This window comes from Spiribacter salilacus, assembly GCF_009649225.1.
Classification (GTDB): Bacteria; Pseudomonadota; Gammaproteobacteria; order Nitrococcales; family Nitrococcaceae; genus Spiribacter; species Spiribacter salilacus.
The window spans coordinates 170,161-225,496 of sequence record NZ_WJPP01000002.1 but is presented as its reverse complement, the minus strand read 5'-3'; the positions used below and the strand labels follow the sequence as shown (position 1 = coordinate 225,496).

At 54.5% G+C, this 55,336-nt stretch carries 58 protein-coding genes and 1 tRNA gene (2 of these 59 running past the window's edge); 19 read left to right on the top strand and 40 right to left on the bottom strand.

Features of this window, described 5'->3' with window-relative positions:
• Positions 1-57, bottom strand: the start of a protein-coding gene (phnH, locus tag GH984_RS04315; protein WP_216643619.1) for a phosphonate C-P lyase system protein PhnH. Its footprint begins 516 nt before the window's first position; 57 of the gene's 573 nt are visible here — the first part of the coding sequence; it begins with the start codon at positions 55-57; the stop codon falls past the left edge of the window.
• Entirely contained in the window at positions 54-503 is a 450-nt protein-coding gene (phnG, locus tag GH984_RS04310; protein ID WP_153718971.1) for a phosphonate C-P lyase system protein PhnG, read from the bottom strand. The genes phnH and phnG overlap by 4 nt, the downstream gene beginning before the upstream one ends.
• A 69-nt stretch (positions 504-572) precedes the next feature.
• On the opposite strand from phnG, the gene phnF reads away from it, so the two are divergent.
• A complete protein-coding gene (gene phnF, locus GH984_RS04305) occupies positions 573-1,280 on the top strand; it encodes a phosphonate metabolism transcriptional regulator PhnF (protein WP_153718970.1) in 708 nt (235 codons plus the stop codon).
• Here the strand turns inward: phnF and GH984_RS04300 are convergent.
• The 5 genes from GH984_RS04300 to phnC all read right to left on the bottom strand — a co-directional run bounded on the left by GH984_RS04300 (position 1,277) and on the right by phnC (position 5,913).
• A complete protein-coding gene (locus GH984_RS04300; protein ID WP_153718969.1) occupies positions 1,277-1,918 on the bottom strand; it encodes an LbetaH domain-containing protein in 642 nt (213 codons plus the stop codon). The two genes, phnF and GH984_RS04300, sit on opposite strands and share 4 nt — an antisense overlap.
• A 10-nt stretch (positions 1,919-1,928) precedes the next feature.
• Positions 1,929-3,245 (bottom strand): phosphonate ABC transporter, permease protein PhnE, encoded by a 1,317-nt coding sequence (gene phnE / locus GH984_RS04295; protein WP_153718968.1) that lies wholly within the window; start codon positions 3,243-3,245, stop codon positions 1,929-1,931.
• Positions 3,242-4,081: a phosphonate ABC transporter, permease protein PhnE gene (gene phnE / locus GH984_RS04290; protein ID WP_153718967.1), complete on the bottom strand. Its 840-nt coding sequence runs from the start codon at positions 4,079-4,081 to the stop codon at positions 3,242-3,244. Before phnE (GH984_RS04290) ends, phnE (GH984_RS04295) begins: the two co-directional genes overlap by 4 nt.
• A 71-nt stretch (positions 4,082-4,152) precedes the next feature.
• Positions 4,153-5,052 carry a phosphonate ABC transporter substrate-binding protein gene (gene phnD / locus GH984_RS04285; RefSeq protein ID WP_153718966.1) on the bottom strand — a complete coding sequence of 300 codons (900 nt, stop codon included), beginning with the start codon at positions 5,050-5,052 and terminating at the stop codon, positions 4,153-4,155.
• Between the two features lie 12 nt (positions 5,053-5,064).
• Positions 5,065-5,913 (bottom strand): phosphonate ABC transporter ATP-binding protein, encoded by an 849-nt coding sequence (gene phnC / locus GH984_RS04280; protein ID WP_153718965.1) that lies wholly within the window; start codon positions 5,911-5,913, stop codon positions 5,065-5,067.
• Between the two features lie 88 nt (positions 5,914-6,001).
• On the opposite strand from phnC, the gene GH984_RS04275 reads away from it, so the two are divergent.
• Positions 6,002-6,232, top strand: a complete 231-nt coding sequence (locus GH984_RS04275; RefSeq protein WP_153719217.1) for a FitA-like ribbon-helix-helix domain-containing protein — start codon at positions 6,002-6,004, stop codon at positions 6,230-6,232.
• A 5-nt stretch (positions 6,233-6,237) separates the two neighbouring features.
• Here the strand turns inward: GH984_RS04275 and GH984_RS04270 are convergent, their stop codons facing one another.
• From GH984_RS04270 to GH984_RS04215, 12 genes are all read right to left on the bottom strand, one after another.
• Entirely contained in the window at positions 6,238-7,308 is a 1,071-nt protein-coding gene (locus GH984_RS04270; protein WP_153718964.1) for a flavin monoamine oxidase family protein, read from the bottom strand.
• Positions 7,309-7,315: 7 nt separating this feature from the next.
• A tRNA-Lys gene (locus GH984_RS04265) sits at positions 7,316-7,391 on the bottom strand.
• 39 nt (positions 7,392-7,430) lie between these two features.
• The gene (gene ybgF, locus GH984_RS04260) at positions 7,431-8,189 is read right to left on the bottom strand and encodes a tol-pal system protein YbgF (protein ID WP_153718963.1); all 759 of its coding nucleotides are present in this window, start codon (positions 8,187-8,189) and stop codon (positions 7,431-7,433) included.
• Positions 8,190-8,723, bottom strand: coding sequence for a peptidoglycan-associated lipoprotein Pal (gene pal, locus GH984_RS04255; protein ID WP_153718962.1), 534 nt, complete (start codon positions 8,721-8,723; stop codon positions 8,190-8,192). It abuts the gene before it with no gap.
• A 32-nt stretch (positions 8,724-8,755) separates the two neighbouring features.
• Positions 8,756-10,048, bottom strand: a complete 1,293-nt coding sequence (gene tolB, locus GH984_RS04250; RefSeq protein ID WP_253939117.1) for a Tol-Pal system beta propeller repeat protein TolB — start codon at positions 10,046-10,048, stop codon at positions 8,756-8,758.
• 11 nt (positions 10,049-10,059) lie between these two features.
• On the bottom strand, positions 10,060-10,905 hold the full coding sequence (gene tolA / locus GH984_RS04245) for a cell envelope integrity protein TolA (protein WP_153718961.1): 846 nt from the start codon (positions 10,903-10,905) through the stop codon (positions 10,060-10,062).
• Positions 10,902-11,357 (bottom strand): protein TolR, encoded by a 456-nt coding sequence (gene tolR, locus GH984_RS04240; protein WP_369691934.1) that lies wholly within the window; start codon positions 11,355-11,357, stop codon positions 10,902-10,904. Before tolR ends, tolA begins: the two co-directional genes overlap by 4 nt.
• Positions 11,354-12,043: a protein TolQ gene (gene tolQ, locus GH984_RS04235; protein ID WP_153718960.1), complete on the bottom strand. Its 690-nt coding sequence runs from the start codon at positions 12,041-12,043 to the stop codon at positions 11,354-11,356. Before tolQ ends, tolR begins: the two co-directional genes overlap by 4 nt.
• Before the next feature lie 9 nt (positions 12,044-12,052).
• Entirely contained in the window at positions 12,053-13,078 is a 1,026-nt protein-coding gene (gene ruvB, locus GH984_RS04230; protein WP_153718959.1) for a Holliday junction branch migration DNA helicase RuvB, read from the bottom strand.
• A complete protein-coding gene (gene ruvA, locus GH984_RS04225) occupies positions 13,075-13,674 on the bottom strand; it encodes a Holliday junction branch migration protein RuvA (protein ID WP_153718958.1) in 600 nt (199 codons plus the stop codon). The genes ruvB and ruvA overlap by 4 nt, the downstream gene beginning before the upstream one ends.
• Positions 13,671-14,168, bottom strand: coding sequence for a crossover junction endodeoxyribonuclease RuvC (gene ruvC, locus GH984_RS04220; protein ID WP_153718957.1), 498 nt, complete (start codon positions 14,166-14,168; stop codon positions 13,671-13,673). The genes ruvA and ruvC overlap by 4 nt, the downstream gene beginning before the upstream one ends.
• Positions 14,169-14,174: 6 nt before the next feature.
• Positions 14,175-14,918, bottom strand: a complete 744-nt coding sequence (locus GH984_RS04215) for a YebC/PmpR family DNA-binding transcriptional regulator (protein WP_153718956.1) — start codon at positions 14,916-14,918, stop codon at positions 14,175-14,177.
• An 89-nt stretch (positions 14,919-15,007) separates the two neighbouring features.
• Between GH984_RS04215 and pabB the strand changes: the two genes are divergently transcribed.
• The 4 genes from pabB to phbB all read left to right on the top strand — a co-directional run bounded on the left by pabB (position 15,008) and on the right by phbB (position 18,843).
• Positions 15,008-16,357, top strand: a complete 1,350-nt coding sequence (pabB, locus tag GH984_RS04210; protein ID WP_153718955.1) for an aminodeoxychorismate synthase component I — start codon at positions 15,008-15,010, stop codon at positions 16,355-16,357.
• Complete coding sequence (locus GH984_RS04205) at positions 16,350-17,528, top strand: acetyl-CoA C-acetyltransferase (RefSeq protein ID WP_153718954.1); 1,179 nt, start codon at positions 16,350-16,352, stop codon at positions 17,526-17,528. The genes pabB and GH984_RS04205 overlap by 8 nt, the downstream gene beginning before the upstream one ends.
• 18 nt (positions 17,529-17,546) lie before the next feature.
• Entirely contained in the window at positions 17,547-18,011 is a 465-nt protein-coding gene (phaR, locus tag GH984_RS04200) for a polyhydroxyalkanoate synthesis repressor PhaR (protein WP_153718953.1), read from the top strand.
• Between the two features lie 85 nt (positions 18,012-18,096).
• Positions 18,097-18,843 carry an acetoacetyl-CoA reductase gene (phbB, locus tag GH984_RS04195; RefSeq protein WP_153718952.1) on the top strand — a complete coding sequence of 249 codons (747 nt, stop codon included), beginning with the start codon at positions 18,097-18,099 and terminating at the stop codon, positions 18,841-18,843.
• Between the two features lie 134 nt (positions 18,844-18,977).
• Here the strand turns inward: phbB and GH984_RS04190 are convergent, their stop codons facing one another.
• The 3 genes from GH984_RS04190 to GH984_RS04180 are packed head-to-tail and all read right to left on the bottom strand — an operon-like array spanning position 18,978 to position 22,001.
• Positions 18,978-19,988, bottom strand: a complete 1,011-nt coding sequence (locus GH984_RS04190) for an alpha/beta fold hydrolase (protein ID WP_172973165.1) — start codon at positions 19,986-19,988, stop codon at positions 18,978-18,980.
• Positions 19,981-20,574 (bottom strand): poly(R)-hydroxyalkanoic acid synthase subunit PhaE, encoded by a 594-nt coding sequence (locus GH984_RS04185; protein WP_172973164.1) that lies wholly within the window; start codon positions 20,572-20,574, stop codon positions 19,981-19,983. The genes GH984_RS04190 and GH984_RS04185 overlap by 8 nt, the downstream gene beginning before the upstream one ends.
• A complete protein-coding gene (locus GH984_RS04180; protein WP_172973163.1) occupies positions 20,574-22,001 on the bottom strand; it encodes a beta-barrel assembly-enhancing protease in 1,428 nt (475 codons plus the stop codon). Before GH984_RS04180 ends, GH984_RS04185 begins: the two co-directional genes overlap by 1 nt.
• A gap of 99 nt (positions 22,002-22,100) precedes the next feature.
• Here GH984_RS04180 and GH984_RS04175 point away from each other — a divergent pair, with 99 nt between their 5' ends.
• A complete protein-coding gene (locus GH984_RS04175) occupies positions 22,101-23,195 on the top strand; it encodes an AI-2E family transporter (RefSeq protein WP_369691933.1) in 1,095 nt (364 codons plus the stop codon).
• On the opposite strand, the gene GH984_RS04170 is transcribed toward GH984_RS04175, so the two are convergent.
• Genes GH984_RS04170 through GH984_RS04160 form a run of 3 tightly spaced genes read right to left on the bottom strand, consistent with a single transcriptional unit; the run spans position 23,192 to position 25,506 of the window.
• The gene (locus GH984_RS04170; RefSeq protein ID WP_153718948.1) at positions 23,192-24,475 is read right to left on the bottom strand and encodes a PhoH family protein; all 1,284 of its coding nucleotides are present in this window, start codon (positions 24,473-24,475) and stop codon (positions 23,192-23,194) included. The two genes, GH984_RS04175 and GH984_RS04170, sit on opposite strands and share 4 nt — an antisense overlap.
• A 9-nt stretch (positions 24,476-24,484) precedes the next feature.
• The gene (locus tag GH984_RS04165) at positions 24,485-24,958 is read right to left on the bottom strand and encodes a peroxiredoxin (RefSeq protein WP_153718947.1); all 474 of its coding nucleotides are present in this window, start codon (positions 24,956-24,958) and stop codon (positions 24,485-24,487) included.
• Between the two features lie 14 nt (positions 24,959-24,972).
• Positions 24,973-25,506, bottom strand: coding sequence for a glycine cleavage system transcriptional repressor (locus GH984_RS04160; protein ID WP_153718946.1), 534 nt, complete (start codon positions 25,504-25,506; stop codon positions 24,973-24,975).
• A 118-nt stretch (positions 25,507-25,624) separates the two neighbouring features.
• Between GH984_RS04160 and dapA the strand changes: the two genes are divergently transcribed.
• Genes dapA through GH984_RS04120 form a run of 8 tightly spaced genes read left to right on the top strand, consistent with a single transcriptional unit; the run spans position 25,625 to position 35,962 of the window.
• Entirely contained in the window at positions 25,625-26,500 is an 876-nt protein-coding gene (gene dapA, locus GH984_RS04155; RefSeq protein WP_153718945.1) for a 4-hydroxy-tetrahydrodipicolinate synthase, read from the top strand.
• Positions 26,497-26,988 carry a hypothetical protein gene (locus tag GH984_RS04150; RefSeq protein WP_153718944.1) on the top strand — a complete coding sequence of 164 codons (492 nt, stop codon included), beginning with the start codon at positions 26,497-26,499 and terminating at the stop codon, positions 26,986-26,988. Before dapA ends, GH984_RS04150 begins: the two co-directional genes overlap by 4 nt.
• A gap of 10 nt (positions 26,989-26,998) precedes the next feature.
• Positions 26,999-30,886, top strand: a complete 3,888-nt coding sequence (gene purL / locus GH984_RS04145) for a phosphoribosylformylglycinamidine synthase (protein WP_153718943.1) — start codon at positions 26,999-27,001, stop codon at positions 30,884-30,886.
• Positions 30,887-30,905: 19 nt separating this feature from the next.
• A complete protein-coding gene (gene msrP / locus GH984_RS04140; RefSeq protein WP_153718942.1) occupies positions 30,906-31,883 on the top strand; it encodes a protein-methionine-sulfoxide reductase catalytic subunit MsrP in 978 nt (325 codons plus the stop codon).
• A gap of 6 nt (positions 31,884-31,889) precedes the next feature.
• A complete protein-coding gene (msrQ, locus tag GH984_RS04135) occupies positions 31,890-32,477 on the top strand; it encodes a protein-methionine-sulfoxide reductase heme-binding subunit MsrQ (protein ID WP_253939116.1) in 588 nt (195 codons plus the stop codon).
• 39 nt (positions 32,478-32,516) lie between these two features.
• Positions 32,517-32,846: a putative signal transducing protein gene (locus tag GH984_RS04130; RefSeq protein WP_153718941.1), complete on the top strand. Its 330-nt coding sequence runs from the start codon at positions 32,517-32,519 to the stop codon at positions 32,844-32,846.
• The gene (locus GH984_RS04125) at positions 32,843-34,729 is read left to right on the top strand and encodes an ATP-binding cassette domain-containing protein (RefSeq protein ID WP_153718940.1); all 1,887 of its coding nucleotides are present in this window, start codon (positions 32,843-32,845) and stop codon (positions 34,727-34,729) included. The genes GH984_RS04130 and GH984_RS04125 overlap by 4 nt, the downstream gene beginning before the upstream one ends.
• A gap of 18 nt (positions 34,730-34,747) precedes the next feature.
• A complete protein-coding gene (locus tag GH984_RS04120) occupies positions 34,748-35,962 on the top strand; it encodes an ABC transporter substrate-binding protein (RefSeq protein WP_216643618.1) in 1,215 nt (404 codons plus the stop codon).
• Between the two features lie 54 nt (positions 35,963-36,016).
• On the opposite strand, the gene GH984_RS04115 is transcribed toward GH984_RS04120, so the two are convergent.
• The 5 genes from GH984_RS04115 to GH984_RS04095 are packed head-to-tail and all read right to left on the bottom strand — an operon-like array spanning position 36,017 to position 39,761.
• Positions 36,017-36,952 (bottom strand): branched-chain amino acid ABC transporter permease, encoded by a 936-nt coding sequence (locus GH984_RS04115; protein WP_253939115.1) that lies wholly within the window; start codon positions 36,950-36,952, stop codon positions 36,017-36,019.
• Entirely contained in the window at positions 36,949-37,812 is an 864-nt protein-coding gene (locus GH984_RS04110; RefSeq protein ID WP_153718939.1) for a branched-chain amino acid ABC transporter permease, read from the bottom strand. The genes GH984_RS04115 and GH984_RS04110 overlap by 4 nt, the downstream gene beginning before the upstream one ends.
• Positions 37,813-37,815: 3 nt before the next feature.
• Positions 37,816-38,520, bottom strand: coding sequence for an ABC transporter ATP-binding protein (locus GH984_RS04105; RefSeq protein ID WP_153718938.1), 705 nt, complete (start codon positions 38,518-38,520; stop codon positions 37,816-37,818).
• Positions 38,517-39,278 carry an ABC transporter ATP-binding protein gene (locus GH984_RS04100; RefSeq protein ID WP_369691932.1) on the bottom strand — a complete coding sequence of 254 codons (762 nt, stop codon included), beginning with the start codon at positions 39,276-39,278 and terminating at the stop codon, positions 38,517-38,519. Before GH984_RS04100 ends, GH984_RS04105 begins: the two co-directional genes overlap by 4 nt.
• Positions 39,279-39,296: 18 nt before the next feature.
• Positions 39,297-39,761 (bottom strand): FKBP-type peptidyl-prolyl cis-trans isomerase, encoded by a 465-nt coding sequence (locus tag GH984_RS04095; protein WP_153718937.1) that lies wholly within the window; start codon positions 39,759-39,761, stop codon positions 39,297-39,299.
• 106 nt (positions 39,762-39,867) lie between these two features.
• On the opposite strand from GH984_RS04095, the gene GH984_RS04090 reads away from it, so the two are divergent.
• Together GH984_RS04090 and GH984_RS04085 are read left to right on the top strand one after the other, a co-directional pair.
• Entirely contained in the window at positions 39,868-40,746 is an 879-nt protein-coding gene (locus GH984_RS04090; protein ID WP_253939114.1) for a DMT family transporter, read from the top strand.
• Positions 40,743-42,797, top strand: a complete 2,055-nt coding sequence (locus GH984_RS04085) for a S9 family peptidase (protein WP_153718936.1) — start codon at positions 40,743-40,745, stop codon at positions 42,795-42,797. Before GH984_RS04090 ends, GH984_RS04085 begins: the two co-directional genes overlap by 4 nt.
• Here GH984_RS04085 and GH984_RS04080 read toward each other — a convergent pair.
• The 3 genes from GH984_RS04080 to GH984_RS04070 are packed head-to-tail and all read right to left on the bottom strand — an operon-like array spanning position 42,767 to position 44,722.
• Positions 42,767-43,291 carry a DUF2058 domain-containing protein gene (locus GH984_RS04080; RefSeq protein WP_153718935.1) on the bottom strand — a complete coding sequence of 175 codons (525 nt, stop codon included), beginning with the start codon at positions 43,289-43,291 and terminating at the stop codon, positions 42,767-42,769. The genes GH984_RS04085 and GH984_RS04080 overlap by 31 nt on opposite strands.
• Before the next feature lie 13 nt (positions 43,292-43,304).
• The gene (locus tag GH984_RS04075; RefSeq protein WP_216643617.1) at positions 43,305-44,174 is read right to left on the bottom strand and encodes a DMT family transporter; all 870 of its coding nucleotides are present in this window, start codon (positions 44,172-44,174) and stop codon (positions 43,305-43,307) included.
• Between the two features lie 11 nt (positions 44,175-44,185).
• The gene (locus tag GH984_RS04070) at positions 44,186-44,722 is read right to left on the bottom strand and encodes an SHOCT domain-containing protein (RefSeq protein WP_153718934.1); all 537 of its coding nucleotides are present in this window, start codon (positions 44,720-44,722) and stop codon (positions 44,186-44,188) included.
• Positions 44,723-44,824: 102 nt separating this feature from the next.
• On the opposite strand from GH984_RS04070, the gene GH984_RS04065 reads away from it, so the two are divergent.
• Positions 44,825-45,430 carry a superoxide dismutase gene (locus tag GH984_RS04065; protein WP_153718933.1) on the top strand — a complete coding sequence of 202 codons (606 nt, stop codon included), beginning with the start codon at positions 44,825-44,827 and terminating at the stop codon, positions 45,428-45,430.
• Here the strand turns inward: GH984_RS04065 and GH984_RS04060 are convergent.
• The 5 genes from GH984_RS04060 to metH are packed head-to-tail and all read right to left on the bottom strand — an operon-like array spanning position 45,402 to position 52,878.
• Complete coding sequence (locus tag GH984_RS04060) at positions 45,402-46,082, bottom strand: polysaccharide deacetylase family protein (protein ID WP_153718932.1); 681 nt, start codon at positions 46,080-46,082, stop codon at positions 45,402-45,404. The genes GH984_RS04065 and GH984_RS04060 overlap by 29 nt on opposite strands.
• Positions 46,079-48,262 (bottom strand): glycosyltransferase, encoded by a 2,184-nt coding sequence (locus GH984_RS04055; protein WP_153718931.1) that lies wholly within the window; start codon positions 48,260-48,262, stop codon positions 46,079-46,081. The genes GH984_RS04060 and GH984_RS04055 overlap by 4 nt, the downstream gene beginning before the upstream one ends.
• An 18-nt stretch (positions 48,263-48,280) precedes the next feature.
• The gene (locus GH984_RS04050; RefSeq protein ID WP_153718930.1) at positions 48,281-48,601 is read right to left on the bottom strand and encodes an HPF/RaiA family ribosome-associated protein; all 321 of its coding nucleotides are present in this window, start codon (positions 48,599-48,601) and stop codon (positions 48,281-48,283) included.
• 4 nt (positions 48,602-48,605) lie between these two features.
• Positions 48,606-49,148, bottom strand: coding sequence for an invasion associated locus B family protein (locus tag GH984_RS04045; RefSeq protein WP_172973162.1), 543 nt, complete (start codon positions 49,146-49,148; stop codon positions 48,606-48,608).
• A gap of 28 nt (positions 49,149-49,176) precedes the next feature.
• The gene (metH, locus tag GH984_RS04040) at positions 49,177-52,878 is read right to left on the bottom strand and encodes a methionine synthase (RefSeq protein ID WP_153718928.1); all 3,702 of its coding nucleotides are present in this window, start codon (positions 52,876-52,878) and stop codon (positions 49,177-49,179) included.
• 98 nt (positions 52,879-52,976) lie between these two features.
• On the opposite strand from metH, the gene GH984_RS04035 reads away from it, so the two are divergent.
• Positions 52,977-53,309 (top strand): hypothetical protein, encoded by a 333-nt coding sequence (locus tag GH984_RS04035; RefSeq protein ID WP_153718927.1) that lies wholly within the window; start codon positions 52,977-52,979, stop codon positions 53,307-53,309.
• On the opposite strand, the gene purU is transcribed toward GH984_RS04035, so the two are convergent.
• Both purU and ettA read right to left on the bottom strand, forming a co-directional pair.
• Positions 53,302-54,156: a formyltetrahydrofolate deformylase gene (gene purU, locus GH984_RS04030; RefSeq protein WP_153718926.1), complete on the bottom strand. Its 855-nt coding sequence runs from the start codon at positions 54,154-54,156 to the stop codon at positions 53,302-53,304. The genes GH984_RS04035 and purU overlap by 8 nt on opposite strands.
• Before the next feature lie 5 nt (positions 54,157-54,161).
• On the bottom strand, positions 54,162-55,336 hold the 3' portion of the coding sequence (gene ettA, locus GH984_RS04025) for an energy-dependent translational throttle protein EttA (RefSeq protein ID WP_153718925.1). The gene runs 493 nt beyond the window's last position; only the last 1,175 of its 1,668 coding nucleotides appear in the window; its start codon lies beyond the right edge, outside the window — the gene reads right to left on this strand; the stop codon is at positions 54,162-54,164.

Sequence of the window (55,336 nt, the reverse complement as noted above, 5' to 3'; positions counted from 1 at the left end):
GGCCGCGTCTAGAGCCGGGTCTTTGAAACCGCCACTGAGATTGAGTGCGTCACTCACTCGTCTTCACCCCTTACGAGCGTAAAAAAGTCGACCTTTGTTGCGGCCGCTTTTTCTTTCTGTTCGGCTACTTGTAAAGCCAGTGCGTTGGCAAGTGGCTGTAGAACCATTCGGTCAACCTGATTGGCATGTTGTGTTTGCATGAGCGCATCCACCAGCGCAGCCTGCTCGGCATGTGCCTTATTACGCCCCTGCACATAAGCGTGCCCCACCACGGTGGGCTGTTCATCAACAAGTTGTAGCGCACAGCGTGTGACGGTCATTTCGCCTAAATTAAAGGGCTTTCCGCTGCCGCCCGCTTGCCCGCGAACCATTACGGCACCAAGTTCCGGCGCGCGTAACCATTTGAATGGAGGTGAAAGGCCTAGCGATTCCCAAGCCTGCGCAACCATTGGCGGATTGCTGCGAGCTAATAATCCCATCCATTCGGCACGTGATTGCATCATTAATAAATCTACAACTAGACAACTGTGATAATCTTATCAGATCAAAGGCGGTAGTGATGTGACGATTCAATGACAACGGTTTGGAAGTCGATTGCCGATACGCTAGTCAGTGAAATAGAGCAGGGCCATTATCCGGCGGGCAGTCGGCTGCCAACTGAGGCCATGCTGGCGGAGCGGTTTGGCGTTAATCGGCATACGGTTCGTCGGGCTATCGGTCACTTAAGAACCGAAGGGCTCGTTTATTCACGCCGTGGTGCGGGTGTTTTTGTTTTGCCGCAACCGGTGGCTTATCCGCTGGGGCGGCGCGTGCGCTTTGAGCGCAATGTGCTGGCGGCCGGTCAAACGCCCTCAAGGCGGTTGTTAATGCTCGAAAGCCGTCGAGCCAATGATGCGGAGCGCAGCGCATTACAATTACCGACATCGGCAATGGTGCATGTGATGGAAGGGCTTTCGTTTGCTGACGAGCAACCCATTGCGCTATTTCGTAGCGCATTTCCGGCCAAGCGCTTTCCTGAGTTGCCTAAACAACTGCGTGAACGTCTGTCAGTTACCCAAGCTATGCAGGCCTCGGGCGTTAGCGACTATTTTCGTGTGTCTACTAAACTGACCGCCCATCTGGCCACACCGGTGCAGGCTAATTTATTGCGGCTGAGTGCTGGCGCGCCTTTGCTTAGGTCGGTCAGCGTCAATGCGGATCAGGCAGGCCAGCCGGTGGAATACGGTCGAACCTGGTTTTCTGGAGAACGGGTCAGTTTGTTTATTGAAGATGAGGGTTAAGATTCATCTTTGGGTACGAACTGCTCGTAGCGCTCTAAGAACGCGTCAATCGAAAGCTTTCGAAAGTCTATGAGTGCGCTGCGCAGTTGATCGTGCGTCCAGTCCCACCAGCTAAGGTCAAGCAACCGTTGTACCGTTGTATCGTCAAATCTTGGGCGTAGGGGCGTAGCAGGAACACCCGTTACAATCCAGTACGGTGGTACATCGTGAGTAACAACGGCGCCCGCAGCCACGATAGCGCCATGCCCAATCGTGATCTCGGGGCGAATAATGGCACCATGCCCAATCCAAGTGTCATGACCAATATCAACGCGGCGTGCATGACGGGCATCAAAAAATTCTTCATCGCGCTCGGCATCATCCCAGTAGTCGTAAGACCGATATAAAAAATGATGGAGCGATGCACGCTCCATAGGGTGATCGGTAGGACCGATGCGGGTAAAGCTGCTGATGTTGGCAAACTTCCCTACGGTGGCATTGGCGATATCCGCATATCGATCACAGTAGCTGTAATCGTCGATGTGGCTGTTATAAACGCGTGAGCCGCGGCCAATTTCAACCCACCCCCCAAACGTGCTTTCGGTAATTTCGCAATCCGGGTGCAGGTAGGGTTTATTCGGTTGTAAGCGTGTGGTCATTGCTTAGCCCTTATTCGCCGCGAATCAGACGCCGACGCAGTACACCCGATAACCAGTCCATCAGCATCACGAGTAACACAACAAGCACGATGTAGTAGCTGACTTCTTCCCAGTCTTTTTGTGTGATGATGGCCTGCGTTAGCAACAATCCAATGCCGCCCCCGGTAATAGCACCAATCACGGTTGCCGAACGGGTGTTTGACTCTAAATAATAGAGGATCTGGCTGATAAACACGGGTGCCACCTGAGGGATTACGCCGAAGCGCGATCGCTGAATAGCATCGGCGCCTGTAGATTTTACGCCCTCAATTTGTCGGTTATCCACATTCTCTAGGGCTTCTGAGAACATTTTGCCGAAACTGCCCGCGTCGGTTAGCAAAATTGCCAACGCCCCGGTTAGCGGCCCCGGGCCAAACGCGCGGCTTAGAACAATCGTCCAAATCAGCGCATCAACACCACGTAGAAAGTCAAAGATCCGCCTTACCAGAAGCCGTAATGGCTGCAGCGGGGTAAAGTTTTTTGCGGCAATAAAGCATAAAGAAAAGGCAATAATGGCCGCGCCCATGGTGCCTAAAAAGGCCATCAGCAGGGTCTCGAATAATGCCCAGAACACATCCCCATGCCGCCACATTCCGTTGTACCAAAAGTCATTTAACATCGCGATTGCATTCGGTTTTTCTGGAACAACGCGCTCGCTAGAGAACGCTAAGCCAAAAAGCTCTGCCGCTGATTTGCCATAAAATGGGCTATCGAGCGTAAACCAAAACAGCTCCCAGCCAAAGGAGTACCGAAAAACTTCGGTAAAAGCCTTGGTAACAATCACACGTCCACTGTCGGTTGTAATGGATACACGTGCAGGTGAGCTGCTAATCCATTCAGGCTGTGGGCCGGGTGGTAGCGAAAGCGTTACGCCTTGCCGGCTGGATTCTGCTTCGATCAGTCCATAGCCCGGCACGTCATAACGCATCTTTTGGTCATTAATCTCAACAATGTGCCCATCGGGCAACGTCACAATCGCGCCTAGCTCACCCACGGGTTCAACCCACTCTGGATACTCTCCGGGCGGCCAAAGCCCTTTACGCTCACCCTCAATGGCAACAACGCGCTCGTCTCTGCGGTAATTGGCGGTAACGTGCGTTTTATAGGTAAAGGAATCGTTAACCAGCGTTTTGGCGTTGTTGGGATCAGCGCGTTCAAATACACCGGGTACATCCAGTGCAAAGGCCACATAGATTAAATACGCCAGTATGAGTGATGGCAGGCCTAAAGACATCCAGCGCTTGCGCTCAATCAGTTGCTCCGCCTGCTGTAGTGCTGCTGCGCTCATACGCTGGCCTCCCCCGTTAGGCGGTTACGAAAATAGCTTGAGAGCTGGTCGAAAAAGACGATGGAGGCAAAAATCAAAATAAAGATGGCCGCAACCTCGTCATAGCGGCCTTGTCCCCAGCTAATGGCATTTTTTAAGTCATAACCAATCCCGCCAGAGCCCACAAAGCCCAAAATAGCGGAGGCCCGAATATTGATTTCAAAACGTAGCAATCCATAGCTTAGGTAATTAGGCGCCACCTGTGGCAAAACGCCCAGCCACATTTGTTGTGACCAGTTACCGCCCACCGATTGCAGCCCCTCAATGGGGTTTAAAGAGGCGTTTTCATTGACTTCGGAAAACAACTTACCCAGTGCCCCGGCGGTATGAAAAGTAATGGCAATCATGGCCGGTACGGGGCCGCCGCCGAGAACAAAGATTAAGACCAGCGCAATCACAATTTCAGGAATGGCGCGCATGATGTCCATCATCCGTCGGAAAACGGGGATTAGCTGAGGCCAACGCGCCAAACCGCGCGTTGAAAGTAATGCAAGTAATACCGCAAGCGCTGCGCCAAGTAGCGTTGATGCAGCCGCAATATTTAATGTTTCAATCAGAGACGGCAGAAATTCAATTAGGTAACCCGGCAGATTGGCAATATCCCGCGCGGCTTCTCTAAACACATCGGCGGGAAAGTCAAAAACGTTGAGTATGCCAGCCCAAAAGCCACCCGCGTTGCGGCTATCAGCCAGCATAAATCCACTAACCATTAGCATGATAAAAATGGCAATTAGGATGCCGCCGTAGGTGCGCCGGCGGCGAACAAGCTCGAGATACTGTTGTTGCTGCACACTCATTTGAGTTCTCTCGGTATAGATAAGCCGGTCATCTCAATGAGACAACCGGCTTATTGACGCCTAGGGCAGACTTACATCTTCGAGCGACGGGCCTCGATGATGGAGGTGTAAGCGTCGTGGTTGATTGGCTGTACGCCCAGTGCTTCGCCAGCAAAGAAGCTATAAGCACAATCAGGATCCATGTAAGGCAGCGATGCCGTTAGGGTTGTAACATCCAGCTTCACGCGCTCAGGCAGGTTGGTGGCTAGAACGATTGGGCCCTCTGGAATCGGGTTTGATTTCCAAATTTCAACCATTTCGTTCATGTCAACAAGCCCAGCATCAGAGGCTTTACGCAGCGCGCCGGAGTTATACCCCTCAGACCACTCGCCAAGACCATCTGCCCAGGTAACACCTGCATCAACACTGCCATTTGCAACGGCAACGATGGTCTGCTCATGGCCACCTACAAAAACCACTTCACCGAAGAAGTCGCCCGATTCCATCGTGACGTCATAGGTAGAAGGAATTTCGATGGAAGGAATCAGGTAGCCAGAGGTGGAGTTAGGGTCACCAAATGCAAATTGACGGCCTTCAAGATCTTCGATTGACTCAATGCCACTATCCGCGCGGGCAAAGCCAACAGAGTAATAACCGTAAGAACCATCGGTATTGGTTTTAACCATCACAGGCTCAACTACGTCTGGATCGCTCAAATACAGCTTGGCATAGCCTGAAGCACCCAGCCATGCCATATCCAAAGAGCCGCCGAGCAGGCCTTGAATAACGCCATCGTAGTCGGCCGGGGTGAAAATGCGCACGGGCACACCCAACAGGGCTTCGGCTTTTTCCTGGTAGCATGCCATGCTGTTTAGCCGATCCTGTGCGTTCTCACCACCGAGCACGCCAATACGAAACTCTTCAATTTCCTGTGCGGCAACTGGCCCGGCTACGAGCGCGGTGAGTGCCGTCGTCATCAGTAACTTTTTCATCGTCATCTACTCCTAGTTGACAGTCGTGACCGGCTGCGCCGGTGTCTTGGGTTGCACTTGAGATACAGATTCATGCTCTGCATGCTCTCGAATCTCTGTTGAGGTTGAGTGCTCTGAGAAAGACTCGTCTGCGCCGTAGATTTCACGGGCGACAGCCGTTGTTAACTGATCGGGAGGACCATCAAAAACTACCTCTCCATGGCTCATGCCAATGACCCGATCGCAGTAGCGACGAGCGGTATCGAGGGTATGGAGGTTGCAAATAACGGTCCGCCCATCTTCGTCGTGAATACGCCGAAGGGCATCCATCACGAGCTGAGCGTTCATGGGGTCAAGGCTGGCGATAGGCTCATCAGCCAACACCATCTCAGGGTCTTGCATCAGTGCTCTGGCAATGGCGACGCGCTGCTGCTGCCCGCCACTCAGTGCCTCAACCCGTTTGGTGGCCTGCTCCTCTATGCCAAGCCGCTCTAGCAAGCTGATGGCGCGCTGAATATCGGCTCGGGGGAAAAGATTAAAAGCCGTGCTCAGCGTAGAACGCTGGTTAAGCGTGCCATGTAGCACGTTGGAGACCACATCCATGCGCGGCACGAGGTTAAACTGCTGGAAAATCATGGCGCAGTTGGCCTGCCAGCGGCGCATTTCCGCACCGCGCAGCGAGAGGACATTCTGCCCTTTAAATAAAATACGGCCTGAGCTGGCATCAACCAGTCGGTTAATCATCCGCAAAAACGTTGACTTACCCGCCCCAGAGCGGCCGATAATGCCAATCATGGCACTGTTATCGACATCAAACGTAATCGACTTAACCGCGCTAACTTGGCCAAAGTTCTTACAAACGCTTTTTACGCTGAGTAACATGAAACCCCCTAACCTTATTACCCGAAGGTTAGGGGGAGTTAACGTCAAAATTGTTAAACTAAAGGGTCAGTTTTATGACGAGAACGGTATGGCACAGGTAGTGGTTCGTAAGCTTGATGAAAGCCTAAAATCAGCACTCAAGCTGCGTGCAACAGCCCATGGCTGGAGCATGGAGGAGGAAGTTCGGCAGATTCTTCGGGTTGAACTGAGTGAGCGACCGCTGGCTCGCGGAAACCTAGGCACACGGATTGCTGAGCGTTTTGCGAATGAACCTTTAGACGAGCCGCTTCCGGAAATGCGGGGCGAGACGCTAATTTAAGGTTTTTAATCTAGGGTGACACGGAGCACCGCATTAGCAGCGGCCTCACCGGCAGCTAGCGCCCCTTCAATGAGGCCCGGGCTTTGTTCGGCCGTTTCAGCGCCGCAAAACCATAGTCGACCATTAAGATGGGCGCTGCGCAGCAGCGATGGGCCTACTGCAGGATGCGCGGGCGTATCTGCTCTATCTATTTGCGAGCAAATCCATGGCTCTGTGGCCCAATCCCGAATGTTCAGTTCGATGGGTTGTGCAGCTTGCGGGCCAAGGCAGCGTTCTAGTTGCGCTAAGATGGCATCAGAAAGCTTTGCCGGATCACGCTGAGCCGCGGGCGTGGCAATAAAGCCGAATAAACTGGCATGGCCTTGGGCGCTAGTGTGGTCATGTGCCTCAAATAGCGGCCCTTGCCGACTTGCAATACGACCTGATAAGCCTTGGTCCCGCCAAAACGGCTTGTCGTAGCGAATCACGGCGCGCGCTTGGGCGGCCATCCAGGTTGGCATAGTTTGCAGGGTTGATAAGGTGGAGCTGGATAGCGTTGAGGGCAGCTTGATGCGCTCAGCAGCAATTCGCGGTGGCGTTGCAACAAGTACGCACTGGGTGTGAATCACTCGGTTGTTGCTATGCAATCGTAGTGAGCCATCGTGGTCTTGGCTAATTTCATGCACGGGCGTTTGAACGGCGATTGTCTCTGCAGGCAGGGCGTCAGTTAATGTTTTAATTAACTGCTGTGGCCCGCCAACCAGTCTTGCCATGCCATATTGGCCGGGTAGGGGTTGCCGTCGCAGCGTGGGCGCAAAGCCTTCTAACACCGCATCACCCTGGTCATATTGGGCAAATGTGGCAAGCTCAAGCGCTTGTATCCAGCGAGCGATAATCGGTTGAAACGGTGGCCAAATCCAAGTTGGCCCTAAGTCTGCAATAGCCTGCCCGTCTTTGGAGTAGAGGCTATCAACTCGCCCCCCAATTCTTGGACTTGCTTCAAGCACTTGTGGCGTTAAACCGGCCTGATGCAGCGTGTAAGCCGCGGTAAGGCCAGCAATGCCCGCTCCGATAATGGTAACTGGGGAATTAGTCATAATTAAGTGGTGGGTCGTGCAGGATTCGAACCTGCGACCAGCGGATTAAAAGTCCGATGCTCTACCAACTGAGCTAACGACCCCCAACCCGTAATCATACGATTACAACGCGCTCGCGGCAATCAGAATTGTTGCAATCTTTGTGCGGCTAGGCTGGCGGCGGTGCTTTGCGGGTGTTCAGACACCAATTGCTCTAAAACCCGCTCGGCTTCGGCTTGTTGGCCTTGCTCGATATGTGAAAAGCCAATCTTCAGCAGCGCATCTGGGTGCTTGTTGCTATCAGGATGATCATCTAACACGGCTTGAAAGTGCACAATGGCCGCAGCAAAATCTCGCTCTGCATAAAAAGACTCGCCTAACCAATAGCGCGCGTTGGCAGTTAGGTCATCTTCTGGGTAGTCCGCAAGAAACTGCTCAAACTGCTGGCGTGCCTGTGCAAAATTACCGCTACGCAACGAGTTAAAGGCCGCCTCATATTCTGCAGCCGGATTGCCCGTTGGTTCTTCTGCTGGCACTGCACCGGGTTCGCTTAACGTGGGCGCCTCGGCATTTTCGGTGCCGGGGCTGCTAGGGCTGCCGGATTCTAGGGCCTGCAGGCGAGTATCTAAATCGAGATAAAGCGCACGTTGTTGATCTTTTATTTCGCTAAGTTCGCGCTGAATGAGTTCAATTTCTCCACGCAGGCCGCTAACCTCATCGGTTAGTCGGCTTGAGTCGTTCATTAAATTCATCAGTGCGCTGCCACCCAGCCGCTCTTCTAATCGTTCAATACGCTCATCAAGCTCTCGAGCGCTTTGGCCAACGGCATCGCCCGCTGCCAGTGCAAGGGCACTGGCCAGCAGAACGATACGCCATTGAGGAAGTACTCGGCCGTGCATCATTTATCGCTCGTAAATTAGCTCAGCACGGCGATTTTGCGCCCAAGCAGCTTCGCTGCTACCTAAGACAGCGGGGTTTTCTTCACCAAAGCTAACGGTGGACAGCTGCGAGTCGCTAGCACCGTTGAGCAGCAGGGCTTGACGCACGGCGTCAGCTCGGCGTTCGCCCAAGGCAAGGTTGTACTCACGTGATCCACGCTCGTCAGTATGACCCTCAATCAACATGCGCCGCTGTGGGTTGTCGGCAAGGTATTCGCCATGGGCGCGAATAAGGCGCATGCCCTCGTCACTAAGCGTGCTGGCGTCAAAATCGAAGTAGATGACGCGCTCAGATAAAGGGCTGGATGGGTCTTCAAGCGCTTCGCCCGTAAATCCGCCACTGCCACCGGCGCCGGATGCCGAGGCACCAGATCCATCAGCGGCTGCCCGGTCAATTTCTGCCATTTCGGCATCATCAATATCGTCACGACCTGATGCACAGCCCGCTAACACAACGGCCAAGGCCGCAATTACTAACCAATGAAAAGGACGTTTCATGGATGCCTACTCCTGTAATAATTGAACGTAGTTTACAACGGACCCCAGTCGGGTTCACGAACCGTTTCACGAAAATCGGTTAATTGCCCCTGTACGCGCCCAAACACCGATACGGTAGCAATCTCAGAGCGATCGCCAATGGCGCGAGTGTACGCGATCATACTGCCACTGGTAGAAAAACTGGGCGATTCGTCAAGCGGCCCTTCCGTTAAGATGCGCATAACGCCGCTATCCAGATCTTGGATGGCGATTTGAAAACCCCGATCGGTACGATGGGCATAGGCAAGAAAGCGCCCATCTTTTGAGACGCTGGGGCTGGCGTTATAGCGCCCTTCAAACGTCATCCTAACGGCATCTCCGCCGGAGGCTGCCATGCGATAAATTTGCGGGCTGCCGCCACGGTTAGACGTGAAATAAATATGCCGGCCATCCGCTGACCAAGTTGGTTCCGTATCAATTCCAAAATGGCTGGTCAGCTGACGTGGTTCGCCGCTGCCATCAGCATCGATCACATAGATGTTGGGGTTGCCATCACGCGATAGGGTAACCGCAAGCTGCCGGCCATTAGGCGACCAGGCGGGCGCACTATTGATGCCGGGAAAACGTGTTACCGCGCGTCGCTCTCCCGTTGCCACGTTTTGTACATAAATCTGTGAGCTACGCCCCGACTCAAAAGACACGTAGGCAAGACGATCACCGTTGGGTGACCAGCTCGGTGAGAGCAATGGCTGGTTAGATGTCAAAATTGTTTGTGGGCGGTGGCCATCGGCATCAGCAATAATGAGTTTATGCTCCTGCCCACCCGCGTCTCCCGTAACCTGCACGTAGGCAAGCGAGGTGTTGAAGCCGCCGGGCGTACCGATGAGCGCCTCGAAAATTTGATCGCTAATGGTATGGGCGAGTTTGCGTAAATCAGCACCGGTAACCCGATAGCGCTGCCCGGTAATACGGCTGCCGGCATACACATCGAGCAGCTCATAGCGAACCGTGTAGCCGCTATTGGAGTCACGCTGAATTTCGCCAACAACAAGGCTGTCAACGCCAAGTGCGCGCCAGTTACGAAAGCGGACATCCTCAAATCGGGCTGGGTTGCCGATGTGGTTGTTGGGATCAAGCGGGGCAAATATGCCGCTGCGGTAAAGATTTGCCCGAATAATGCGCGCGATATCGGCTTCGGGCGCTTGCTCGTTACCTCTAAAGGGTACCGCAGCGATGGGTAAGGCCGCTTCGGCGCCGCCGGTAATTTCAATGCGTACCTGAGCAGCGGCGGGCATCGTTAACAGCATACTGAGGGCCAGCGTCAGGATGAATGATTTTGCTCTCAACGTTTTATTCCTCAGCCATCGGGATTAAAAATTAGCTCTACGCCTTGTCGGTAGGGGCGCGCAAGCAATGGATCATCGGGCATGGGCAGCGGATCAGCTCGCAAAACCGCGGTTTCTGCCGAGCGATCAAAAGACGCATTGCCACTGCTGCGAGTGATCTCTACGGAAAGCACTGTACCACCTGGACCCAGTCGCACTAAAACAGCGGCGCTAAGGCCTTCAGGTGTACCGGCCGGCCGAGTCCACGCGCGGCGTATTTTTTGTTGAATGGCGGCATCGAAAGTACCGCGTGCTTGCGCGGCCCGACGTGCGGCTGCTGCGGCTTCGCGTTCCGCTTGTTCAGCCGCTTCAGCCTCGGCCTCGCGCCGGGCTTGTTCCTCGGCTTCGCGCCGTGCGCGCTCGGCCTCCTCGCGTTGGCGCTGGCGCTCTGCTTCGCGCTCGGCTTCAGCTTGGCGTTCGGCCTCAAGCTGCCGCTGACGCTCCGCTTCGCGCTCTGCTTCAGCTTGGCGTTCAGCTTCAAGTTGGCGCTGGCGCTCAGCCTCAGCCTCAGCTTCAGCCTCAGCCTCAGCCTCCGCCTCTGCCTCAGCCTCTGCCTCTGCCTCAGCCTCTGCCTCAGCCTGCCTTTGACGCTCAGCCTCAGCCTCAGCCTCGGCGGCTGCGCGCGCTTCTTCTTCCTCGCGCTCGGCGGCTTCAATCATGGGTGTTTCATCAATGGCGATCGCTTGTACGGCGTTGGGATCGCCGGGTTGCATGTCATGCACAGGCCGTTCAAAACGCATGCTGACCGCAAAAAGGCCAAACAAAAAGAGATGAGCGGCCAAGGAGTAGGCAACATAGCGCAGGGTGCGCGGTGTCATTCAAACCCTCCGGCAGGCGGCTGCGTCATAAGACCTACCTGGGGTACGCCCGCTTGTTGAAGAGCCGTCATCACCGTCATAACGCGCGCATAGGGTACTTCGGCATCGCCGCGCACATAAACGGGTGTATCGGGCTGCGCGCGCATAATGGCAGCTACGTTTTGGATAATTTCTTCTATACGAATGGGGGTATCGTCTGGCTGATCGCCAACGCTCAGGTAAAGGCGCCCGTTTTTGTCTACCTCAACAATTACCGGTTCACGATCATCGGGCGGCAGGGGGTCAGCCGTTGATTCGGGTAGCTCGATTTCTACGCCTTGATACAACAAGGGTGCGGTTACCATAAAGATCACGAGTAGCACGAGCATAACGTCAATGTAGGGCACCACATTGATTTCAGACATAGGTCGACGGCGAGTGCGCCGCCCTTGCATGGGTGCGGTGCGGCTCACGACGCGCTGGCTCCCCGCCCCTGTAAGTTGCGCTGCAGGATCGCGGTAAATTCTTCGATGAACATTTCGTAGCGATTGGTCATCCGTTCGCTTTGACTGGCATAGCGATTGTAAGCAATAACAGCGGGAATGGCGGCAAATAAGCCAAGGGCCGTGGCAATTAGGGCCTCAGCAATACCCGGTGCTACGGTGGCCAATGTGGCCTGCTGCATGGCGCCTAGCGCTCTAAACGAATTCATGATGCCCCAGACGGTGCCAAATAGACCGATATAGGGGCTGGTGGAACCCACGGTGGCTAGAAAAGGTACGTAGCTTTCTAACTCATCGGCTTCACGATTCATGGCAACCCGCATTGCGCGCTGCGCCGCCTCAATAGTGGGCTCGGCATCCGCATTTTGTTTGCGCATGCGTGAGAATTCGCGAAAGCCGGCACGAAAAACTCGTTCCATACCACCGCGGTCGTTTTCGGGGTTTTCGGGTTGGCTGTAGATCTCGCTGAGATTGCCGCCAGACCAAAAGAGATCTTCAAATTCCTCTGCGCCGTTTTCGGCTTGCTTGAACTGCCGATACTTACGGAAGATGAGTGCCCAAGAGGCAATCGATCCCGCCAACAAAACAAGCATAACAAGCTGCACAACAAAGCTTGCCTGCAACACCAGATACGTGATGGAAAGATCAACGGCCATGGGTATCCTCTACAACAGTGGGTCTTCAAGTCGGGGTGGTGGTGGTCGCTTAAAATGCTGGTAGGCACCGCGCGTTGCCATGCGGCCCCTAGGCGTGCGTTGTAAAAAGCCCTGCTGAATCAGGTAAGGCTCAATCACATCTTCGATAGTGCCGCGTTCTTCACCAATCGCAGCTGCTAGGCTTTCGATGCCAACCGGGCCGCCGTCAAACTTATCAATAACCGCCAGCAGCAGGCGCTGATCTTGTTGGTCAAATCCGTTGTCATCAACGGCCAGCATGGTCATGGCCGCGGCGGCCACCTCTTGGCTGATGTGCCCGTCTGCTTTGACTTCGGCATAATCGCGTACCCGTCGTAGCAAACGGTTGGCAATTCGTGGTGTGCCCCGCGCGCGGCGGGCAATTTCCAGCGATCCCGTATCGTCAATATCCAGGGCAAGCAGCCGTGCCGAGCGGCTGACAATTTGCGTGAGTTCGCTAACCGAGTAGTACTCTAAGCGCTGCACAATGCCAAAGCGATCGCGCAGGGGAGAGGTCAATAGCCCCGCGCGAGTGGTTGCGCCAACAAGCGTAAAGGGGGGCAGATCGAGTTTAATGGAGCGGGCCGCCGGGCCTTCGCCAACCAGAATGTCGATTTTACAATCTTCCATGGCAGGGTAGAGCACTTCTTCGACCACGGGTGAGAGGCGATGGATTTCATCAACAAATAAAACATCGCCCTCTTCTAAGTTTGTGAGCAGGGCGGCTAAATCGCCTGGCCGATCAATGACTGGCCCTGAGGTTTGTCGTAAATTGACCCCAAGCTCATTGGCAATAATATGCGCCAGGGTTGTTTTGCCTAGGCCGGGCGGGCCAAATACCAGCACATGGTCAAGGGCTTCTTTGCGCCCCCGTGCCGCGTCTATAAAGATACCGAGCTGCTCGCGGACCACTTCTTGGCCCACATAATCGCTGAGCTGACGGGGGCGAATGGCACGATCGACCGCTTCGTCTTCTGGCGCCGATTCAGAAGCGATGATGCGAGTTTCCTCAATCATTGCCGAACCGCCTTTTGCAGCGCTGAGCGAATTAGCTCTTCGCTATGCTCGCCTGACAAGCCACTGAGCAGCTTTTGCGCTTCAGCCGGTCGATACCCAAGCGCCACCAGCGCGGCCTCGGCTTCGGCCATGGGCGATGCGGCGGTTGTCATGGGGGCGCTATCGGCGCTACCGCTAGCGGTTGTGGCACCGATTTGTTTGCCCAGATCGGCAAGCTCCAAAGTAAGCCGTTCGGCAGTGCGCTTACCAATGCCCGGCAGGCGGGTGAGCGTGGTGATGTCGCGCTGTTCAATGCATTGGCGAAGCGCATCAGCGCTAATACCCGAGAGAATTGTCAGTGCCAAGCGCGGGCCAACCCCGTTTACTTTAATGAGCGCGCGAAACATGCTGCGCTCAGAGGCTTCAGCAAAGCCATAGAGGACGGGTACCTCATCTCTTACGCCTTGGTGCACATGCAAGCGAATGGGTTGATTGATTTCCGGCAGCGCGTAAATGGTTGACATGGGTACTTCAAGTTCATAGCCGATGCCGCCTACATCGATCATGATGCGAGGTGGCTGCTTTTCGACTAGCGTGCCGGCAATACGTCCAATCATTGCAGCAGGCCTCTAATGCGATCATGTTGAACATGCGCCAGCGCCACGGCCAGCGCATCGCTGGCATCTTCAGCGAGTGGTTGCTGGAGCTTTAAAATTGCCCGCACCATATAGGCCACTTGCTGTTTGTCTGCGCCGCCGCCACCCACCAGCGCTTGTTTAATGAGTCGTGGCGTGTATTCATGCACGGCCAGCGCATGGCGTGCGCAGGCGCAAATGGCTGCCCCCCGGGCATGACCGAGCTTAAGGGCAGATTGTACGTTGCGGCTAACAAACACCTCTTCGATGGCGGCTTCCGTGGCTGCATGGGTGCCGATAACCGCCTCAATCTCATCAAAGATGACTAAAAGCCGCTCAGGAAAGCTGCCATTACCTGTTTGAATGACTCCGCTAGCCACATGCTGAGGGTCACCTTGGCCAACGGCAATCACGCCATAACCCGTTTTAACCGAGCCGGGGTCAATCCCCAAAACATGACGCGTTGGTTGCCCCATGCTGTTTTAGGCGTCCTCAAACGCTTCAGCCTGAATGTCGGCATTGGTATACACGTTTTGCACATCGTCTAGATCTTCCAGCCGCTCGAGCAATTTTAGCGCCTTGGCTGAGTCTTCTGCACTTAAGGCTAAAGAGGTTTCAGGCCGCATCACAACCTCGGCATCGGCAGGCTCAAGATTAGCCTGCAGCATGGCATCTTTAACCTCGGTAAAGGTCTCGGGGCTAGTAATGACCTCAAATGAACCATCATCATTGCTCAGTACATCTTCGGCCCCTGCCTCAAGCGCTGCTTCCATTAAGGTATCTTCATCTGTACCGGGCGGAAAGAGCATGACCCCGCATTGGTTAAACAAAAAAGCCACACAGCCGTCGGTACCTAAATTGCCACCATGTTTGTTAAAAGCATGCCGAACTTCGCTGACGGTACGGTTACGGTTATCGGTTAAGCAGTCCACCAAAATAGCGGTGCCGCCGGGGCCGTAACCCTCGTAGCGTGCTTCTTCAAAGGCTATCGACTCATCGGTGCCGGCCCCGCGCGCAGCCGCTTTTTCGATTTTATCTTTGGGCATGTTAACGGCCAATGCCCGATCAAAAGCCAGCCTCAGGCGAGGGTTGCTTGCCGGGTCATCGCCGCCCTGACGAGCCGCAACGGTAATTTCACGAATCATTCGGGTGAATACTTTGCCGCGTTTAGCGTCTTGCGCTTTCTTACGGTGCTGTATATTTGCCCATTTGCTATGTCCTGCCATGATCCCCCTCGATCAGACAACGATATCTTTTCTAAAGTGAGCAGATTACCATGCTCTGCAGATTCCAACAGGCGGTTGTGGCAGCGCACATGGCCGAAACAAAAAATCTTGCTTATATCGAGCCATTACGGGCCTTTGCCGCTCTGCGTGAGGCTATGCCGCACGCCGTTTGGTTAGATGGCGAGCAGGGTGGCCAATACAGCATTGTAACGGCAGCGCCGCGTTTGTTGCTGGTTTATGATGGCCAGCGCACCGTTGGTACGGCCGATGATGGCACGGTATGGACCTCAGCCGAGGATCCCCTGGCGCTGCTGGCAGAGGCCCTTGGGCCCACCCAGCAAGGGCCTGCCCCTTTTTTTGGGGGTGCCATTGGGTATTTTAGCTACGAGCTTGGCCGGCGGCTGCAAGGGCAAACGCCGCCACTAACCCAGAGCCCAGAGATGGCCGTTGGCCTTTATGACTGGGCGCTGGTTATTGATCATCAGGCCGGCACCGCCACGCTCAATGGTAATGCGCCCTCCCACTTACCTCGCCTGCTTGCTCAAACAACAGCGCAACCCGGTGCCTGGCAGGTTGATCAGCGCGTTGAGGCCATTCCAGATAGTGCGGACTATGCCCGTGCTTTTGACCGGATAAAGCACTACCTGCGGGATGGCGATTGTTATCAGGTGAACTTGGCGCGCCAGTTTCGGCGACGCTTTCAGGGCGATCCGCTTGGCGTTTATGCGCAATTTCGTGGTTTGGCGGGTGGGCCATTCTCAGCCTATCTTGATCTGCCGGGCGGCCCGGTGCTGAGTGGGTCGCCAGAACGATTCTTAAAACTGCGCGATGGCGTGGTAGAAACCCGGCCAATTAAAGGAACTCGGAGACGTTCTTCTGATCCTGAAGAGGATGCTCGCTTGGCACAAGCGCTTCTCAGTAGTGAAAAGGATCGGGCTGAGAACGTCATGATTGTGGATTTGCTGCGTAACGACATTAGCCGTGCCTGTGCAATTGGGAGCGTATCGGTGCCGCAGCTCTTTGCGCTTGAAAGCTATGCCACCGTGCATCACATGGTGAGTGTGGTAACAGGGCGGATTGCCCCTGAGCACAATGCCACCGACCTTTTACGCGATTGTTTGCCGGGCGGATCAATTACGGGCGCACCCAAGTTTCGGGCAATGGAAATTATTGCAGAACTGGAGCATGCGCCGCGGGGCGTTTATTGTGGAGCCATTGGTTATATTGGTTATGACGGTGCAATGGATACCAATATTGCCATTCGGACAATTAACGCGCGCGATGGATGGCTGGATTATCGCGCCGGGGGTGGGCTGGTTTATGACTCGGAATGCTCGGCAGAGTTTGCTGAAACCGAATTCAAGGCGGCCGCATTTGTCGATGTTATGATCAAATCAACCGCAGGCAGAAAACAAGCGCAAGGAGAGAAAAATGAATGATGTAGTGATTGTTGCAGCAGGACGCAGCGCAGTGGGGTCATTTGGCGGCACACTGTCGGGCATGGCCGCATCAGATGTTGGCGCCCAGGTCATTAAGGCGGTTTTGTCCCGCGCGGGTGTGGCAGCAGATGCCGTTGATGAGGTTATTTTGGGGCATGTGCTTACCGCGGGGGCGCGCATGAACCCGGCGCGTCAGGCGTCTCTGGGGGCGGGCCTGCCGGTAACTTGCCCGGCCATGACCATTAATAAGGTTTGTGGAAGTGGTTTAAAGGCAACGCACATGGCTGCGCAGGCGATTAGCTTGGGCGATGCCAGCGTGGTGATTGCCGGTGGTCAAGAGTCGATGAGTCAGGCGCCGCATGTGCTGCCCAACTCACGCAAGGGCCAGCGCATGGGGCCCTGGAAGATGGAAGACAGCATGATCTATGACGGGTTATGGGATGTTTTCAACAACTATCACATGGGTGTAACCGCCGAGAATTTGGCCAAAGAATATGGCATTAGCCGTGAAGAGCAAGACGCTTTTGCAGCGCGCTCACAGCAGCTGGCCGAAGCGGCACAAAAAGCCGGCCGATTTGACGAAGAAATTGTGCCCATCGAGATTCCGCAAAGAAAAGGCGACCCCGTTATCTTTGATGTGGATGAATTTCCACGCCATGGCACAACGGTTGAGAGTTTAAGCAAGATGCGCCCGGCCTTTGATAAAGAAGGCACGGTTACCGCTGGCAACGCCTCGGGCATTAACGATGGTGCAGCCGTTGTGGTGATGATGTCGGCAGAGCGGGCCGAAGCGCTCGGCTTAACGCCCCTGGCGCGCGTAAAAGCTTACGCCAATGCCGGGGTAGAGCCGCATATTATGGGGTCAGGGCCTATTCCTGCCACGCAGCGCTGTTTAGAGCGTGCCGGCTGGTCGGTAGATGACCTTGATTTAATCGAGTCAAACGAGGCATTTGCCGCGCAGGCATTGGCCGTCAATAAGGGCCTTGGTTGGGATACTGACAAGGTGAATGTGAATGGTGGTGCCATTGCAATTGGTCATCCGATTGGTGCCTCTGGCGCCCGTATTTTGGTGACATTGCTGCATGAAATGAAGCGTCGGGATGTTAAACGCGGCTTAGCCACGTTGTGCATCGGCGGCGGTCAGGGTGTGGCGCTTGCGGTTGAACGTTAGGTTCGGAGGATTTTAGATATGGCAGAGATGCGACTGATTAAGAAGTATCCGAACCGGCGGTTATACGATACCGCTATTAGCAGCTATATCACGCTGGCTGATGTTAAAGGGCTAGTGGTAGATGGTGTCGATTTTAAGGTGACTGACGCCAAAACCGGTGCCGATCTAACCCGCTCTATTCTTTTGCAGATTATTAGCGAGGAGGAGGAAGGCGGTGAGCCAATTTTCTCCAGCGAGCTGCTGGCCCAGGTAATTCGCGCGTACGGCGGCAATATGCAAACCATGTTGACCAGTTATCTGGAAAAGAGCATGGAGCTCTGGGGAGATCAGCAGCGAGAGTTGCGTGAGCGTGCACGTCAATTTATGGATGTCAGCAACCCAATGCAGGTGCTTTCGCAAATTACTGAGCGCAATTTAAGCCTGTGGCAAAAGGCGATGGAAAGCATGGTTGCCGAAGATAAGGACAAGAAAAAAGACGAATAATCGCATGGTTTGACACCCTGTCATCGCCTCTCTATGATGCTGCGCAACATATTTATTGTGCGTCGCACAACTAGGGAGGTTGAACATGACCAAGCGATTAGCATTAGTCACAGGTGGTGAAGGCGGCATTGGTACTGAAATCTGTCGTCAACTCGGCCAGCAAGGACGCAAAGTGGTGACAACCTGTATCGACCCAGACGGCCAAGACATGGCAGCCTGGGCCGAGGCGCTACGCGCCGAGGGTATTGATGCTGATTACGTACGTTGTGATGTGGGCAACTACGACGCTTGCGAAGCCATGGCAGCTGAGGTGCAGGAGAAATTTGGCACCGTAGAGGTTCTGGTTAATGCGGCCGGCATTACCCGCGATTCATTTCTGCACAAAATGTCTGCAGACCAATGGCACACCCTCATTGATATTAATTTAAATGGCGCGTTTAACGTAACGCGGCAGTTTATTAACGATATGCGTGAGCAGCGCTTTGGCCGTATCGTGAACATCTCTTCAGTTAACGGGCAGACTGGGCAGTTTGGCCAGACTAACTACTCGGCCTCAAAAGCCGGATTGCATGGCTTTTCGATGGCCTTGGCAAAAGAGGGCGCACCGAAAGGCGTAACGGCCAACACGGTATCGCCTGGCTACATTAAAACGTCAATGACCGCCGCCATACCAGATGCTGTGCGTGAGTCGATTGTGGCCCAAATTCCTGCAGGCGATATGGGCTTGCCCGAAGACGTTGCCCGGGCGGTCTGCTTTTTGACGGCCGATGAAGGCGGTTATGTGACCGGTATTAACTTGCCGGTGAACGGCGGTTTATTCTGTAGTTTTTAGGCAAAAAAATAGGGAGACGGTGTCTCCCTGAATAATGCACCCTCGAAGCGGGGTGCTTTATTTTGTTGCTGCCTGAATTCTTATTTAAGTGGCGGCAGCCTCCTCCTCTTGGCACTTTTTCTCAACAACGGTATTCAAATTACGGGCGTGTTTCGCAACTGGCAAGTATTTTCGTTGCTGCGCTGCAATACCCAATCGGCAATCTTTGGGTAGAGTTCGGCATGTGCTCGACGCCCGATAAATAGGCTCAAATGCCCCCCGGGTAGTGACATTTCGGTAGCGGGCCCACTGACGGCTTGGGCAAGATCTTGGGCTGCGCTGGGCGGTACTAAATGATCATCTAGCGCATAGGCGTTGAGCACGGGCGCCTGAATGGCCTGTAAAGAGACGGGCTCAGAGTCAATGTGCAGCGTGGCATTAGCAAGCGCATTTTTTTGATAAATCTGCTCGGCAAATTCAGCAAAGGCGGTGCCTGCCAAATCTGGGCCGTCATACATCCAGCGCTCCATGCGCATAAACTCGGTTATCTCTTGGCTGCTTGCTTGCGCCAGCGCGGTGAGCGCGCTGTAACGTTGCGGCCCCAGCGCAAATGGCTTGAGCGCAGCAAAAAACGTAGCAAGCCCCGGGCCGCGCACATTGCCGGTGGCCGCAATCAGCGCGGAGATATCAATGCGTTTTGCGATTTGCGCTAAGCGATTATCATTGCCGCTGTTGTTCCACGGTGTTGCCAACGTGATCACGCCCGCCACCGATGCGGGTTGAACCGCAGCGTGGCACAGCGCAAGCACGCCACCCTGACATACGCCTAGCAAAGCAGGGGCTTGTTGGTGTGCTCGTGTTATCCAGTTAACCGCCTCAGCAATATCCCCAAGAATGTAATCGGCCAACCCTAAATGCCGGCGTGCTGCCTGTGGTGGGCGCCATGCCAGTAAATAGGGACAGACCTCATGGGTTCTAAGCGTGGTCATTACCGAGCGTTTGGGGCTTAAATCAAGAATAACGGGGCGATTGACTAGGGAGTAGATAATCAGCAGGGGTGGCAGCGCGGGGTCGCCAAAGCGCAGTAGCTGGGCATTATCGGTGTCACTAACCACCTCATGGGGAGTGGTATAGCTAGCCAGATCTAGCGCTGAGGTTTTATCCATCCGACGCGGCCTGCGCTGCCTTGAGCGCCTCGATATCAGCCCGTAATTCATTAAGCTGTTGGCGATAGCGCCGGCGCATTCGCTGGAGCTCTTCGGCAATATCGTCTAGTCCACGGCTAGAGGGCATTCCAAGGTCTTCCAGCATTTCATCAGTCAGTGCCCGAAGCGTTTTGGTATAGGCACTCCAGGCGTTAATCAGCTCGGCGATGTTGTCTTGGGTTTCAGGCTGATCCAACCACGCTTCGTACCGGGGCTCGGCAATGGCAATCCAGCGCGCGGCCCAGTCGTCTGGAGCGGTTTCATCCGCTTCGATGCTGGCTTGAAATTCACCTAAACAGTCATTAAAAAAAGCCTGCGCTGCTGAGAGCTGTTGGTTAATGGCTTGCTGATAACGTGCGCTGTCGCCCGCTAGGTCTTGCAGCAGTTGCTGGCGCTGCGGAAAGGGCCCCAGGATTGGCATTTCTGCCCACTGCTCACGTAGCGCCTGTATGGCGGCCTCGGGCGATTCAGCCTCGTTAAGGGCTTGTGTGCTTTTGTGCAGCAACTCCATGATGCCCAGTGGATCATTGCCTTGCCCTGTAACCATTATCCCGCCGGCGTGAGTGCCGCCTCCCATTGCGTTTTGAGTGCCTCAGCCCGAGCCCGCTGGCTAGGTGTGACTAATAGGCTATCAAGTCGGCGTAGCTGACGCAGCCCGCTGCGATAGTCGCCCTGAACCGCATGATACTGAGCCATTGCTAAGGCTGATTCAGCCGGATTATCAGCCGCACTGGCCACTTGTGCATGCAAAGTCCACAGCTCAACGGCTTGAGGAGATTGCTGTACCAAGTTTCGGGTGAGCCGGAGCGCTGCGTTTGCCTGGCCCTCGGCTAGTTTGAGCTCAACGGCCATTGCGCGCAGAGCAGGATCGCCCGGAAAAAGACTAAGCGCCTCGTCAACAATTGCTTCCGCCGTTTTTGGATCATCGTCGGCAAACGCCGCTTCGGCAAGCGCTAGCGATAACAAGGCATGCTCGCCCTGTTGTGCGAGCAAGTCCTCGACTATGACGGTGGCTTCTTGAGGATTACCCCCGTTAATCAGCGCGATGGCCAACGCATAGTTAAGGGAAGGCGTGGTCTCGTTGCGCTCTTTGCGTAGTTCATCGATAAGCGCGGTGCGGCTGGGCGCTTGCAGCGCCAGCGTACGCCCCCGTATATACGCATAATCCGGGCTTTCAAATGCGTCTGAGGGTTTAACATCGTTGGCTAATGCGCGGGCATCGGCAATACGCGCATCAGTTAGAGGGTGGGTGCTCAAAAAGGCCGGTGGATCTCGGCGATAGCGGCTGTCATCCATAAGGATTTGAAAAAAATCAGGCATCCCGTGCGGGTCTAGCCGCGCATTTGCCATGATGCGCAAGCCGACTCGATCTGCTTCTCGTTCATGATCGCGCGAATAAGCCAGTTGGCTATCGATGCCACTGGCCATACCCGAGGTAGCGGCCGCCATACCGGCTTGAGGGTCTTGTGTGCTGATTAAAAGGCCAGCAATCACCAGGGCAGCGGAGCGTAAGTTACTGCTGGTAGCCGCCGCTAGGCGCCGTGCGATATGCCGTTGGGTGATATGCGCAATTTCATGCGCAATGACCGCGCCAAGCTCGCTTTCGGTGGTTGAGGCGGTAATTAAGCCACTGTGAACGCCGATATAACCGCCGGGCATGGCAAACGCGTTAATGCGATCATCAGCCAAAACAAAAAACTGCAGTGGTGAGCCGCCAGAATCACTTGCGGTGGCAATTCGGGCACCTAGCGCTCTAACATACGCGTTAATGGCCGGATCTTCGACAAGATCAAGCTCGGTGCGAATTTCATTCATCATCTGCCGGCCAATACGCGCCTCTTCTGCAGTACTGAGCACTTGCGTTGAGGGGTTGCCAAGATCGGGCAGTGATAAATCGAGCCCAGCCGCCGGCAGGCTGACACCGCAGAGCAGCATTCCAATTATTATAAGTTGTGGCAGGTGCTTTGCCCGCATACTATTGCCCACCAACGCATGGTTTATTAAACAGTAAATTTTAGACAGTATAACCCCGTGTAGAATTTCCCCCCATGCGGTACCTAATAGGAGTGATTTGTGGCCACGCCAATGTACACCGTTCGTGACTGGTTTTACCGCCATTTAAGCGACCCTCAAATTGTGGGGCTTACCCTAATTGTTTTACTGGGTGTGGCTACCGTAACGCTGCTGGGCAGTATGTTGGTGCCGGTTTTTACCGCCATTGTGCTGGCGTATCTGCTTGAGGGGCTGGTGCGAGGGTTGAGCCGTTATGGAGTCAGCCGGCGCTGGGCGGTTACCGGGGTGTATCTGCTGTTTGTGGCCTTTGTGGCGATGATTGTATTGGCAGTTATGCCTGTGATTATGAATCAGCTCATACAGTTGGTTGAGAATCTGCCCGCAATGCTTGATCAGGGCCAACAAGCCGTATTGGCATTGCCTGAAAATTATCCCGAGTATTTTTCGGCAGAGCAGGTCTCAGCCCTACTCGATACCATTCGGCGCGAAGCAATTAGTTATGCGCGGGGGCTAGTGTCGTCTTTATCGTTTGCCTCTTTGGTGATGGTCATCACGCTGATTGTGTATGCCGTGCTGGTGCCCGTGCTGATCTTCTTTTTCTTATGGGATAAGGGGCGCATTCTCGGTTGGGCTCAGCAGTTTTTGCCGCGGCATCATAGCCTTGTGGTGTCGGTATGGCGTGAGGTCGACTTGCAAATCGGCAACTACATTCGAGGCAAGATTATTGAAATTATTGTGCTGTGGTTTGGCACGTATTTGGTTTGGTTGTTTTTTGGGCTCGAATTTTCGATGCTGCTGGCGTTGCTGGTGGGGCTGTCTGTCATTATTCCCTATGTCGGTGCCATCGTAGTCACACTGCCGATTGCTATCGTGGCGTACTTTCAATTTGGCGCAAGCAGTGAGTTTATGTGGATTTTGATTGCCTACGCCATTATTCAAACCATTGATGCCAATGTGCTGGTGCCGCTGATTTTTTCAGAGGCCGTGAGCATGCATCCGGTGGCAATCATTATTGCCATTTTGATCTTTGGTGGTATTTGGGGTTTTTGGGGTGTGTTCTTTGCCATTCCGCTGGCTACGGTTATTCAGGCCATTATGAAGGCGTGGCCTCGGGCAACAGCCGAGGATGAGCCTGAGCCGGAGCCTGGCGCTTAAAGCACTTCGCTGGCGTAGGCTGCTAGGCGTGAGCGCTCGCCACGGCTAAGCGTAAGATGCCCCGCATGCGGCCAATGCTGAAAACGATGTAGCAAATAGGTTAGCCCCGAGGTGGTGGGGGTAAGCCACGGTGTATCAATCTGTCGTAGGTTGCCTAAGCAAACGATTTTGGTGCCAGGCCCGGCGCGAGTAATTAGCGTGCGCATTTGCTGCGGTGTTAGGTTTTGTGCCTCATCCAACACCATGTAGCGATTGAGCAGGGTGCGTCCGCGCATAAAGCTTAACGAACGAACGCGAATGCGGCTTTTGAGCAGTTCTTGGCTAGCTGCCTGGCCCCAGCGGCTTTTTTCGGCGTCTTGTGCGCCCAAGATCTCTAAATTATCTAGCAGCGCACCCATCCAGGGCGTCATTTTTTCTTCTTCTGTGCCGGGTAGGTATCCAATGTCATCACCAATGGCCACGGTAGCACGGGTCATTAAGATTTCTTGGTAGCGGGCATTATCCAGCGTTTGGGCGAGCCCCGCGGCCAACGTCAGTAGTGTTTTGCCCGTGCCCGCAGCTCCTAGCAGCACAACCAGATCAACCTGCGGGTCCATTAATAGGTTAAAGGCTAGGGTTTGTTGTAAGTTGCGGGCGTGAATGCCCCAAACGGCCTCACCGTGAGGGCCATAATCAGTTACCGGCACCGCTGCCAGCCCCGCGTTGTCTGATTGGCTAACGCGAAAGCCCAGCTGCTGCGCGGAATCAATTAAAAACTCATTGGCCTGGCAGTCATAATGCGCAAGCGCTTGCTCGGGTGTTTCGTTTTCTGCCAGCTCATGCATGCCACGGGGCAGTAGGTCTGGATCATCAACCGGGCTATCAGATTCATGATCTTCAGCATGCAGGCCGAGTGCGTTGGCTTGAATGCGTAAATTGATATCGCGGGCTACAACGATGATTTGCAAGTCAGACGCACTACCGGCCAGTCTGCGCGCTGCATGCAGCACAGAGTCAGTTTCATCTTGCGGGTTCTGTGCCGTTAGAAAGTATAGCCGCCCGAGCCCTTCTCCAAGCGGAATGCCGCGTTCCAGTTGGGCGGGGTCGCTGCCCATGAGGCGCTCATCTAAAAATCGCGCAGCCTGCAATGCGTTGCGCGCTTGCTCGGCATTGCCATGCCGGGCGTCATCAAGGCCTTTTAATACCGCCAGTGGCAGGTAGATGTCCTGTTTACCAAATCGAAACAGGGCCGCGGGGTCATGTACCAAGACTGAGGTGTCGAGCAAATAGGCCTTGCGCATCAGACTATGTTAGCCGCCAAGGTTGGCAACCGCCTCTAAAACGGCTTCTGCATGGCCATCTACGCTAACCTTGCGCCATTCTTGGCGAAGCACGCCGGCTGAATCGATTAAAAAGGTGCTGCGCTCAATGCCCCGTACCTTTTTGCCATACATATTCTTATCTCGCATAACACCAAATAAGTTGCAGACCGTTTCTTCTGGGTCGCTGAGCAAGGTAAACGGAAACCCATATTTATCGCGAAAGTTTGCCAGCGTTTTGGGTTTGTCTCGTGAAATACCCACAACTATCGTGTTCAGTGCACCAAAGCGCGGGTCTAAGTCTCGAAACGCTTCACTTTCTGTGGTGCAGCCGGGCGTGTTGGCGCGCGGAAAAAAGTACAAAACCACATGATGGCCGCGCTGCTCCGATAACTGCCAAGGCGTGTTTTCTGCGGTTTGGCAGGTAAAATCAGGAATGGGCTGATCAATGACAATGTCTGACATGACGCGGTTTACTCCTAGGCTTTTGCGGGTTCAATGATGGCATCTAGGTTTAGCTGATCACAGAGATCCATAAATTCTTCTCGGAGCCTTGCGATGTGAATGGCTGCGGAAATATCGATGGTCATTTGCACCTGAAACATGGGTGTGCCGGTATGAGTGGCCGAATAACTGGTTGTTGTCAGGTCTCGAATATTAATCTCTCGAGAAGAGAAAAAGTTGGCGAGTTGATGAACAATGCCCGGGTGATCGATCGACACCACTTCGACGGTATAGGGCAAGAGGTTAGATTCTCTTTGCAACGGGGTTGTGCGCTTAGCATGAATGGCAAGATTGAGCCGGCGTGCGGCGGAGGGAAATCCGGCTTCCAGCTTGGCAAGCTCATTCCAACGCCCCTCAACCAGCAGGATGATGGCAAAGTCACCACCCAGCACGGTCATGCGGCTATCCTCAATGCTGCAGCCGGTTTCGGCGATCAGCTTGGCTAGCTCGTTAACAATGCCCGGGCGATCTTCGCCGAGCGCGGAAATGACAAGAAAGTTCTTTTGCATGGCTCTGCCCGACAATGTGCCGGCGAAGTGTACCATGTTGAAGACGACTTGCCGCTTGTCACTCTGAGTATGCAGGGCTAACATCGCGCCATTAACTGCGCGTGGGGATGAAGACGAAATGTTCCAAGGCAGCATGGTGGCAATGGCCACACCAATGCATGAAAACGGGGCAATTGACGAGGCGGGCTTAGCGCGTCTGGTTGAGTTGCATGTTGAAAACGGGACCGATGCCATTGTGGCGGTTGGCACCACCGGTGAATCGGCAACGCTGGATTACGATGAGCATTGCGATGTAATGCGCCAAGTCGTAGAGATTGCCGCCGATCGCATTCCCATTATTGGGGGCACCGGTGCTAACTCGACATGGGAGGCAGAAAAGCTCACCCGCTGCGCGATGGAGGCCGGGTGCGCGGCTGCTCTGCTAGTTACCCCGTACTACAACAAGCCAACCCAAGAGGGGTTATATCAGCATTTTAAGCACGTGGCTGATGCCGTGCCGCTGCCCCAAATTTTATACAATGTACCGGGGCGCACCGCTTGTGATTTATTGCCGGATACGGTTGATCGTTTAGCGGATATCCCCAATATTATTGGTATTAAAGAGGCCTCGGGCAATGTGGATCGTGCCGAAACGCTCATCGCTCAATGTGGTGATCGCTTGGATCTTTACTGCGGTGAAGACCCGCGCAATTTGGCGTTGCTTTTGGCCGGCGCGAAGGGCTGTATTTCGGTAACGGCGAATGTGGCGCCTGACTTGATGCACCGAATGTGTCAGGCCGCGCTGGATGGCGAGCGAGAAGAGGCTGAGCGTTTAGATGCGCGTCTTGCCGCGCTGCATAAGTCGTTATTTGTTGAAACGAACCCAATTCCGGTCAAATGGGCGTTGTGTGAAATGGGGTTGATTGGTCCTGGCATGCGTCTGCCGATGACGCCGCTGGCGTCCCAGCACCACGAAACGGTTCGTCAGGCCTTGCTGTTGGCGGGGGTATTGTGAAAAGCGTAGGCCTTGGGTTTGTTGTACTGATTTTGGCGGGTTTACTGAGTGCTTGTGGTGGTGGGCGTGAGTTATCGCCTGAGCAACAAGCGCAGCAGGCCCTGCTAACGCCTCCTAACCTACTGGAAGATCGTACTCGCTCTAGTACCCAGGCATCGGATGCTGACATCGACTTTGAGCAGATTGACGTTAGCCAAGGGTTAAGCTTAGGCGTACCTCCGGATGCGGGCTGGGCGATTGTGGGTCGCGCCCTTATTCGTAGCGGGTTTGCGATTGTCGAATCCGATGCGGATGCATCCACTCACCTGATTCGCTATGCAGAATCAGAAGACGGCGTGGGGCGGTTTATCTTGCGCGTTACCGATCGGCCTATTGGCGAACGGGGTGTAGGATCGCAGGTTGTTGTGGAGAACGAAGACGGCTCCGCGCCACCAGCGCCGGTTGCGCGCCAAATTCTCGGTGTGCTTGCTGAACAACTTCGGCCCTAAGGGGCGATTGATGTTGATTTTAATTGCTGCTGCTCCCGCTACGCCAGTTGTGGACGTGCGCCAATTGCGTGCCGCGCATGAGCGATTGCCTCAGTTGGGCCAGCTCTACACGCAACCATTTTATTTAATTAATGCTAATGCAGATCTGTCAGCGTCGGATCTGCAGCGGCTGCAGGCGTTGTTAGAAGCGCAAACGCTGCCAGAAGGTCAGGCCGAAGCCCCCGCTCTGTATATCATCCCGCGCATTGGTACCGTGTCTGCTTGGTCAAGCCGTGCTAGCGAAATTGCGATGCGCTGTGGCTTAACAGCGGTGCAGCGTATTGAATATGGCGTTCGCCTGACCGCCACCACGGCAGATGGTACCCCGTTGGATGCAGCTGGGTTAGAGCAACTAACGCCCGCCGTGCATGATCGAATGACCGAGTCGGTGGTCACCGATTGGGCTGCCACACAGGATTTGTTTGCCCATCGCCCAACCACTGCGCTGGCGCGTATTCCACTTGCCCAGCAAGGCCGACAAGCCCTGCTGGATGCCGACAATGCGCTTGGCCTAGCCCTCTCGGCTGATGAGATTGACTATTTACTGGCGCATTATCTTGAGCTGGCGCGCGACCCCACCGATGTTGAGTTGATGATGTTTGCGCAGGCCAACTCAGAGCATTGCCGGCATAAGATCTTTAATGCCGATTGGGTAATCGATGGCCAGCCAATGCCCACCTCGCTTTTTGCCATGATTCGGCATACCCACGCGATGCGGCCTGAGGGCGTGCTATCGGCCTATCATGACAATGCCGCAGTCATTGAGTCGGGCACCGTGCAGCGCTATGGCCCGGGCGATGATCACTTTTATCATCGCCTCAGCGAGCCTGCGCATTTGGTGATGAAGGTAGAAACGCATAATCACCCCACCGCCATTTCACCGTTTTCTGGTGCGGCCACTGGCGTTGGTGGTGAGATTCGAGATGAAGCGGCCACCGGGCGCGGGGCACGTACCAAAGCGGGTTTGGCTGGCTTTTCGGTATCCAATCTAAGGATCCCGGGGGCAGAGCAACCTTGGGAGCGCAAGTATGGCAAGCCAGGCCGCATGGCCTCTGCCCTAGAGATTATGCTTGATGGGCCGATTGGTGCGGCCCGCTATGGTAATGAGTTCGGTCGCCCACAGCTTTGCGGTTATTTTCGAACATTTGAGCAGACGATTAATGGCCCAAATGGTGCTGAAGTGCGTGGCTATCACAAACCAGTCATGATTGCCGGTGGTATGGGTGCGATTCGGCCCAGTCAAGTGGATAAGGGCATTGCGCCCGCCGGCTCACCGCTAATCGTACTGGGTGGCCCGGCCTTGTTGATTGGGTTGGGTGGAAGCGCGGCTTCATCCGTTGCTAGTGGTGAAAGTGACGAAGGCCTAGATTTTGCCTCGGTGCAGCGGAGCAATCCGGAAATGGAGCGGCGCTGCCAAGAGGTGATTGATTGCTGCTGGCGGGCGGGTGATGCAAATCCCATCATTGCTATTCATGATGTGGGGGCTGGTGGGCTGTCGAATGCCCTGCCAGAGCTACTGGATGACTCAGGGCGTGGTGGGCAAATCGAGTTGCGCGATATTCCGGTTGATGAGGCGGGGTTGTCGCCACTGGAGATTTGGTGCAATGAGGCGCAAGAGCGTTATGTGATTGCGCTAGATGCCTCGCGTTTAGCGGAATTTACAGCCATTTGTGAGCGTGAACGCGCGCCCTTTGCCGTGGTTGGCCAGGCAACCGAGTCACAGCATTTAGCAGTGACTGATGCAGAACTGGGCGATGCGCCGGTTGATATCCCCATGGACTTGCTGTTGGGTAAGCCGCCCAAAATGCGCCGTGATGTGACTCGGCTTGCGTATCAACCCGAAGCGCCGTCGCTGGCAAACATTAGCGTTAAAGCCGCGGCTTATCGGGTACTGCAACTGCCCACCGTGGCCGCTAAAACATTTTTAATTACGATTGTTGATCGAACGGTAACAGGCTTAACGGCCCGCGACCAACTGGTGGGCCCATGGCAGGTGCCGGTGGCCGATTATGGGATGACGTTGGGCGATTACCAAGGCTACCGGGGCGAGGCAATGGCCATGGGAGAGCGTAGCCCCATTGCACTATTAGATGCGCCGGCATCTGGCCGGATGGCAGTGGCAGAAGCGTTATCCAATCTAGCGGGTGCGCCCGTTGGCCGTTTAAATGCGGTGAACTTATCGGCTAATTGGATGGCTGCCTGTGGTCATCCTGGTGAAGATGCAAAGCTTTATGACACGGTGGAGGCGGTAGGGCGTGAGCTTTGCCCGCGCTTGGGCGTTGCAATTCCGGTGGGTAAAGACTCGTTGTCTATGAAAACCGTGTGGTCGGAGGCGGGGGTTGATAAAGCGGTTACCTCGCCGGTTACATTGGTGGTTTCTGCCTTTGCGCCGGTGGCGGACGTGCGCTTGGGTGTTACTCCGCAACTGCAGCCAGAGCCAGATAGCCAGCTGGTGCTGATTCAGCCGGGGCAAGGCATGCGCTTAGGCGGCTCGGCCCTGCATCAGGTATATCAGCTGATGGGCGGTGAAACGCCTGATTGTGACTCGCCAGAAACCTTTGCTGCCGCCTTTAACGTACTCCAAGAACAACTGGCCGCTGGCCAGATACTGGCGCTGCATGATCGCAGCGATGGTGGCCTGCTAGTTACCTTGGCAGAAATGGCGTTTGCCGGGCGCCAGGGTATAACCGTTGAGCTTGATGCGCTGAGCGACAACCCCTTGGCCGCGGCGTTTGCCGAAGAGTTGGGCTGGGTGGCGCAAATCAAAGCAGACGATTGGGCCGCGGTACAAGCCGCTTTTTCTGCTGCCGGCATTGAACACACACTGGTGCCATTAGGGCGTTTGCAGCCAGCGCCGCGGGTTACTCTGCGGCATGCGGGTAAATCGGTACTTGATGAGGCGTTAGTTGATTTGGAGCAGGCCTGGCAGCAAACGAGCTATCGGATGCAGGCCTTGCGTGATGACCCTGATTGCGCCCAGTCAGCCTTTGATACGGCGCTTGATTATGCAGACCCAGGGCTGCGGGCAGAGCTGTCGTTTGATCCGGCAGAAAATGTGGCGGCGCCCTTTATTGCAACAAGCGTAATGCCAAAAGTGGCCGTGCTGCGTGAGCAGGGCGTTAATAGCCATATCGAAATGGCCGCCGCTTTTGAGCGCGCCGGTTTTGCCGCGGTAGATGTGCATATGAGTGATTTGCTGGCAGACCGGCAGCACCTATCAGACATGCAGGCGCTAGTGGCCTGTGGCGGGTTTTCTTACGGCGATGTGCTGGGTGCCGGCAAAGGCTGGGCGCGTAGTATTCTATTTAACGCGAAATTACGTGATGCCTTTGCGGCGTTTTTTGCTCGCACAGACACCTTGGCGCTTGGCGTGTGCAATGGCTGCCAAATGTTCTCCGCGCTGGCGGAAATTATTCCCGGTACCACGCACTGGCCGGTGTTTGAGGCTAATCAGTCCCGCCAATATGAAGCGCGTTTAAGCATGGTTGAGGTGTTGCCATCACGATCCGTTTTATTTGGCGATATGGCAGGCTCTCGCTTGCCAGTGGTGGTTGCGCATGGCGAGGGCCGTGCGGTGTTTGCAGATGCAAATGCGCAGGCGCAGGCACAGGCCAATAATCTGGTTGGGCTGCGTTATATTGATAGCCAAAATCAAGCCGCCAATCGCTACCCACAAAATCCCAATGGATCGATTGCTGGAATAACGGGTCTATGTAATACGGATGGCCGAGTCACAATTATGATGCCGCACCCTGAGCGTGTGTTTCGGGCGGTACAGCATTCTTGGTGTCCTGCGGCGTGGGGTGAAGATGCACCCTGGCTGCGACTCTTTCGTAATGCCCGACGTGCGTTGGGCTAACCCATAGGCAAGGTGTTCTATGTTGATTAAAAAACGACGCCCTAGCGATGTGCTGCCCTCTGAGATTACGCCGGAATCGATTTATCGTGATCGTCGCCGATTTTTAAAAACTTCTGCTTTAGCGGCAGCCGGCACGATCTTAGCCCCCGATTTTGTGACCGCAAAGCCGATGGAGGCGCTGGAGTCGCTTGATGGCTTGGCTGATAGCGCGTTTAGCACCGATGAAACGCTAACTGGCTACGAAGAGATCACCACCTACAATAATTTTTATGAGTTTGGGACCGGTAAAGAAGACCCCTCAAGCTTGGCGCCAAAGCGTCTGGAACATCGCCCCTGGACTATCACCATCAGTGGTGAGGCAGACAATACGGGTGAGTTTGAGATTGATGATTTTCTCAGCGGTTTGACACTGGAAGAGCGTATTTACCGGCTACGATGTGTTGAGGCCTGGTCAATGGTGATTCCTTGGGCAGGGGTGTCTTTGGCCTCGGTCATTAAGCGCGCCGCCCCCACTTCAAAAGCCAAATATGTGCGCTTTGATACGTTATACGACCCGCAGGTAATGCCCGCGCAGGCGGCACGGGGTTTTTCCTTCCTTGCCAGTATTGATTGGCCGTATCGCGAGGGGCTACGTATGGATGAAGCCGTGCATCCATTAAGCTTTTTGGCCACCGGGTTATATGGCAAAGAGATGCCATCACAAAATGGCGCGCCCATTCGCCTTGTTGTGCCGTGGAAGTATGGGTTTAAAAGTATTAAATCGATCGTGCGCATTCATTTTCAGGAAACGCAGCCAGAAACCACTTGGGCCCAACTGGCGCCGAGTGAGTATGGGTTTTACGCCAATGTAAACCCCGAGGTTAATCACCCCCGCTGGAGCCAGGCCGAAGAGCGGCGTATTGGTGAGTTATTCAAACGCGATACGCTAATGTTTAACGGCTATGCAGATGAGGTAGCGCCGCTGTATGCCGGTATGGATCTGCGCGCGCAGTATTAAACTTTGATGCTGACTTGGCTGCCTACCCTGCGGGTGGGGCTATTTATTTTATGCGCTGTGCCTGCCGGGCTTTTAATCGAGCGTTTGTTAACGGGTGGCCTTGGCGCTAATCCGGTTGAGGCCTTGTTGCATGGCACCGGCAGCTGGGGGTTGCGCCTGCTGTTGGTAACGCTTGCCATTACGCCGCTACGGCATTTAACTGGAGCCAACTGGTTGGTGCGCTTGCGCCGTCAGGTTGGGCTTTGGGCGTTTGCTTATGCCAGCGCGCATTTCTCAATTTTTATTGTTTTTGAACATCGTGCGGTGCTTAGCTCGATTGTTGAGGATATTATTGATCGGCCATACATCCTGATCGGCACGAGTGCGTTTTTGCTGTTATTACCCCTGGCTATCACGTCCACAAAAGGCTGGATACGCCGCTTAGGCCGGCGCTGGCAGCAACTGCATTGGTTAATCTATCCCGCGGCCGTGCTGGGTGTGCTCCATTTTTTTATGCTGATTCGCGCCAATCGGTGGACCGAGCCATTAATTTACGCCGCTATTTTGGCCCTGCTACTGGGGTTTAGGGCGTTGCGTCGTTGGCGTGTGGTTTAAGAGCACGCTGTCTATGGCTGGCTATGTTAGCCTCTCGCCATGGAAAAAACACGCAGCCATTTGCAGCATATTCACACGGTTGCCGATCCTCTAATAGCTGGTCACATTGCCGCGGTGCTTGAAGCACGGGGTATTCATTGCTTAGTGCGCAATCGCCATTTGATGGGGGGTGCCGGAGAGATTCCGCCACTCGAGGCATGGCCTGAAATTTGGGTAGATGCCGAGGATGTCACGATTGCCAAACAGCTGGTTGACGAGGTGCTCGCACCCACCGCCCCCGCACCAGACGACTGGACGTGCGAGCGTTGTGGTGAGCGCATTGAGGGGCAGTTTGCGCAGTGTTGGAATTGCGGGGGAATGCCGGGATGATTCAGCTGCGAGACATTACCCTGCGCCGCGGTTTAGAGCCGCTCATCGAGCATAGCAGTCTGACGGTTCACGCGGGCAGCCGCCTTGGGCTGATTGGTGCCAATGGTGCGGGTAAAAGCACCTTATTTGCGTTGCTGCGCGGTGAAATTACGGTTGATGCGGGTGAGGTTTCGTTGCCTGCAGATTGGCGCGTGGCGCATTTAGCGCAGGAAACGCCAGGCCTGCCGGTACCGGCCATTGAGCATGTGTTGGATGGCGATACGCGGCTGCGTCAAGCAGAAGCGGAAGTGGCAGCGGCAGAGCAAAGCGAAGATGGCACGCGCATTGGCTATGCCTACGCTAACCTTGAGGCGGCGGGCGGATATGATGCCCAAGCGCGTGCCAGCGCCTTAATGCATGGGCTGGGGTTTGCTGCCGAGGTGCAGTCTCAACCTGTTTCGGCATTTTCTGGCGGCTGGCGGGTGCGGCTAAATTTGGCCCGCGCGCTCATGTGCCCCTCAGATTTATTATTACTAGATGAGCCAACCAATCACCTCGATTTAGAGGCGGTGCTATGGCTTGAGCAGTGGCTTAAAAGCTATCAAGGCACCTTGATTATGATTGCCCATGATCGGGATTTTCTTGATGCCGTGGTCACCGGCATTGTGCATTTAGAGCATCGCAAGCTTACCAGCTATGCCGGTGCGTATAGCGCGTTTGAGCGGCAGCGGGCAGAGCGGCTAGCTCAGCAACAAGCTTTGTATGAGCGTCAACAACGTGAAACCGCGCATATGGAGGCGTTTATTAATCGCTTTCGCGCTAAGGCCACTAAAGCGCGCGCGGCGCAAAGCCGCATTAAAGCGCTTGAGCGAATGGAGCAGGTGGCCCCGGCGCACGTGGATTCGCCGTTTTCCTTTGCTTTTCCGGCACCGCCAAAGGCGGGTAACCCCTTACTTGCCCTAGATAACGTGAGTTTAGGCCATGGCGATACCGCCATTTTGAGTGGTATTCGGCAAACATTAGCGCCAGGTGATCGCATTGGTTTGCTTGGCCCAAACGGCGCGGGAAAGTCCACCTTAGTGCGCGGGTTGGCGGGTACGCTAGAGCCCATCAGCGGCACCATTCAGCGCTCTGCCAAGCTGGCTGTAGGTTATTTTGCGCAGCATCAGCTTGAGCAGCTGGATGCACAGGCCAGCCCCGTGTTGCACCTAGAGCGGTTAGGTCGCCGGGCTGAGCCTCAGCAGTTGCGGGACTTTTTAGGGGGCTTTGGCTTTCATGGTGATCAAGCTGTAGGCCCAGTGGCCGATTTTTCAGGTGGTGAGAAAGCTCGATTAGTCTTGGCGATGTTGGTTTGGCAGGCGCCTAATTTGCTGTTGTTGGATGAGCCAAGCAATCACTTAGATCTTGAAATGCGTCATGCCCTTAATTTGGCGCTGCAAGGGTTTGAGGGCGCGGTTGTGGTGGTATCGCATGATCGGTATTTGTTAGAAACTACCGTGGCTGATTATTGGTTAGTTGCCGGTGGGCAGGTTGAGCGGTTTGATGGTGATTTGCAGGCTTATCGGCAGTGGTTAGCACGGCCTGCCGAGCGTAAATCAGGCAAACCCCGTCAATCTGGCAAGGCCAAGAGCAGCTCGGAGGCCACATTGCGCCCGCTGCAACGCCGTGTGGATACGGCTGTAGCGCAGTTGGAAGCGCTGGATGAGGCAATTGAGACGCTAGATCATCGCTTAGCAGATAATGCCTTGTATGAAGCAGCCGCTAAGGAAGCGCTTGCTGAGTTACTCAAAGAGTCAGAAGGCTTGCGCGCTGATCGACAAGCGGCTGAAGCCGAGTGGATGGCGGCGGAGGAGGCTTTGTCAGCGGCACTCAGGCCGAGTATTCTTGAAACCGACGAATTTTAATCCAGCGGAGAGGAAAGTATGACTAATAACGCAAAACATTGGGGTACGGCTGGTGCCCTGTCACTGATGATGCTGGCCGGTGCAGCGCAGGCAGATTCGCTGCGTGTGGGCGCGCTAATGCCGATGACCGGTGACTTGCAGGCTTATGGTGAGAGCTCTCGTAATGGAGCCCAGCTGGCCCTTGATGAAATCAATGCCGCCGGTGGTGTGTTTGGTGCTCCGGTTGAGCTGCAGCTTGCCGATACACAGACTGAGCCGCAGTCGGGCGTAGATGCCGCGCAGCGATTAGTATCTGTGCACAACGTATCGGCCATTGTTGGCGCGCTATCTAGTGGCGTGACCATTCCGGTGGCAAGCAGTGTGACCTCGGTAGAGGGAGTGCCGCAAATCTCTAATGCATCAACCTCACCGGTAATGACGGGGCTAGACGATAATGACTTTCTATTTCGCACCACGCCCTCCGATGCCTATCAGGGGGTTGCGCTAGCCGCAGTAGCGGTCGAAAAGGGTGTTGATTCTGTGGCCATGTTGTACATCAACAACGACTATGGCGAAGGCCTGGCTGATGCCTTTGAAAATGCTTTTAATGCCGCGGGTGGCTCGGTGGTAGGGCGCAGTGGCTATGAGCCAGGGCAGGCCTCGTATCGGGGTGAGCTTAATCAGGTAAGCGATGGCAGTGCGCCGTTATTGCTGATTGGTTATCCAGAAAATGGTCAAACCATCATTCGCCAAGCGCTTGAGGGTGGTTTTTTTACCGATTTTCTCTTTACCGATGGCATGAAGTCGCCCCAGATCGTAGAAAACCTAGGGGCTGAGTTCCTCAATGGCAGCTTTGGTACCGCCGCAGAAGCACGGGATGACACCGATGCAGCGGCGCATTTCCAGACAGCCTACGAGGCTGCCTATGGCGAAGTACCACCGGTGCCTTACATCGATACGGCTTACGATGCGGTGTACTCCATTGCGCTGGCCGCCGTGGCTGCTGGCAGTAACGATCCCGTCGCAATTCGTGATCATCTGCGGGCAATTAACGACCCCGCGGGCGAAGTTGTGGGGCCTGGGCAGTTTGCTGAAGCTGTGGCATTGCTAGAAGCCGGCACGCCAATCAACTATGAAGGCGCCTCAGGCAGCGTCAATTTTGATGAAAATGGCGATGTGGGCGGCACCTTTGCCCATTGGGAAATCCAAAACGGCGAGTATGTGACCGTTCGGGTATTTGAACCGTCGCTCTAACTAAACGGTTAGAGAACTCAGGCCAGCCTTTCGTAATCGATGGGCTGGCCTTTTTTATTGATCACGCCCAGGCAGCGGCGGGCGGCGCTCGGGTAATAAGCCTGATGGCCGTGTAACCAAAATGATTTGCAGTAGTACGCCAATTAAGAAAATACGGAAAGCACTTTCGCTGGCCACCAAACCACTGGGCATTAAGCCGGCTAACATTTCGGTTGATGACCATACAAGCCACACCACCAGTGCGCCTAAAATAGCGCCTAAGTTGTTGCCACTGCCCCCGGCAATGAGCATGACCCATACTAAAAATGTGCCGTAGAGCGGGCGAAATGCCTCGGGGCTGATAAAGCCTACAAAATGCGCATACAGCGCGCCTGCTAGCGCCATGATGCAGGAGCCCACCACAAAGGCCTGTAAGCGGAAATGGGCAATGTTTTTGCCGGCTGCGGCAGTGGCTGGTTCGTTATCACGTATAGCGCGCAACACACGCCCCCACGGTGAGCGACGGGCTACTTCGACCAGCAGGTAAACCAGCGCAACAAAGCCGATGACTAAGAGCAGATAGCCATTATTGCCTAAGCCAAACGGTTTGCTGATGCCAGGAATGCCCCGAACGCCATTGCTAAGCCAGCTTTCGTTTAGAAAGAACAGGCGGATAATTTCGGCAATACCAATGGTAGCGATGGCCAGATAATCGGTGCGCAGATTAGCGGTGATGCGGCCGATTACCCATGCAATCGGAATGGTGATTAAGATGGCCCCGACCAAGCCGGCTGGAAAGGGCAGCCCAAAACCGCCGAGCCAGTTATCAGCCCGGTCTGTTGATAGAATAGCGGTGCTATAGGCACCCACAGCAAAAAAACCGGCAATGCCAATGTTGAATTGCCCGGTCATGCCCCACTGCACGTTAAGACCAAGCGTGAGAATGGCGTAAATGCCCACCAGCGTGAGGAAAAAGACCGCGTAAGAGATCAACCCCGATAATTCCATCATAGTGCACCCTTAATGATGCCCTGAGGCCGAAAAATGAGTGTCAAAATCATAATGGCAAACGCCACGGCGGGTTTGTAGGCACCAGGAATAATCAACGTGGATAACTCCATGGCGCAGCCAATTAGCAGCCCGCCAAAAATGGCGCCATACGGCCGACCAATACCGCCAACAATGGTGGCGGCAAATACTGGCAGCAGCAATGTCCAACCCATAACGGGGTGCAAGCGTGTGTCCATTCCTAAAAATACCCCAGCCGCGGCGGCAAGCGCACCGCCGATGGCCCAGGTCCACATAATGACTCGGTCTGCCGGAATGCCGGTAATGAGCGCAAGATTCATATTGTCGCTCATCGCCCGCATTGCCTTGCCCATACGGGTTCGGCTTAAAAATAGATGAACGGCAATGACCAATACGGCGGCGGCGCAGAAAATCAGAATATGATCAGGTTTGATGGCTAACGGGCCGATTCGCCAGGGCATCTGTATACCAGTGGCATAAACCTGATTGCTGCTGCCCCAAATCATTTGCACCACGGCGCGCAAGATAAGCGCTGTCGCAAACGAGGAAATTAACAAGATAACCGGTTGTACGCGGCGAATGCGCCGATAAACCACCTGATCAATACCCACCGCCAGGCCTGCGGTCATTAGCATGGCAACAGGCAGCGCCACCATGACGGGTAAATTCAAACTAACCACCACAAGCAGGGCGAAGTAAGCGCCCATGGTCATCAAATCGCCATGCGCAAAATGGGCAAATCGCAACACGCCAAAAATCATAGTGGCGCCCACAGCACCCAGCGCCAAGATGCTGCCTAGCAGCAGTCCGTTAATAAAAAGCTGTGTGACTTCAATCCACATGCATCATCCGCCCAAAAACATCTTTGCCACTTCAGGATCGGCCAGTAGCCCAGCGCCGGTGTCTTCATGCCGATTACGCCCGCTTGCCAACACATAGCCACGATCAGCAATGGCCAGTGCTTGCCGGGCGTTTTGTTCAACCATCAATACCCCGATACCCAAGGCGTTAATTTCGCGAATGCGCTCAAAGGTTTCATCAATCAGGCGTGGCGATAAGCCGGCGGTAGGCTCATCAAGCATTAAAAGTCGGGGCTCGATCATTAAAGCTCGACCCATGGCCACCATTTGCCGTTCTCCGCCTGACATCACGCCTGCCTGTTGTTGGCGACGTTCTTTTAAGCGTGGAAAGATTTCGTAGACTTTTTCTAGGCGTGGGGTGATATCGCCGGCAATGGCATAAGCGCCCAGCTCTAAGTTTTCTAATACGGATAATGACGGAAAAACGTTGGCTTCTTGCGGCACATAGGCAATCCCCCGAGCCACCATGCGCTCGGGCGGTTGATTGGTAATGTCTTCGCCCACATATTCAATGCGGCCTTGGCGAATGGGAACAAGCCCAAACACCGCCTTCATTGCTGTCGATTTGCCAGCCCCGTTGGGCCCAACAATCACCACAATTTCATTAGCGCCAACGGTCAGGTTAATGCCCTGCAAGATGTCGGCTTCGCCGTAGCCGGCGTAAATACCCTGCGCTGTTAGTAAGCTCATGCCGCACCACTACCCAAATAGGCTTCTCTAACATCGGGGTTATCGCGCACGCTATCGATATCGCCCGAGGCAAGAATTTCGCCGTTGGCCATTACAATCACCGGATCGCATAGGCGGGCAATTAAATCCATGTCGTGCTCGATCACACAAAAGGTGTAACCGTGTTCTTTGTTGAGCCTTTGAATGGCCTCGGTCAGCTTGCCCAATAGGGTGCGATTGACGCCAGCGCCCGGTTCATCGAGCAAAACAGCCCGTGCATCGGTCATCATTGTACGGCCCAGATCAAGCAGTTTTTTTTGCCCACCCGATAGATTGCCGGCCAGTTCGTTACGTAAATGACCAATTTCAAGAAAGTCCAAAACCTCATCGGCTTTTTTAAGGATTTGACGGTCTTCTCGAATCACCCGCCACCAGCGTAGCCAGTTTTCCAGCAATCGCTCTCCAGATTGTTTTGCTGGCACCAACATAAGATTTTCACGCACGCTCATGCGCGAGAATTCGTGCGGGATTTGAAAGGTTCGCACAAGCCCCTTATGAAAGAGCTGATGCGTGGGTAGGCCGGTAATGTTCTCGCCATTCAGGCGGATCGTGCCGGTATCTGGCGCAAAGGCCCCGGCAATCATATTAAATACCGTGGTCTTACCGGCCCCATTGGGGCCGATGAGACCGGTGATGCCGCCTTTTTCTACTGTGAATGAAACATCCCGAACCGCTTGCAGTCCGCCAAACGCTTTTGAGATGCCATCAACTTCAATCACAGCAAGTTAGGCCGCCTGTTAGTCGTGCACGTGGCCGTGACTAATCTCCTCTTCGGAGGCCTCACGAACATCGGCAATACGCACCGTAAACTTCAGCGTTTCACCCGCCAGCGGATGGTTGGCATCAACGGTAACCTGATCACCCGTGACCGCGGCCACCGTTACCACCTGAGGACCAGACTCTGTCTGGGCCTGAAAGCGCATGCCCGCCTTAATATCTTCAACACCCTCAAACATGCTGCGTGGCACGTCTTGGGTCAGCCGATCATCTCGCTCGCCATAGGCATCGGCCGGGGCGATGGTCACTTCTAAATCTTCCCCTGCCGTTTTGCCCTCTAGGGCATTTTCTAGACCTGGGATGATATTGCCTGCGCCATGCAGGTAACGAAGTGGTTCTCCTTCTGGAGAGGAATCAATCACCTCTCCTTCCGTGTCGTGTAGCGTGTAGTCAATAGCGACAACGGCGTTTTTCGCAATCTGCATGATGTCCTCTCAAGCACTTGAATGAACTGACGAAGTGTAAACGTCGCGCCGGTTTGTCACAAATCCTAGACTGGTCAGTTTGTCGTGAAGGCATTAGGCTGTTGCGATGAAAGCCTTTTATGCCGCCATGCCAAGCCATACACGTGGCCTTCTGATTGCCCTAGGTGGCGTGTTGTTGGTGAGCTTTGATGCGCTCATGGTGCGGTTGGCAGCCGCACCGCATTGGGATATCGTTTTTTGGCGTGGCTGGTTAATTTGCCTAACGCTAGCCTTGTGGATGTTGGTTAACCGGCAAAGTTTTACTCTGCCAACACGTGTGCGAGATCGCTGGCTAATTATTGCCACCATTATTTTACTCTCAGGTAATACCACGCTATTTGTTTTGTCCGTGGCCAATACGGCTGCCGCCAATACCGTGGTTATTTTGGCCGCATCGCCGTTTTTTGCGGCCTTATTTTCACGGGTCTTTTTACGAGAGCCGGTTCGGCCCCGAACCTGGGCAGCAATTTTTGCCGCCGTGGCCGGCGTTTTAGTGGTGTTTGGCGGTGGGCTGCAGGGCGGCACCGGCATTGGAGACTTTTATGCGCTGCTACTTGCGATCTGTTTGGGCGCGCATCTCACCATTTTGCGTCGATTTCCGGCCGTACCGAGACTGCCATTAATCTGTTTAAGTGGCGCAGTGGCTGGGCTGATGGCCATTCCGTTTGCCAGCCCATTTGCGCTGAGTTTACAAAGCTATGCGGTGGTAGGCGTGATGGGTATTGTGCAAATGCCCTTGGCGATGTTGATGATCGCAGCGGCCACACGGTATATCTCCTCACCTGAGGTTAGCCTGTGCTTGTTGGTAGAGACCGTGCTGGGGCCCATTTGGGTATGGTGGCTGTTAAGTGAGGCAGTACCAGAGCTTACCTTTATTGGTGGCGGTGTAATTTTACTCACGGTGGCCATTCACGGCTGGCTGGGCTTGCGGGAGTCAAGAGCATGAATCCTTCACACAATCACGACCCCTACGCCTGGTTGCGAGATGCAAACTGGCGAGAGGCGATGCAGGATCCGCAGCAATTAGACCCGGCAATTCGAGCCTTTTTAGAAGCAGAAAACGACTACGCCAACAGCGTGATGGAATCGGTAGAGCCCTTACGCAAAGCGCTTGTAAAAGAGTTGCGCGGCCGCTTGCGAGAAGACGATAGCAGTGTGCCATCGCCGGATGGGCCTTGGCTTTATTACACCCGATATCGCGAAGGCGGACAGCAGCCGTTGGTATGTCGCCGCCCCATAGATTCGCCAGCCGACGCCGATGAGCAATTATTACTTGATGGAGATGCCGAAGCAGCCGGCAGTGACTACTTTCGCCTTGGCAGTGCGGTACATAGCCCAAACCATCGCTATTTGGTGTACGCGGTTGACCGGGTGGGTGCTGAGGCGTTTGTGCTGCATATTCGAGACTTACAAACCGGCAAAGATCTTCCCGAGCAGATTGAAGATGCCCGGGGCGATGTGGCTTGGGCCAGTGACTCTGCCCAGTTTCTCTACACCCGTATTGATGAGGAATATCGCCCGCGATGGGTTTATCGGCATTGCCTAGGTGCGCCAGCCAGCGATGACCGGCTGGTGTATACCGAAGCGGACCCTGGGTTTTTCTTGAGCGTTGAGCCAACGGAGAGTGGTCGCTTTTTGTTGATCGACAGCCACGATCACACCACCTCAGAGGTGCGCTGGCTAGAGGCAGCACGCCCAGATATGGCGCCACGAGTGATTGCTCCGCGTGAACGCGATGTAGAGTATTCCGTGAGCGACTCCGGCTCAGAGTGGTTAATTTTAACCAACGCGAATGGCGCTGAAGATTTTTGTATTTGCCGGGCGCCGATTGGTGCAACTACGCGAGCAGACTGGCAGCCGTGGATTGATCATGAGCCTGGGCGGTTAATTGAGAGCATGTTGGTTTTTGAGCATTGGTTGGTTAGAGAAGAGCTGACCGAGGCTACGCCAAGGATTGTGGTTCGCTCTTTAGTCAGTGGCAATGAGCATGTCATTGACGATGATGAGATTTGTGTTGAGCTAGGGCTTGTGCCCGGTTTTGAATATGCCACCGATACGTTGCGTTTTGTGCGCAGTAGTTTTACCCGCCCTGCAGAGGTTTACGACTACGCGATGGATACGCGTGAGCGGGTGCTCCGCAAACAGCAGGTGATTCCCTCAGGGCATACAGCTTCGGATTATGTAAGTCAGCGCATTCAAGCACCTGCGCCCGATGGCGAGCAGGTGCCTGTGTCGTTGTTTTATCATCGAAACCATCCGCCGAGCGCAGATTCGCCATTACTCCTCTATGTTTATGGCGCGTATGGCATTAGCGAGCTGCCGGGGTTTTCACCCAATCGTTTATCGCTTGTGGATCGGGGGTTTGTTTATGCCATTGCGCATGTTCGTGGTGGGCGTGAGCGCGGTTATCGTTGGTATCGAGAAGGGCGTGGGCGGTTAAAAGAGAATACGTTTAACGACACCATTGCGGCGGCTGAGGCACTGGTTGCCCAAGGCTACACCGGCGCTGGAAGGATAACCCTACATGGGGGTAGCGCAGGTGGGATGGTGGTTGGGGCAGTGCTTAACCGCCGCCCAGAGCTTTTTCATGCCGCCGTTGCCGATGTGCCGTTTGTGGACTGCCTGAATACGATGCTCGATGACAGCCTTCCGCTGACCCCACCCGAATGGCCGGAGTGGGGTAATCCGCTATTGGATGCCACTGATTACGCCACCATTGCCGCGTATTCTCCGTACGACAACATTAAGGCCCAGACCTACCCCACGATGCTGGTAACCGCTGGTGTGTCTGACCCACGGGTAACCTATTGGGAGCCAGCAAAATGGGTGGCCCGATTGCGTGCCGAAAGCCAAAGCCCCAACGAGATATTACTGCGCACCAATATGAGTGCAGGGCACGGTGGGGCTGCTGGGCGGTTTGAGTATCTTGAAGAGGTGGCGTATCGCTACGCGTTTTTACTGCGTGCCTACCAAATTAAATCATCCGGCACTGGATGATCGGGATAAGCGGCCTCATCACTAGACTGATCGGTTGGGCTCCAGGCAATTAAAAAATCCGCTCGGGCGCGAATTTTTTCGACAAGCTCAACGGGAATTAACCGATAACGCCCCCGCGTACGGGCAATTGCTAGCTTGCCATCGGCAAGCTGCTGGCGCTGCTCAGCCGACACATAAATCGGCCGAATGCGGTCTTTATGCGTAAAGTTAAACCGCACATCGCCCCCATGCTCAATTTCCGCATCGATCACCATTTGCCGAGCCGCATGTTCATCGGCTGCGCGTTGCTGCTCTTCTTGGCGCCGTCGATTTAAGGTGCGATCGCGTGCTCGCTGATCGGCTTCTTTTTGTGCAGCAGCAGAGCGCGCGGCGTCTTGCTCGGTATCTGCCTCGCCTCGGCGGCGTTTCTGCCGCTTTTGGGTTTTGACTTTACGCAGGTCTTGCTCCTTGGCAAGCCCGGCTTTTAGCAGCTGATCGCGTAAGCTATCACTCATGTAGATTCCGCTCTTAAGTCGTTGCCGCGGGACGGCGTTGTACTAGGGCAACGCCCATTACAACCACCGCCAACCCGAGCAGTGCGCTGGGGCCCAATTGCTCGCCAAAGAATAACCATGCTAGCAAAACCGTAAATGGTGGTGCGAGATAAAAAAGACTGGCAACGCGTGAGGCATCGCCTCGACGTATTAACGTGTAGAGCAGGCCAATGGCCCCCACCGATAACACCAACACTAACCAGGCCAGTGCAAAGATCAGCTCGCCCGTCCACTCAATGGTTTGGGTTTCAAGCAATAATGCGGCAGGAATGAGTACGATGGCGCTGGCGGCAAACTGAATGGCGCCGCCACTGCGTAAATCGGCATGCGAGCAAAAGCGCTTTTGGTACAAGGTGCCTAGCGTGATGCCAATTAATGCAAATAAGCTGGCGGCGAGTGTGCCAGCGGTGATGATGCCGCCCTCGATACGACCCGATATCACAAAGATAACGCCGAGTAAGCCGAGGATAAGGCCAAGCCATTGCCAGCGGGTAACCTGCTCGCCAAGTAAAGGCCCCACTAAAGTGGCCGTTAGCAGCGGCTGCAGAGCCACCAAAATAGCCGTAACCCCCGCCGCTTGGCCTAAATTAATAGCAATAAAAACGCCGCTTAAATAAGTGGCATGCACTAACAGCCCGGCAATGGCGATATGCAATGCCATGCGTAGCGATTCAGGCCAAGATGCGCGTGTAACCAGCGCAATGACGGCTAATAGGCTGGCAGCAATAACCATACGAATGGCGAGCAGCGTTAACGGCTCGATGTACGGGTCTGCCAAGCGAGCACCGATAAAACCGGTGCTCCAAAGCAAAACAAAGGCGCCTGGCAGCGCTGAGCGATGCAAGGCAATCGCCTTTAGTAAGCTTGGTCGAGAATGCGTTGACGCAGGTCGTCATGCTCCTCGCGATTAATCAGGCCGCGATCTAACAAGGCATCAATTTCTTCAAGCCGTGTGGTTAGCGAATCTTCTATTGACGGTGCGGAGGCAGCTGCTTCAGGCGTATCGGGCAGGTGTGCATAACCGGTGCCATTCATACGAAATACTTGCATGCTGCAGTCGCCCCGCTCTTCTAATGGCCCAATACCATTAATGCGAAGATGATCTGCCCCATCTTGTGCGGCTTTTTCACGCAGTTCGTTTAACGCCGCATCAAATGCCGCTTGACGCCCTGGCACGGTGCGGCAATTGGCTGCCCGCGCGCTATTGTATAGGCCGGTTTGCTGCGCTGTTAGTTCCGGTAAGTCTGTGCTGACCACTACCGAGCTTGGGTCTACGGATTCAGCATTAACGACTCTTCCGCCACCCATAAAATCGAGCGTTGGCACCGACCCACCACAAGCACTAAGTGCCAGTACGATTGGAGCCCCAAAGAGTAGTGGTTGAATTTTCATGTGAACCCTCTTCATTTTTACTAGGTCGGATTATACACCAACACAGAATGAGTACCGGTGTGGTACTTTATTGGTCAATAAACATCAACAAGGAGATTTGCTATGGCGTTTACTTTGCCTGAGCTGACTTATGATTACGATGCGCTGGATCGTGCGATTGATCCGATGACAATGGAAATCCACCATACCAAGCATCACAACACCTATGTTACCAAGCTCAACGACGCAATCGCCGGCACCGCGCATGAGGGTGAGGCGCTTGAGTCACTTCTCAAGCAGGTCTCCGGTTTGCCTGCGGCTGTGCGTAATAATGGCGGTGGGCATTACAACCACTCATTATTTTGGAAGATGCTATCACCCAATGGCGGCGGCGCTCCCACCGGTGCGGTAGCCAGTGCCATCGATTCGGCCTTTGGCAGTTTTGATGCTTTCCAAGAGCAGTTTACTAATGCGGCCCTAGGTCGATTTGGCTCAGGTTGGGCCTGGTTAATCGCCACTCCGCAGGGTGTCAAAGTCACCTCTACTCCCAATCAAGATAACCCGATTATGGATGTGGCCGAAGACAAGGGCGCACCCATTTTGGGCCTAGATGTTTGGGAGCATGCCTACTACCTGCGCTATCAGAATCGCCGGCCCGACTATGTGGCGGCATTTTGGGAAGTCGTTAACTGGGATGAGGTTAATCGGCTTTTGGCAGACGCGGGCTAAAGCGCGTTAGATCGTTCCAAAGATCTGCTGCTAGTAAGAGGTCTGCATCTGGTGGGTGCAGGCCTATTCTTAACCCTTGAGATGCGGCCCAGCGGCGATTAGCCGCGTTGCTGGTGCGTAATGCCAGTGCGCGGAGGGCGTTATCCGCCTCATAACCCAGCAGCGCACGATAATCCCGCCGCCCTGTTTTAATGGTTAAAATTCCGCGTAGTGTTTCTACCGCTTCAAAAGGTTGCTCTGTTAGGCGCCGAGTAGGCAGATTGCCCAGTGCCCAGGCGGGTGGCACATACAAGGTTGGCGCAGGCAGGCCCTGATCAGCAAACCAGCCATGGCAGCGGCGCATGAGGGCTAAGATGCCATTTGCATCCAGTGCTAAATGCTCGGCCACATCGCGCGAAATAAGTGCGCTGTGCAGACGGTGCCACCATCCCCCAAACTGCTCAACATGATGCGTCCAACCATGGCCGGCTAGCGGATGGCCTTGTGCTGACCAGCTTTTAAGTTGGTCAATTTGCTCGGCAGACCAGTCTGCATGCGGCACCACAAGCAATGTGGCGGGCGGCCAACCCAATGCGCGGGTTTTCTCAATTAGCTGACTGACCGCTGTCAGGTGCCGTGGCATCACATCATGAATGCTCAGCATGATATTCATGTGCGGGGCGCTCCATTCAATAGCTCAACCCACTCATCAATGCAGCGTTGCGTCATCTGCTTTGCCGCTTCACGGCCTTGCTCTGCGCGTATGCCCAGCGTGTCTGCGGGTGTTTTGAGAATTTCTTGCAGTGCTGTGGTAACTGATTGTTGAGGCGCCATCACCCACAGGGCGTCTTTAAACTCTGGCCAATCGGCAATACCGCAACCGGCAGAGACAAGCGTGATACGCGCCCGGCTTAACGCCTCAAGCGCAACCGTACCAAAGGCTTCTACCTCTGAGGGCAATACCAAGATGTCAGCCGCATCGAGTGTGGGGATAAGCGCGCTGCGCTCCATCCAGCCGAGATAATGCACATTGGCTTGCGCCGTGGCGGCGGCTTGAACGGTATCGCGCAAAGGGCCATCGCCAGCAATCGTAAACTGCAGGTCGGGCAGTTGCCGAGCGGCCTCCAACACCGCTTCGATATTTTTTTCGGCCGACAGCCTGCCAATAAATAGCACTTTTTGTGGGGGTGTGGTTGGCGGCTTTGGTATCGTGTCTAAAAACCGATGTGGCACCGGCGTGCCCACCGTAGCAACCGCCTTGGCCTGGAGAGACGCGGCAAGCTGCTGCATTTGCGCTGAGTTGCTTACCACCACATCACTGCGACGAATAATAAAGCGATTAATTCGGGCCATAAAAAACCGATTGACCCGCCGAAGGACAGGGCCCCAGTACATTTCGGCAAGCGCTTCATAGTCGGTATGCAGACCAAAAATGACCTTTGCGCCTAATCGTTTACCCGCCCAAGCTGCCAAAATGCCAAAGGGCCCCGGCGCGGAAATAACCACCGCATGCGGGTTAAGGCTATGTAAATACCGCCAAAACGCAAAGGGTGAGGGTAGCTTAAGTTTTTGGGTGTCGTCTCCGGGTAGCGCGAGCGACAGCCAAATTGGCATGGGGTGGGCCTCTGCCCCTGGGCTGATTAGCGAGACGTGAGTGACTCGGCCGGTAAGATAAGCAGCAATATCGCTGTAATAGGCGCCAACGCCATTGCGCTCTGGCGGTGAGTCGCAAATCAGTGCCACGCGTAGCGGCATCTGGGGCGGGTTGCGCTCGGCAACGGGCTGAGGATGTTGCTGCGCAAAATCAAAATCATCGGCAATATCGCCAAACTGAGATTGAATGGTTGATTCGTTTAAGCCTTGCCCGGCCAATGTATGTTTGTGGTTTGAGCGATGCGTGCGCGCGCGCTGTTCGGCTTGCTCTAAATAGTCTTGAAATTCGGGTGACAGCGGCAGGTCGAGATGTTGGTATGCGGTTTTTAGCGAGGCCGACAGATTTTGGCGTTGTGCATTAAGTGGCAAATAGATTGCCCGATCTGGCGCGGATTGCGCCAATGTATCGAGTAGGCTGCGATACGCCCGATGCAATTGATTAAGCATGCGCTCTTGTAAATAAGCGGTTTGGCGCTGTCCATGTAAAAGCTCGAGTGCCGGCAGCAGGCTGGAGAGTTGCGAAGACACAACCGCCTCTGGCTCTCTTAAACAGGCGATTAGGCGGGCATCTGGAAAAGCGTCTGACAGACAGCCGGCCAAGGTGGCAAAGCTGGCATTTTTGGCTAAATATCGCCCGGCAGCAGGCCCGTGAAAATACAGATGCCGCTGAATGGCACGTCGATATCGCCGCATGAGGCGTTGTTGCTCGGCTCGGCTGAGCAGGGCATCGCCTGAGCCAATGCGCCAGAGCCGCTCCCACCGCGGAAAGACCACAATCAAAATAAAGGCAGATAGATGCGGCAAAAGGGTTAGGTAATCTTCTTCTGGCGCACGCGCTTTAAGTGGATGGGCGCCGGTGAGCGGTTCGATGGCTCTGCGATGTATCCAGCGGGCAAAACGCATGAGCGGGGCGCCGAGCTTACGGTCAGTACGTACAAGTCCGCGCAGCAAAAAGCGGTGGCTAACAGCAGGGGCAAGAAGACACTCCCAGGCACGCATTGTTGTAAATTGCGCATCTTTGGCCAGTGTTTCGTGCAATGCGGTGGTTCCACTTCTTGGAACACCAATAATAAAGACGGGGGCTTTGATCTTGACCGATCGATACCCCCGAAAAATGACTTCATCAATTAACAAGCCGAGCCAGTACCAGGCAAGCATCACCGGCAATAGGATAAAAATAACGGCGATGCGTAATGCCATGGTATAGGACTGCTAACGTTAGTCTCGGCGAATACGATCCGCTTTGTCGAAGTGGCTTGCTAGGGCCCGGTCGAGTTTGCCGGCTGCCCGATGGGCTGCTGTGTAGGCGTCTTCTTCCAGTGCATCAGCAACGATGGGATCTGCCCCGCGAGGATGGGCTTCTAGTAAGCAGCGAATATCTCGCCCGCCTTTTTGCGCATTTTCATCTTTGAAATGCGCTTCAATGCGCGTGAGTCGCTCACCATGTTTGCGCTCAACCGGCTCAAGCTTGCTTTGCAGATGCTCACGCAGTGCATCAGATAGGTGAATACCATCGCCCGGGTTAATTAATAAATTCATTCGCTTAAAGTCCTTCTAGTTCGTCAAGTGCCGCTGAAAAGCCACGCAGTGAAATGGGCAGCGCAACACCACGCCCTTGTGGGTCAGCGATGACCACGGCTGCCTCCATGCCGCTGCGCATGGCACTAACCGTTTCTTCATCTAACGCAACGTCGGCTCGGCAGCCCGAGTCGATGCAAATCTGAATGGGGAAGCTGACCGGTTCTCGATCTTCCACACGCAGCTGCCCGCCCGGTGGCAAGCGTATGCCAAGCGGTAAGCTCATTAGTGCCACAAGCTCGCTTTCGCCCGGCGGATAGCCGATGACCATCTCTAAAACGGTTTGCCCGCTTTCTTGTTCGCTAACCTGCTGATACATCTCGCAGAGGTCTTCTGCACCAAAGGCATCGGGGTCAGCAGGGCCACAACGGACAACCCAGTCGTCAAACGTGCCGCGCACTTCGGGCTCGGGTAACGGCTCATCCATGGGCTCGTCTAGCGATTGAGCGTTGACGCTGGAAGCACCCATTAGCACGAGTGCCAGTGTGAAAAGCAGATTTTTTAACACGGTATGCGCATCCTTTCTTTTGCCAAAGTTAACTGTCTTCGGGTTCATACCCGAGGTTGGGCGCAAGCCATCGTTCTACTTCACGTCGACTCATGCCTTTGCGTGTAGCGTAATCCTCAACCTGATCGCGGTAAATGCGTCCTAACCCAAAATAGCGACTGTCGGGGTGGCCAAAGTACCAACCCGACACGGCAGCCGTTGGGTACATGGCGCGACTTTCGGTCAGTTTTAGGCCAATGCGGTTATCAACATCTAACAGCTGCCACAGTAAATCCTTCTCGGTGTGATCAGGGCAGGCGGGGTAACCCGGTGCTGGCCGAATGCCTTTGTAAGCCTCGGCAATCAGCTCAGCATTATCCAAGTCTTCATCGGCGGCATAGCCCCATATCTCACGCCGTACTTTGGTATGCAGCATTTCAGCGAAGGCCTCCGCCAGTCGATCTGCCAGCGCCTTGAGCATAATGGCGTTGTAGTCGTCATTGTCTGCCTCAAATTCGGCAACCGGTGCGTCAATCCCAATGCCCGTTGTTACGGCAAAGGCCCCCATCCAATCGGGCTTTTGCGTGTCTATAGGCGCCACAAAGTCGGCCAAAGACTGATTGGGCCGGCCTTCGGGCTTTTCGTTTTGTTGACGCAGATGGTGCAGCGTTATTAGCTCTTCGGTGCGATTTTCATCGGTATACAGCACCGTGTCATCACCTACCGCGTTGGCCGGGAATAAGCCACAGACACCACGAGCGGTTAGCCAGCGCTCTTTAACAATGCGCGCTAGCATTGCTTTTGCATCGTCCAATAACTTACGCGCCTCTTCGCCAACTACCTCGTCATCTAAAATCTTAGGGTAAGACCCAGCGAGTTCCCAGGCGTGAAAGAACGGGCTCCAGTCAATATACGGCACTAGCTCTTCTAGCGCTGGCTCTAGCACATGAATGCCGGGTTGATTGGGCCGGGTGGGTGTCCATGCCGACCAGTCTATGGGGGTTCGATTGGCTTGGGCTTGCTCTAGGCTGATCCATTTTTGGCGTTTTTGCCGGCTGGCATGCTGCGTGCGAACCCGCTCGTAGTCTTCAAGAATGCTTGCCACAAAGTCGCTACGTCGCGTATCACTCACCAAATTGCTGGCTACGCCTACGGCACGGGAGGCATCTTTGACGTAAATGGTTTCTGCGCTGTATTGCGGCGCAATTTTGACCGCTGTGTGCACCCGAGAGGTGGTAGCGCCCCCAATCAGTAGTGGGAGCTTTAGCCCGCGGCGTTCCATTTCTTTAGCCACATTAACCATTTCGTCGAGTGAGGGCGTGATGAGCCCTGATAGTCCAATAATATCAGCGCGATGTTCAATGGCGGCATCAAGAATTTTTTCGGCAGGTACCATGACCCCCATATCGGTCACGGCAAAGTTATTGCATTGCAGAATTACTCCCACAATGTTTTTGCCGATATCGTGCACATCGCCCTTGACCGTTGCTAAGAGAATACGTCCGGCAGGTTCATCATCGGTGTTGCCTGAGAGGGCTTTTTCTTCTTCGATATACGGCAGCAGATAGGCCACGGCTTTTTTCATAACGCGCGCCGATTTGACCACCTGGGGCAGGAACATTTTGCCCTCGCCAAACAAATCGCCCACCACATTCATGCCATCCATGAGCGGGCCTTCTATTACCTCTATGGGGCGATCAAACTGCTGGCGTGCCTCCTCAACATCGTCATCGACATATTCAGCAATACCTTTAACCAGTGCGTGCTCTAAGCGCTTTGCAACCGGTTGTTCGCGCCAAGATAAGTCTTCCTCTCGGCGCTTCATGCCCTGGCCTTTGTAGCGTTCTGCTAAATCAAGCAGTCGCTCTGTGGCATCTTCACGGCGCGCCAAGATGACATCTTCAACGTGTTCGCGAAGCTCTGGGTCAATATCGTCATACACCTCCAGTTGGCTGGCATTGACGATTGCCATATCGAGGCCTTCGCGAATGGCGTGGTATAAAAATACCGAATGCATGGCTTCACGCACCGCGTTATTGCCACGAAATGAAAATGAGATATTCGATAAGCCACCGCTGACTTTGGCATGCGGCAGGTTTTCTTTGATCCAGCGCGTGGCGGCAATGAAGTCCACGGCGTAGCGATCATGTTCGGGTATGCCGGTGGCAACGGGGAAGATGTTGGGGTCAAAAATAATATCTTCTGGCGGGAAGTCGAGCGTATCCACCAGCAAGCGATAGGCTCGCTCGCAAATTTGAATGCGCCGCTCATACGTATCGGCCTGACCTTGCTCGTCAAACGCCATAATAACAACTGCGGCCCCATGGCGGCGGAGCTCACCCGCTTGCTTAAGGAAGGGGGCTTCACCTTCTTTAAGCGAGATGGAATTTACAACGGATTTGCCCTGCACCGATTTAAGGCCAATTTCGATGGCTTCCCACTTAGAAGAATCGATCATCACCGGTACGCGTGCGATGTCTGGCTCTGCAGAGACAAGGCGTAAAAACCGCTCCATCGCAGCGGACGCATCGAGCATCCCCTCGTCCATGTTGACATCGATCATCTGCGCGCCGCCTTCAACCTGCTCGCGCGCCACGTCTAAAGCCGTGTCGTAGTCTTCTTCTTTGATCAGTCGTTTAAAGCGGGCTGAGCCCGTGACGTTAGTGCGCTCACCAATATTCACAAATAGCGATGAGGCACTGATATTAAACGGCTCAAGCCCTGAGAGTTTCATGGCGGTTTCAGGGGTGGGGATGGGCCGCGGTGGCAATCCATCGACCATTTTAGCTAAGGCGCGAATGTGCGCGGGCGTGGTGCCACAACACCCACCGATAATGTTCACAAACCCACTTTCTGCAAATTCACGCATGATTTTGGCCATAAATTCGGCAGAGTGATCGTACTCACCAAACTCGTTTGGCAGCCCGGCATTGGGGTAAATGGTGACGAAGGTGTCTGCCACTCGACTGATTTCTTGCACAAATGGCCGCATCAAATCAGCACCCAGCGCGCAGTTGAGCCCTACCGTAAAGGGGCGGGCATGCCGGATGGAGTTCCAAAATGCTTCGGTTGTCTGGCCGGATAATGTGCGCCCTGAGGCATCGGTGATGGTGCCAGAGATCATGACCGGCCAGCGCTCACCGCGCTCTTCAAACAGCGTTTCTAATGCATAAATGGCGGCTTTTGCGTTGAGCGTATCGAAAATGGTTTCAACCAGCAGCAAATCGGCACCGCCCTCGATAAGCCCTTCGGCGGCCTCTCGATAGGTTTCGACCAACTCATCAAAGGTGACGTTGCGTTTACCGGGGTCGTTAACATCGGGCGAAATAGACGCGGTGCGATTGGTGGGGCCGATGGCGCCAGCAACTAACCTTGGGCGACTGGGGTCGGTGGCTTCAAACTCGTCGCAGGCTTGGCGGGCCAGTTGTGCGGCAGCCACGTTAATTTCTCGGGCCAGTGGCTCAAGACCATAGTCGGCTTGGGCAATTTGCGTGGCTGAGAACGTATTGGTTTCAAGAATATCGGCACCAGCGGCCAGATTTTCGCGGTGGATGTCTAGAATGATGTCTGGCCGCGTTAGCACCAGCAGGTCGTTGTTGCCTTTGAGGTCGCGCGGATGATCAGCAAATCGCTTACCGCGAAAATCTGCCTCCTCCAGTGCATAGGACTGAATCATCGTCCCCATTGCACAATCGAGCAGGGCAATTCGCTCGGCAAGAATTTGGCGCAATCGATCGATTCGCGCTGACATGGACTAAACTCCGATCTTGGTTAAATTCAGCCCACCATTCTATCCTGATGCGCAAAACCGTACTACCGTAGCGGGGCTTAGACGTCCATAATGCAAACATGAGTCATTATTTGAGCAAAGCAGCGGCTTATTTGTTGGCCATTTGGCATTTGCATCAGCCGCCGTTAGCCAGCGCATCCGCTTTAGAGCGCGCGCGCTGGTGCCGGGATCATTGCGGGCAGTTTGCCGCAAGGTGGTTTGCCTTTGGTGCTGCACTGTGGCTGTTGTTCACAACGCCATTTGTATCAAGCCCAGTGCTGGCGTTTCTGGGGCTATTTGGTCTGGCAATGGGCATGTGGCACATCACATGGCAAATTGTTGCCCAAAAAAAGGCGGGCCTACCGCCGATTGATAAGCCGGTCGATTTTCCTAAGGATGATGATTTCAGCTAAACACGATGGTGCGATTTCGATAGACCAGCGTTTTGCGCTGCAGATGGGCTAAAACCCCCCGCGCTAGCACCAGCTTTTCAAGATCACGCCCTTTGCGCACCAGCGTTTCAATAGAGTCTCGATGTGAAATTGGGGTAACGTCTTGCTCGATAATCGGCCCGGCATCGAGCTCAGCGGTTACGTAATGACTGGTGGCTCCAATTACCTTAACGCCGCGGGCATGCGCCGCATGATAGGGCTTGGCACCGGCAAAGGCAGGCAAAAATGAGTGATGGATGTTAATAATCCGCTCAGGATAGGCCTCAATCATTTGTGGGCTAATGACCTGCATGTAACGTGCAAGTACGATCAAGTCGACATCATGTTCAGCCAGTAGCTCAAGCTCTTTAGCTTCTTGCTCAATTTTGTTTTCCGCCGTAATGGGGAAGCAGAAATAGGGCAAGCCAAACTGCTCAGCAACGGGGCGCATATCTTCGTGGTTGCTGATGATTAACGGAATATCAATATCCCACTCGTCTGATTGCCAGCGCGCCAGCAGGTCATGAAAACAATGCGCAAGCTTAGAAACAAAAATAGCCACTCGTGGGCGCGCGCTATGCTGATGCAATTGCCATGACATCCCGCTTGGCTCGGCAATTTGTGACTCAAAAGCAGGGCCAATTTCATCGGGGGATAGGGCAAAGCCGTTGAGCTCCCAATTGACCCGCATAAAAAACATGCCCTCTGCGCGGTCAACATGCTGCTCAAGGTCGATCACATTACCGCCATTTTCCGCAATAAATCGGGTGACTTTAGCCACCAGGCCTTGCTGGTCTTTGCAGTGCATTAGAAGCGTTGCGGTGGTCATGCGGTTTACCCTGCCAAGCGTCGATATTTAATACGGTGCGGGTTCAGTGCTTCATCGCCCAAGCGCTTGCGCCGATCTGCTTCGTATTCCTGATAATTGCCCTCGAACCAAGTGACCTGACTATCGCCCTCAAACGCCAAAATATGCGTGGCGATACGATCCAAGAACCAGCGATCATGTGAAATAACCAATGCGGAGCCTGGGAAAACTAACAGGGCTTCTTCAAGCGCGCGCAGCGTTTCGACATCAAGATCATTAGTGGGCTCATCGAGTAGTAAAAGGTTGCCACCCCGCTGGAGAAGCTTGGCAAGATGAACGCGATTACGCTCACCACCTGACAAATCACCAATGCGCTTTTGCTGATCTTGGCCTTTAAAGTTAAACCGCCCGCAATACGCGCGAGAGGGCATCTCAAACTTGCCGACTTGAAGAATGTCATGCCCGCCAGAGATCTCTTCCCACACCGTTTTGCTGTCATCTAGGTGATCACGGCTTTGATCGACATAGGCTAAATCTACCGTTTCGCCGCGGCGCAAATTGCCCTCGTCAGGCTGCTCTTGGTCGACCAGCATACGAAAGAGGGTGGTTTTACCCGCACCATTAGGGCCGATAATGCCCACAATGCCGCCAGGCGGAATGGCGAATGACAGGTCATCAACCAGCAGGGTATCGCCAAATCCTTTGCGAATATGTTCGGCTTCGATAACCACATTACCTAGCCGTGGACCAGGCGGAATGTAGATTTCGTTAGTTTCGTTACGCTCCTGAAACTCGCGTGACTGCAGCTCATCAAACTGCTTTAAGCGCGCCTTACTTTTAGACTGCCGCCCCTTGGGGTTAGAGCGTACCCACTCTAGCTCAGCCTGCATGGCTTTGCGGTGCGAGGCCTGCTCGCGGGCCTCTTGCGCTAGGCGCTGATCTTTTTGCTCGAGCCAAGAGGAGTAATTGCCCTCCCAGGGAATGCCATGCCCGCGATCAAGCTCAAGAATCCAGCCCGCCACGTTATCAAGGAAGTAGCGATCATGCGTAACCGCCACCACGGTGCCTGGAAATTCGGCAAGAAACCGCTCGAGCCAAGCGACCGATTCGGCATCTAAGTGGTTAGTTGGCTCGTCGAGTAACAGCATGTCGGGGTTGGAGAGCAGCAGCCGGCAAAGCGCCACGCGGCGTTTTTCACCGC

Bases quoted from the DNA above. Each gene is read 5' to 3' on its own strand.
- GH984_RS04275 (WP_153719217.1), top strand. From the start codon at position 6,002: ATGGCACAGGTAGTGGTTCGTAAGCTTGATGAAAGCCTAAAATCAGCA.
- phnG (WP_153718971.1), bottom strand. From the start codon at position 503: ATGATGCAATCACGTGCCGAATGGATGGGATTATTAGCTCGCAGCAAT.
- metH (WP_153718928.1), bottom strand. From the start codon at position 52,878: ATGTCAGCGCGAATCGATCGATTGCGCCAAATTCTTGCCGAGCGAATT.
- GH984_RS04095 (WP_153718937.1), bottom strand. From the start codon at position 39,761: ATGCAGATTGCGAAAAACGCCGTTGTCGCTATTGACTACACGCTACAC.
- phaR (WP_153718953.1), top strand. From the start codon at position 17,547: ATGGCAGAGATGCGACTGATTAAGAAGTATCCGAACCGGCGGTTATAC.
- ruvB (WP_153718959.1), bottom strand. From the start codon at position 13,078: ATGATTGAGGAAACTCGCATCATCGCTTCTGAATCGGCGCCAGAAGAC.
- GH984_RS04060 (WP_153718932.1), bottom strand. From the start codon at position 46,082: ATGAATATCATGCTGAGCATTCATGATGTGATGCCACGGCACCTGACA.
- GH984_RS04065 (WP_153718933.1), top strand. From the start codon at position 44,825: ATGGCGTTTACTTTGCCTGAGCTGACTTATGATTACGATGCGCTGGAT.
- GH984_RS04050 (WP_153718930.1), bottom strand. From the start codon at position 48,601: ATGAATTTATTAATTAACCCGGGCGATGGTATTCACCTATCTGATGCA.
- GH984_RS04190 (WP_172973165.1), bottom strand. From the start codon at position 19,988: ATGGATAAAACCTCAGCGCTAGATCTGGCTAGCTATACCACTCCCCAT.
- ybgF (WP_153718963.1), bottom strand. From the start codon at position 8,189: ATGATGCACGGCCGAGTACTTCCTCAATGGCGTATCGTTCTGCTGGCC.
- GH984_RS04090 (WP_253939114.1), top strand. From the start codon at position 39,868: ATGAAAGCCTTTTATGCCGCCATGCCAAGCCATACACGTGGCCTTCTG.
- GH984_RS04055 (WP_153718931.1), bottom strand. From the start codon at position 48,262: ATGGCATTACGCATCGCCGTTATTTTTATCCTATTGCCGGTGATGCTT.
- GH984_RS04115 (WP_253939115.1), bottom strand. From the start codon at position 36,952: ATGATGGAATTATCGGGGTTGATCTCTTACGCGGTCTTTTTCCTCACG.
- GH984_RS04270 (WP_153718964.1), bottom strand. From the start codon at position 7,308: ATGACTAATTCCCCAGTTACCATTATCGGAGCGGGCATTGCTGGCCTT.
- phnE (WP_153718968.1), bottom strand. From the start codon at position 3,245: ATGAGCGCAGCAGCACTACAGCAGGCGGAGCAACTGATTGAGCGCAAG.
- GH984_RS04110 (WP_153718939.1), bottom strand. From the start codon at position 37,812: ATGTGGATTGAAGTCACACAGCTTTTTATTAACGGACTGCTGCTAGGC.
- GH984_RS04070 (WP_153718934.1), bottom strand. From the start codon at position 44,722: ATGAAAATTCAACCACTACTCTTTGGGGCTCCAATCGTACTGGCACTT.
- ruvA (WP_153718958.1), bottom strand. From the start codon at position 13,674: ATGATTGGACGTATTGCCGGCACGCTAGTCGAAAAGCAGCCACCTCGC.
- msrQ (WP_253939116.1), top strand. From the start codon at position 31,890: ATGCTGACTTGGCTGCCTACCCTGCGGGTGGGGCTATTTATTTTATGC.
- pabB (WP_153718955.1), top strand. From the start codon at position 15,008: ATGGCCGAAACAAAAAATCTTGCTTATATCGAGCCATTACGGGCCTTT.
- GH984_RS04125 (WP_153718940.1), top strand. From the start codon at position 32,843: ATGATTCAGCTGCGAGACATTACCCTGCGCCGCGGTTTAGAGCCGCTC.
- GH984_RS04085 (WP_153718936.1), top strand. From the start codon at position 40,743: ATGAATCCTTCACACAATCACGACCCCTACGCCTGGTTGCGAGATGCA.
- GH984_RS04035 (WP_153718927.1), top strand. From the start codon at position 52,977: ATGAGTCATTATTTGAGCAAAGCAGCGGCTTATTTGTTGGCCATTTGG.
- GH984_RS04215 (WP_153718956.1), bottom strand. From the start codon at position 14,918: ATGGCAGGACATAGCAAATGGGCAAATATACAGCACCGTAAGAAAGCG.
- GH984_RS04170 (WP_153718948.1), bottom strand. From the start codon at position 24,475: ATGCGCAAGGCCTATTTGCTCGACACCTCAGTCTTGGTACATGACCCC.
- GH984_RS04160 (WP_153718946.1), bottom strand. From the start codon at position 25,506: ATGCAAAAGAACTTTCTTGTCATTTCCGCGCTCGGCGAAGATCGCCCG.
- GH984_RS04130 (WP_153718941.1), top strand. From the start codon at position 32,517: ATGGAAAAAACACGCAGCCATTTGCAGCATATTCACACGGTTGCCGAT.
- phnF (WP_153718970.1), top strand. From the start codon at position 573: ATGACAACGGTTTGGAAGTCGATTGCCGATACGCTAGTCAGTGAAATA.
- tolA (WP_153718961.1), bottom strand. From the start codon at position 10,905: ATGACACCGCGCACCCTGCGCTATGTTGCCTACTCCTTGGCCGCTCAT.
- phnE (WP_153718967.1), bottom strand. From the start codon at position 4,081: ATGAGTGTGCAGCAACAACAGTATCTCGAGCTTGTTCGCCGCCGGCGC.
- GH984_RS04185 (WP_172973164.1), bottom strand. From the start codon at position 20,574: ATGGTTACAGGGCAAGGCAATGATCCACTGGGCATCATGGAGTTGCTG.
- tolQ (WP_153718960.1), bottom strand. From the start codon at position 12,043: ATGGCCGTTGATCTTTCCATCACGTATCTGGTGTTGCAGGCAAGCTTT.
- phbB (WP_153718952.1), top strand. From the start codon at position 18,097: ATGACCAAGCGATTAGCATTAGTCACAGGTGGTGAAGGCGGCATTGGT.
- purL (WP_153718943.1), top strand. From the start codon at position 26,999: ATGTTGATTTTAATTGCTGCTGCTCCCGCTACGCCAGTTGTGGACGTG.
- GH984_RS04205 (WP_153718954.1), top strand. From the start codon at position 16,350: ATGAATGATGTAGTGATTGTTGCAGCAGGACGCAGCGCAGTGGGGTCA.
- msrP (WP_153718942.1), top strand. From the start codon at position 30,906: ATGTTGATTAAAAAACGACGCCCTAGCGATGTGCTGCCCTCTGAGATT.
- GH984_RS04300 (WP_153718969.1), bottom strand. From the start codon at position 1,918: ATGACCACACGCTTACAACCGAATAAACCCTACCTGCACCCGGATTGC.
- purU (WP_153718926.1), bottom strand. From the start codon at position 54,156: ATGACCACCGCAACGCTTCTAATGCACTGCAAAGACCAGCAAGGCCTG.
- GH984_RS04080 (WP_153718935.1), bottom strand. From the start codon at position 43,291: ATGAGTGATAGCTTACGCGATCAGCTGCTAAAAGCCGGGCTTGCCAAG.
- GH984_RS04180 (WP_172973163.1), bottom strand. From the start codon at position 22,001: ATGCGGGCAAAGCACCTGCCACAACTTATAATAATTGGAATGCTGCTC.
- ruvC (WP_153718957.1), bottom strand. From the start codon at position 14,168: ATGGGGCAACCAACGCGTCATGTTTTGGGGATTGACCCCGGCTCGGTT.
- pal (WP_153718962.1), bottom strand. From the start codon at position 8,723: ATGAAACGTCCTTTTCATTGGTTAGTAATTGCGGCCTTGGCCGTTGTG.
- phnC (WP_153718965.1), bottom strand. From the start codon at position 5,913: ATGTTACTCAGCGTAAAAAGCGTTTGTAAGAACTTTGGCCAAGTTAGC.
- dapA (WP_153718945.1), top strand. From the start codon at position 25,625: ATGTTCCAAGGCAGCATGGTGGCAATGGCCACACCAATGCATGAAAAC.
- GH984_RS04165 (WP_153718947.1), bottom strand. From the start codon at position 24,958: ATGTCAGACATTGTCATTGATCAGCCCATTCCTGATTTTACCTGCCAA.
- GH984_RS04120 (WP_216643618.1), top strand. From the start codon at position 34,748: ATGACTAATAACGCAAAACATTGGGGTACGGCTGGTGCCCTGTCACTG.
- phnD (WP_153718966.1), bottom strand. From the start codon at position 5,052: ATGAAAAAGTTACTGATGACGACGGCACTCACCGCGCTCGTAGCCGGG.
- GH984_RS04105 (WP_153718938.1), bottom strand. From the start codon at position 38,520: ATGAGCTTACTAACAGCGCAGGGTATTTACGCCGGCTACGGCGAAGCC.